Source organism: Yoonia sp. D2-7 (assembly GCF_055809435.1).
In genome coordinates, this window is the sequence record NZ_CM147912.1 from 1,385,344 (window position 1) to 1,443,014 (window position 57,671).

The window sequence follows — 57,671 nt, forward strand, 5'->3', positions numbered from 1 at the left end:
CAAGTTTTGGGGGTGTAGTGGTGCCCGTAACTTCATCTCATAGTCAGTTGAACCTGTTCTCATCAGAGCCGAACCCGGCAAAATCGGCTCGTGTGCCTCGTCAGAAGAAAACACCTCGCTGCGAGACCTGCGCTGAGTGCTTTCTTTCGGATCGCGAAGTGGCAAAACGCTACGACGTCTCGCGCGCATCGGTTTGGCGTTGGTTGGCCAATGAGCCAACGTTTCCGACACCCGTCAAGCTGAGCGCGGGCACATCGCGCTGGAAGCTCAGCGACCTCGTTCAGTTTGAAGCGAAGGCACGTAAAGCCGAACGCAAAAAGCGCGCAGCAACGAAGTTGGGTGCGGGCTAATGGCAAAGTCCTACAAAAGTGTGTTCCTCAAGAAGAACCGCGTCTACTCGGTCGAGCAGCTGATGATCGCGTACGGCGTTACCGCCAATACGGTCTCTAACTGGGTGAGGGAAGGGTTACTGCCCTCTGATGCGCAGAAGCCATATGTGTTCCGTGGGGCTGTTGTTGTCGCGTTCCACAAGCATCAACGGTCGTTGAAAGGCCGCAAACTTTTGCCTGCCGAGTTTTGGTGCCGGACGTGCCAAACATCGGTCGAGCCTGGTCCGGAGGCCGTGGCTAAAATCCGTGCAGCGAATGGGCGTCCCATGCTGCAGGCGGCCTGTCCGTCATGTTCATCCAAGGTCCAAAAGATAACGCATGAGACTGATTGCGACAGCGTTCAAGATTGTCGCAATCCCAATATCCCCACGGACTGCTGTCGCGAAGAAAAGACGGACTTGCGTGGGGGTATTTGGATTAACGTCGGTAATCAAAGCGCGATCTACTCCTCGGAGAACGATCGCATCATTCACAAATGGCAGAGCTATGCCGGACGCTATGATGAAAAAACCATCGTAAAGCATCTCGCTGCGATCCGGTATTTTGAACAATGTCTGTCGGGGAAGTCGTTCGGTAAGTTACGTATCGACGACTTTGCAGCGGTACGTGATGATCTCAAACGGCGCGCCGATGTCACTGCTGATGACAAGATATCGGCCTCATCGATCAAACACACGATCTCATACCTCGGCTCGTTTTTTGATTGGTTGATTGGCCAGGAAGGGTACAGACGCTTGCCCCGTGACTTTCGGGGTTACTTGGTTGTGCCTAAGGCGATCCTCGCGAAGTCGGCGCAGACGAAACAGAAAGACTTTCCGAGCATTGGCGACGCCGAACAGCTGCTGCTGGACATGCCATCTGCTTCACTCACGGAGATGCGGTCGCGTGCAATTTTTGCCGTGGCGTTTCTCGGGGCATTACGGGCTGACACGATCGCGTCACTTCGGCTGCGCCACATTCAGATCGAGCAACGACTGATCATACAGGACGGAGCGGTATCTCGGACCAAAGCTGGCAAAAGCATCACCATATTCTGGTTCCCGATAGCCAAAACCTTTGAGGAGATCGTTGTGGAATGGATTGAGCGCCTTCGGATGTTGGGCTTCCAAGACAACGATGCGCTGTTCCCAGATGCCAAGTGGTTGAAGCACAAAGTGGAGTTGGCGAAACAGATCCCGATAATGTCGACGACATATGCCGTGACGGATGCGTTCAAAGTGGCCAGCCGTGGCCTAACAGTTCCCTATACGCCGCATGCCGCCAAGCACACGATCGGAGCGGAGCGCGACGCGCGTCCACTGACCCATCAAGAACGGAAGGCTTGGTCATTGAACATGGGTCATGAAACTGAACAGATCACGGAACGCCATTACGGGACGATGCCCGAAGATCAGCGGTTTGACGTCTTGGAAAATATAGGAACCGACCGCGCATCGGATGTTCCTCAGATGACTGATGAAGCTAAAATCGCGCTCGTTGATGAGGTGATGGAACACATCGGACGTCGCAAACAACGGCTATAATGGCGGGCGCGAAATGCGATATGATTTGGAAGGCTGTGTCCCGCTTTAATGAGGTGATCGCTTATCGACGATCACTCGCAGGCGCGAAAGGCCCATTGTAGTCGCTCGTGCGAAACGCTTCTAATGACCGCTCCCAGCGCCAAAGCAGACATGCCCGTTTGACACATCGGGCGGAAAGCAGAAGTCCGCTGCGGTCGCTCACTGAAAAATTGAAACGCCAAAAGCGGTCATTGATTGGGATTGCAAATTCAACCCCACGAGTACACCCTATACGGTAGCTTCCAGAGATTTTTAACTAGTGAGAGTTTTGTCGGTGAATGACCTAACCCCCATAAAGAAAGCACTCGCCGGCGCTGATCAAAGCGGCAAACTGATTGACTGCATCCTTTCTTTGGAAAGTCGTGTAAGGCGCATCGAATGCGGGCCAATTTTGTGTGAGATGCACAACTTGGGGCAAATCTCGTTAGTCGCCGATGGCAATTTGACGGCAATTGTGCAGCTTGAGCACAATAACTTTTGGATGGTCTTTCATCCCTTGGATCAGTCAATTCCTGGGTTGAAATGCTCCTACCGAGAAATACTGAAATTTGTCGACACGCTGGTGAAGAAAGCTGGCGCAGATGGAGTGGCAGGCAGGCCGAACCTATCTTTGGTAAAGTGGTCCAGTGCAAACCCCGAGGAAGCCAAACGGATTGTCTCGGGAGCCATGTCTCTGGATCAGCTATGTTTGGCACATTGCGCGTTTGCGATCCAAGGCCTTGGGGACCCACAAATCGCATATGAACTATTGGATCATTCAGACAAAGCAGTGGTCGCAGTCGGGTTGCGTTCACTCGGGAGACTCGATTTGAAAGATAAAGAAAACAAGAAGCAACTCATAGATCAGTGTTTCAAAAAGTTGAGCGAAGAGGCAGATCAGGATGTGAGATCATCAGCCATTGAAACCGCCTTCAAGACTTGGGAAAAATTGGGCCAATCTGAGCCCTACCTTCAGGCGGATATCATATCGGGCGTAGTCAACGCCAAAAAGGACACCGAACTTGCGCTACTCGCGGCAATGCTCTTTTACCACCCGAGAGGCTTAATCTCGAACAGCATCGCTCAGATCTTGGAAGCTGCAAAGTCGGAAGCTGCTCCTGCGGCGGCGATCCTTAACCATTTGGACCACGCCTTGCATACAAAGGACGAAAGGTGGCCATTGGAGAAAGTTGTCGATGTCTTTGCAAAGCAAATCCCAAGACTACCGAAACCAACTGAAGCAAGTGAGTATTACCATTTTTGCCGCTGGATTTGGGAGGATCAAAGTAATGCTTCAAAACTGTTTTCTAGCTGGTTAACTGACGGCCAATTCGCGCTATGTTCGTTCATTGCCGACATGGTTGGAGCAGGTGGGAGGAAAGGCAAACTTGTTGAACTTTCGAAGGTTGATCTACCGAGCAATGCAATTGACCAAGTTTTTATGGCAAGGAAGTGCATCGGCCATCTATGGCTTCATGAAGTGACGGCCGCGTCGATATTGTTGGGAGTTGTAAAGAGCGGAAAGGAAGCCGCAAGAAAGGAGGTCGAGGAACTTCTGTTTGATCCACTCTTGCTGAGCTACGGAGGTGAACTGCGAGATTTTCTGGTTACTCAGCGCAGCAGTTCTTCGAAGCGGATCGCTCAATGCGCTCAAAGGCTGCTAGCTAAGCACGACACGTACATCAAGGGCCTTGAGCAAACAAACGGCCTTGTTGAGCTTCTCCCAACGAACGCGCAGCGGCGTGCAGCGGCAGCTAAGGATCATGAACGCAACCGGGATATCCAAAAACAGGCCCACAAACGGTCCATATTTGCCGACTTAGTCAGTCACTCCACGCTACTCTATGGGAAAAAAAGCTTCACAATGATATATGGCGGGGGTGACAAGAAAAAGCCAAGTATCACGCCTCTTGCTGAATTTTCTTATAGTACTGAGTTGCCAAGGCTTTCCGTTGTCGATCCGGTAGGCTTCCACGAAACTTTGACCACGTTCCGTCTAGAGAAACGGATCATGCGATGAAAATAATTTTGAAAGAGTATCTTGCATCCCTAAAGGAGCGAGGCGACCTTGATAAAGCCGTTTTGCCAAACTTGCTTTCAGAAATTGGGCTCCGCGTACTCAACACGCCGATGATCGGAACAAGGCAAAATGGCGTCGATATTGCTGCGGTTGGAAAAATCAAAGGTGAGGATAAACAAAGCTATCTCTATCTTTTTGTGATCAAGGCCGGGAACGTAAGGCGAAATGATTGGGACGGAGGAGCTCAGGCCGTTCGTGCGGAATTAAACGAAGCTCGTGAAGTTTATTTGCGGAGTAACGTTTCCAAAGAGCATGCTGAACTCCCCGTGAAGATCTGCCTATGTTGTGGTGGGGAACTTGAGGAAACAGTCTTGATGAACTGGGCTGGGTTCACTGAGACGAATACCACCGACGACATCGCATACAAGTTGTGGGATGGAGATCGTCTAGCAGAACTTATGATGCGTAGTTTATTGGCGCGGGAATTGTTGGAAGAAGAACCTCGGCGCAATTTTCAAAAAGCCATCGCAATGGTGAACGAACCTGCTGCTTGCTACGATTACACACGTGCGTTTTTAAGTGACTTGTTGTTGGAAGGGCAAGCAGAGCAGAAAGCTCAACTGCTAAGGCTCCGCCAAGCGTACATCTGTTTGCACGCGGTCACAGCATGGGCAGTAGAAGCCGACAACTTGGAGAGTACCTATCGGGTTTCAGAGCTCGGGTTACTGTTTTGCTGGAATGCGGTTAGGGTCAATGAACCGAAGGAAAAACCCACAAAATACGAAAAGACACTGACGTTGATCTTGGATCAGTTTCTTAAGTTGTACTTGACGACTTCTGAAATGTATTTTTCCAAGACCGCTTATGCTCACGGTAACAAGCTGCACGCTCTTTCCGTTGCGGTACGGTCTCGCGAGTCAGTGGACGTCAACCTAGCCATGTTTGAGCTATTGGGTAGGCTAGCGGTACGCGGAATTTGGACAGATCATTTTTCAAAGATCCTATCGAAGGCAGATCCTGAGTTTGCGCAATCATTTGCTGAGACGACGGCCCGAACGTTGGATACGATTGTCTCAGTAATTAACGCAAATCCGACACTCAACGCGCCGATTAAAGACGATCATATGATTGAGATCGCATTGGTCATGTACCTTGCGCAAGAGACCGGTACGGTAACTCGCTTCTTACCTTGGTTGGAAGGAATTTCCGGTAAAACGACATTTGCTTTGATAACAAATTCTCAGTACCCAACCTGTCGCCATGACTACAGTGATTTGCTGTCTCACCCAGCCAGTTCTGATCAATCCTACCGTGATGAGGCATGTGTCGGGAGCATTCTGTATCCGTTCCTCTATCTATGGATACATCACGCCACTGACCTCGACAATGTAACAGAATTTACTGAACGCCTCCAAAATAAGATCCCCAATTGTACTCACCAAGCATGGTTCCCTGATGAAAACACGGACGATCATATCTGGACCGGAAACACTGATCATGGGATTTGTGTCACTGATCTCTCCCCTCAAAAGGGCCACGATGCATTGGCTGAAACACTCTATCAAGCCATCAAAGCATGTCCAGCAGTCGGTGAAATGAGCGCTGTCAAGTTTGGGTTGTCGCCTATGCTGTTAACTGCGTGTAGACATTACCGCGTGCCTGTTCCGCCCAACTTTTGGTTTGTTCAGGGATAGCTTATAGGTTTTCAGGTAAATCATCTGAATTGGCATTTGCAGCGAATGTCTGCTCTGGAGAGATGCGCCGCAGCATTTTGGCTGGTTCTTCCATGGCCGGTTTGGGCCGTAGAAACCATTTCCGACTACAATGCCTACGGATTAGTCTTCAATCAACTTGTCAAGTCCGGAAAACCACAATAGGGCGAACACTCTTTTCGCGCTAGAGTTGCGCTGCCCTCACGTCACATAATGACCGCTGGGCTGTAATTCAATCAAAAAAATGGAAGCCAGATATGGACAAATTTGTCAGGTCACTCGTGGCCCAAAATACTCTTATCGTCGCGCGACTAAACGCACTCGAAGGGCTTTTCGCTCGTGGCGGTATCGATATTGGAACCGTTGCCGATCCGGCGCCAGACGGCGGTGGATTTTCCGGCGGAGGCATTGGCGGTTTCATTGGTGGCATTGGTCCGATTGCAGACCCAGCCCCATTCGAGCTTGATCGCCTTTCTAAGGTTCAGCTTGAAAGCCGGATTGCTGATGTCGCGTTTGCCCGCAAAAAACTTGACAGTATGGAGGGCATTCTCAAAGAGGCGCTCGATCGTGCACGGTAACCTACTTTACACACGGTGGGATCGTGCCACGATCTCACCGGTTCAGGAGAAATCCAATGCTAGACAGTTCCGTTTCCCGCCATTTGAGATGCCTCTTCATTGGCTTCCAAGATCAAGACAACCTTGGTTTGCGTTACCTAATGTCCTCAGCTCAGTCCGCTGGCCACGATACAGAAATTCAAACATTCGAAGCAGATCCAAGGCCAATCCTAGAAGCTGTTCGTCAAAAGAAGCCGGATTTCATAGGCTTTTCACTCATCTTTCAATTCATGACTCGCCAGTTTGCAGACGTCATTGAAGCATTACGCGAAGCTGGTGTGACAGCACATATTTCAGTCGGTGGCCATTTTCCGTCCTTCAATCATCAAAGCGTTATGGACGCCGCGCCCGGAATCGACAGCGTCATCCGTTTCGAAGGTGAAGCAACCATGACAGACCTTTTAGCTGCGTTGGCAACAGACCAGGATTGGTCAAAAATACCGGGGCTTGCGGCAAGACTGCTTTCAGGCGACGTCCGTTCAAATCCACTGCGCGGTCAAATCATGGAACTCGACACGTTGCCATGGCCTGAACGCGCTGACATTGCTTATGAGCGTGCGGATCAACCCACAGCTGCGATGTTGGGGTCTCGCGGCTGTCCTTGGAATTGTGACTTCTGCTCCATCCGACCCTTTTATGAGGCTCAAGAAGGGTCCCTTCGGCGCCTACGATCTCCGAAAGACGTCGTCGAAGAAATGCGTCACCTGTTTCATGATCGTGGGGTTGCACTGTTCCTCTTTCAAGACGATGACTTTCTAGCAACCGGTTCAAGGGCGCGGCAATGGGCCGGTGAAATTGCAGACCGCATTGCTGAGAGCGATATAGGCGGACATGTAGCCTGGAAAATGTCCTGTCGTTCTGATGAGCTACGGCCTGATATCATTGCTCAGATGAAACGTGGTGGTCTCACGCATGTTTACATGGGTGTAGAGTCCGGGGACGAGACCGGACTAAAGAACATGAACAAGCTCTTAAAGCCTGAAAAACACATTGCCGCCGGCAACATGCTGCGTGACGCGGGACTGAGTTTCGATTTTGGGTTCATGCTTTTGGATCCGTGGTCTGATTTCGTCCAAGTTAGAAACAACATCGATTTCTTGGATGCTTTTGTCGGTGACGGTTGGTCAGTCGCTGGCTTCTGCCGGATGCTCCCTTATGCGGGGACACCGATTGAAAAGCGACTTGGAAAGGAAGGCAGGCTAATCGGCACCGAGCAAGAACCTGACTATCAATTCCTGGACACCAAGCTGGACAGGTTTTATGCTTGGATGCTTGAGACGTTTCATACGCGAAATTTCACTACAGAAGGGCTGTCTCATATTTTACGTGGCATGGTCTTTGAAAGCCGTATCCAAGTTGATCATGCGGCTTGGATGTCACGAGAAGAAACGCGTTGGTTACAATATATCGTGTCCCGATCAAACAAAACTGCGACAACAGCTTTGCGGCTCGCCGTCGATTACTTTGAAGAAACACCTTACGATGAAATCGCTGTGCACTCAGGTTATCTCGCAATTCTAACCGAACGTGAGAAGGCAGAAGAACAAATTCTAACGCGTCAGCTTGAAGCCTTTTGGAACGAACCAGAGCGGAGAACGCGACGCCGTGCTAGGCAAGATGCTAGACTTGCAGGCGGCTTTGATCAGTCTTGGACCTTTGCTGAAAACGAATTTGAAGCGCGAGGTGTTGGCGTTCGTTGAGAACGGCCTTGTGGCTTGATGAAAGCATCAGTGCCGCCTGCAAATTCGAAGACAGCCGACCTCAGGCCCCAAAATGCTGCGCTAACGATCAATGTCCGCTTTGGCGAAGCTGCAGCGCAGCGTTATGCCAACTCGCTAACGGCCCCTTTGGGCCGGTAGTTAAGCTCCAGCCCATTTTCGGTGACGCCCGAGCGCATCCAGGCTTGGATAGTGTGTCTGATCATAGGGCAGTTCGAGCTGTTTGCTTTCAAGGTTGACGTAGCTATCGTCTTCCAGGGCTATGGGCGAAAGCTTTACGCGATAGCCATCTGTGATAACCAACAAGCCTAAATCGAAGAGCGTGTGGATGTCGGCTCGCAAGAGCAGCCCATTCTGAACATGTTGTGAGTGTTCACCGAGGTAGGGTGCGATATGAGCGGCCTCCAGCGTGCCCTTGAGAGCGCAACCTGTTATACAGCACTTGCCGCCATAGGCTTCTAGCAGTGCCGCCCTGAAGGCCGCTTGGCCTCTCCGTCTGGCAACCTGTGCCAAGGCCTTCTCTCGCAAATCCTGATCATTCCTAGCGTCGAATGTCTCGGTGTTTGTACCATTGGTCGCACGTAACCGGGTAGCATCAGGTTGTTCGGCATCATGTACTTCGCCGGTGTCGGAAAACCCCTCGATTGTGAAGAACCCATCCTCCCATTTGGTCACTAGCCCGAGACCAAGGACCTGGTAGGCGACGCCCGGCTTAGGTTTGCGTTTCACAAGGGTTCCAACCGGGATCTTGTCCTCCATGCACTTCATCAGACCACGGTTGGTGGCCTCGCGGTCACGTTGATCGGGGTTCTGGTTTTCCTGGAAGTAGTGCAGGGCCCAGCTGCCATCTGAGCGGTACTCGACATCTTTGTCCGGATAGGGCCCGTTCTGGATAGTGCGAAGGCTCAAGGAATAATCGGAGTACTTGGGTTTGTAGATGCCTTTCGCTTGATTAACCAACCTGCTGTGGTCTGCGGAGAACTCCTGGATATCGCTCCACGTAATGGTCTCTCCCTTGTGCTCATTGAACCAGTCCAAAGCAACTCTGTGCTTTCCCGTCGACTTCGACAGTGCGCTCTCAAGCTCAGCTACCATTTTTCATCACTCCTTCAGAGCATCAGAGCTCAATCCTTACTGCCGATTACAATTGCTTTGAGCGCCTTTGGCAATTGCGATTCGCACCACCTGGGATTGTTTCGCTGTAGGTCTGCTTTGAAGAAGTTGCAACGCAGCGCTTGGACATCTGTCCAACGGCAGGTCTGGGCCGTCGGTGTGGGGGCCATCCAGCCCGATCTCACATGATTGACACATTAAAAATGCCCGTTTGTCGAACCGTCTGCCTAAACAGGCACTGGTGTCTCTAATAAAACGTCTGAGGATATGCAATAACGTGTTTCCGTCTACCCATCTTAAATTTTAGGTTGTGCTTGGCCGAGATGAACGATTTACACGAAGAAGGAGAAATTACTAAATTAAACCATGGGGTTCCTAGAAGTGTCTACTAAGTTTTTTGCAACTATATTTTCAATCTCCATTCTCTCATCGACTTCCCTACATGCTCAGGAAGTCGGCTTTGCAGGGGAGATAAACTATGCTGAAATCGCTGATGTTAGCGGTGCTGAAGTTGGGATCGGCGCTCACTTTTCCGACGGGCCGCTACGGATCTCGCCAATCATCGGCGGGTTTATTTACGCGGGAGAGCTTGAAGGATTTAGGCGTGAGAGTTCAAGCATCTGCCGGAATACCAGCAATGGTCAATTTGCCGATTCAGAGAACTGTGATGCTACTGAGACCGATTTCTATGGCAAGTTAGAAATTAGCTTTCTTGCAGACTCCTTCGAGTTTGGAGCGGGCTATCGTTATGATGAGGAGCAAGAGGGTGGTTACGGCTTAATCGGCTACCGTTCCTCCGAAAATCTTAGCATTCAAGCCACCGCTGGTACCGACTATTTCTCGGTTGGCCTTGCGTTCAGACAATAGAAGGACCTTTGGATCCGCCGCCTATGGCGTTCCATTCCGAGCTACATCAGGCCGCAAAACCTTAGTTAAGTTGTGCATGGAGCACTTTGGCTTGCCGATCGCATGAAGGCCTACTTCTCCCTGTTGCCAGTCATTGTGTTGAAAGTGAAAGGACGAACCAAGATGTCACCTATTTCCTCATCACCGTTTCGCCGAAATTGGCTAATAGGCGGGAGCTTCGTAGCATTGTTTTCCAGCATTGCCCTCCCTGCCTTCGCGATTGAAAAGTGTGGTCCGGGCCCGCGCTACACTTGCGTTGTTGATGGTGACACGATTTGGCAGGATGGAGAGAAAATCCGGCTTATGGGTTACGATACTCCTGAACCAACTACGAATATCTGTGGCGGTGCGGTCGAGGTGCAATTGGCACGTCGTGCATCGGATCGGCTTGTTCAATTGCTCAACCAAGGAAACGCAACGATCGAGCGGCATGGCTCAGATCGCTATGGTCGAACACTAGCGATAATTCGAGTGGCTGGGGTCGACGTTGCAGATACCTTAGTGGCAGAAGGCCTTGCGAGGTACTGGCCTGATGGACCTGAGTTCTGGTGCGAGTGAGTTTTTTATGACGCTCCAAAACCGATACTAACAAGACATGTCGGACTTGCTTCGTACGGAGGCGTCAGCGTCTAGAATATCACGTGTTATAACTGGTTTTTGCTTTGAGGGTAGGATGCTAGAAAATTAAGCATCCTACTCCCAAGCCAGTAATCTATTTATGAGTTCTCGAAAGCCTTAACTTTCCACGGAACTTCGGTATTTGCGATCACGAGCTCGAGTTCAAGAGTGTCCACTTCAGACGCTTTCTTGAGTGCTTCAAATCTCTCGGAATCGAAAGACCATAGCCCAGCAGTGACTGTTCCTGACTCATATTCGAATGATCCAATGACTTCAGGAGACACGCCGAGCTTTCGGTACAAACGGGACATTTTTTCATCAAAAACCGCTACGAGATGACGGAGGCCGGCCTCTTGCATTAACCTTGCAGTGACCGTCAATAAGGCAAGTCCGGCTTTTACGCTCTTATCAGGTGACAAGCAAAACCGCGTACATTCCCAGATTTCTGGAGATCTGATCGCTTTCCCGTTGGTTGCTTCAGGGAAATGATCAAGAATCATCGTTCGTCCGGTGGTCGGAAGTAACCTCAACGACCCTAAATGTGAATCGTTATCATCAGCCACAATCACATAGAGAGGGTTTTCTTGCTCATAAGCGTCCCGTTCATAACCAAATGAATCGACATCAACCGGCCACCCTAATCGTTCGCGGAATTGTACCCTTCTATCTTCAAACATTCCCTCCGACAGCTTTGGTGTTAACCATAAATCCGTACCTCTAACGATATGGAGTCTTCTTTCAACTTCTTGGTTCAATGGTCTAAATCCTTTGTTGCTTGGAGCTAAAACCATGGCGCGAATATGGTTAACAATGTCCAAATCAACCGCAACGGTGGCCTAACGAATTGTTAACCAAAGTGTGCTGGACGCTCGCAGCAATCACCGTCCCCAACCCTAAAATCAAAGACTGACGAGATGTCATCGATGTTTGGAAGGCCTCTGTCGTTAATCAATTCTTAATCAATTAAGCAAAAGTTAAAGCTGTCTTCGGAAAACATGGTGGTGAAATAATGAAGTCTGATGAACAAATAGAAGCACTCCGGGCTTTTCACGAAGCTATCGAAGCAAACAAGAATGGTTTCCCAGCGACGTCAGAAGCATTTTTAAGGTTAGCGCTTCGTGCTTTCGAAGATGGCGGGGCGAGGGTTCAGCGTTTCGCCCGTGAACAGACGATCTCGCCTTTGACCCTACCTCCAGCGTTTAACGACTGACCGTGTGAAAAAATGACTATCAAGCGCCGCTTGGAATCAGCCTAGGTCCTGTCGAACCAAAAGTGTTACCAGATCACTTTGTGAAGGCACTTCGCAAATATTGACCTATGGACTGTCTCGATTAGCTCACCTGAATGTCTCTCGAAGTACTAAGGAACGGATCGCTATTAACTCAAAATTTACCATTCCAGCTTAAGAGGCGCTCAGATCTTAAGGAATTGTTCAGATGTATTCAGATTATGAACGAAGGATTAAGTCCGGTATGGTGATCGGATCAAAGGAAGAGCTGGAAGCACTAATTGACCAGTGGCTGACAATCCGAGCAGTGCTCGCAACGGTCGCTCTAACACGTCAGGAAGATGATTGTGGCGACGCCAACTACTGTCGTTCCAATTTTGTAAACTAATTTCGAACCCTCTAAAAGGGAGCGCCCCCCGAATACGGGGAGGCGCCCTTTTTCTCTTTTTCGTCGTGGTGACCCTGCTACAGGGAACACAGTATTTTATGTTTTTTGAGTTGATAAGTTTAGTGACTGCTCGGGCATCAACCTTACAGGCTAGGGTTAACAAAAGATTTAACTAACCGCCTAACATTGTTGATATTTTAGGAACTAATGCCCAAAGGTGAGGCTACCTTACTTTACTCTGTCAGAAAACCAGATCCGCATCTGTGGTAAGATTGAGGTCAACTGAAGTTAGTTGCCCTGCACCTAGCAATGTTAAGGAATGGTCGCCCTCGAAGTTAAAGACTAGGTCCTCACCTTCATGCGAAATTAGGCGATCAAGATCATTCGTATTTCCATCGAAATATCTTGCCGAAAGCTTTAGCTGGTCGAGGCGATAGTCAAAGTCTTCAATGGTGTCATCACCCTTCGTAAAGATGAACGTATCGGCTCCGCCCCCTCCAACGAGGTAATCATCACCACCACCTCCATGCAGGACGTCACTGCCATCATATCCATGTAACACGTCATCACCTGCGCCCCCGAATAGGAAATCGGAACTATCGGTGCTGTCGAGTTCTAGTCCATCGCTAAAATAGTTGGTCCGGCCACCTCCGCCACTTAAGGTGTCATCACCAGCTCTGCCGAAAATCACATCTGAGAATTCAGTCCCCAGAATACTATTGCCCCTGTCGTTTCCACGAATTTCATTGGGGCTCGTCAGTCCGTGGATGGAGGTTTCGACCTTGTTCATCAGGTTTTGTTCGTATGTCGACAGTGTCACATTTTTTTGTGCCACAATTTGAACGATCTCATAGTCCTGATCAAATCTGACCGACAATTCTCCATCTTGGATCGTATAGGTTTCATCCACGATCTCGGAGTGACCTGTGCTTGACGCGTCGAGTATCTTCAAGTGTTGGACGTCGAGATCAATATCCAATGACACCCCGGCTAGTCTTAGATCCAAGTTCAGCTTGTCGTTGTTGAGTTCACCGGCGGACGCGTAGAACGTAAATTGATCTTCACCTTCAAATGCAAAAAAGTGCTGATCCGTCAGCAAATCCGTAGTAAACGAGCTCTCGACGTCCAAGTACTCGCTTTCAGTTATGTTTTCAGCAAGCATGGTAAGTAAATTTAGCGATGGAGATACTATGTCAGAGCGGAAGTCAGACACTACCGTCGGCAACATGTCTTGTGGTGCGTAATTATAGGATGCAACAAGGCCCCACAGAGCGGCTCGATCTACACCGGTTTCAGCAAAGTTCTTAAACATCCCCAACACGTTCGTTGCTCCAGCTAGGGTGTAGGCAACGTTATCCGAATTACTTGCGTCAGTTGTCCAAGCGGAGACGTAATATTCCGGTCTTTCATGGTCAGCGGTTGAGGCAGCGACGGTATCTTGCCAGAATTTGGCTATCTCTTCCCTTTGATGGAAGATAGCTTCTTCATCGTCGAGCATCTCGATATCAACTGCGAGGTGATGGTGCCTTACGTAGTCTATGCTTGAGAGCGTGTCGTCCAGAATATGGGCCATCGCTTGGTCGACCAGCAACACTCTCTCATCCAACTCGGCATGATGTTGATCAGATGCTTCAAAACCTGCCATGCTCTCCAGTGCCGGTTCACCTTCATCTAGCAAAGCGTCAAAGTATCCATCTTCAAGCAATTTCCGGTGAGTATTCGACCCGTTGCCCATCTGAATGCCAATTTCATAATTGATCCCAGCTCCAGTGAGTTCAGTCTCAATTGTGTCGATCATCTCTTTAGCAATGATCGCGTAACCGAACGGGTCAGAATAAGGCTCATTTCCAATATCGAAGAGCAACGTCTTTGGTAAAATCCCATCGTTGAAATAGCCAGCTTTCAACCGGGCTGTGAAGGTTTCGATATCAGAACGAGCAGTCGCAATGGCAAGATCAAGAATTGCCGGATCAGTCAGGTCTCGGTCCAAAAAATAGCGCTGAACTGGGATAATTAAGTTAAACTCGGTGCCGCGTTCAACGCTAACTGCGAGTGCCTCGCTAAACGTAACAACACCAGTACGTTCATCCGGATTTCCCTCCTCAAACAATGCAAGGGGACTGATCAATTCAGGATGGGTAAGATCGAAGCCTACATTTGACCGATCTCCGCTCAACGCTTCATGGGTAACGCGTTGACTGTTGAGGACCAAGGTGCCGTTGATGACCTTGGAGTGTTCCGCAATTGTGCCCCCAGGGAACCGGAAAAAATCTAGCCCATGCTCATCTACCTGTTCGACGTGCAGCCCAGCACCGTACTTGTTAACCATTACGCTGCCGAAGTGCTTATCGGTGATTATCCCTGATTTCTCAGTTTGGTGTGATACTGAAATCTCCAGCCGCGAATTAAGCATCAATCTACTCCGTGTTACATTGGAGGAAGTGCTTCAATGGCAAGGCAGCGTTGTGCCGCAAATAGGGCAGAAACTTGGGGCTTCTGACCAATTCTACGAAAGTTTGCGCCACGGATTTCACGGCAATTTTGGCTATTTTTTCAGCGCATTTAGCCGAAATTTAGACATTCCCGATATAGAACTGAACGAACGCATTTTGAGGTTTTACTCTGATGACAGCCAGATACCTAAATTTACTTTTGTTCACTTCACCAGCTTTACTGAGTGGGTGTGGCGGAAGCACTGTCGCTCTTGAAGATCCGATGGTTCAGGCACCAAACTTAGGCCTCCTCGCGATAGAAACATTGCTTGTTTCCGAAGTTTCTCAACTTACTTTTACAAACCCCAGTTCGATAACCAGCCTTGGATCTGCAGCCTATGAGGGAGTTCTGTCTGGCTCGCTCAAACTGAGTGAGGGTGCACCAATAGATTTGGCCGGTGTGCTTGCCATCAGAACCGACCTTTCAACCGGCTCTTTGCAATTTGATGGCGAAGCAACTGACTTCGTAACTAGTGATACTTCGCTCATCGCGGGGGTGCTGACACTTGAACAGACAAATTTCGACGCTGCCGCAAATCCTTATCTAGATTACAGCTTTTCAGGCATTCTTGAGGGACAACTGGACGTCTCAGACCTTGAAGATCTCAATGTCAGCATTCGGCTTGAAGGCGATTTCTATGACGAAGATGCAACATTCCTAGGAGGAAGTGCCGTAGGTTTGGCCGATACAGGCGCCGAACGTGGTGAATTTCGAGGTCGTTTCATTGTCAAAGATGGATGAAGTCTCGTTGTAGGTTGGACTTTGACGTGATGGTAGATAACCGTAGCCGTCAGCCCACACTCGATGCTGGCTGCCGATCGCTATGTCGACCAGGATCAATTGGGCCGCCTAGATCCTTTCGTGGTTTCGGACGAGGTGCAGCTGTTCAGCTGTTCGGCTATTGAGTTCAGAGTCAGGGGCTTGGTGGCTGGTCAGTCGGTCAAGTCCCTGGCTGCAGGTGGTATCACGTGGGTCGCACAGCCTCCGAATAACATGCATCACTAGGACACCCCCGCCAACCACGTAGTACAGCAGCAAGGCGTGGGCAAACGTGATACCCCAGAACGAGGCGGCAAATAGTGTGGCTACAAGTGCGGTGAACCCAGCATATAAAACGATCAAGTGACTACTCCTTAGTGACCGGAAAACTGTTGCTGGTTGTGGTTAAGGTTTGGTTAAAGTGCTGGAGAAACTGCCTTAAACTTGAAGTGGTGGGCGGGAAGCGGACGTTTGCTGCATCCGCATGCGGTGCAATGAAAGCGAGGGTAAGCGGACATTGCTGTAGCCAGTATTCAGCTGACCCATTATGGCTCTTAAAAAGACATTCGTCATAACAGCCGGAGCATCTTGTTCTCGCAGAACTTTTGCCTCGATTGCCAAGATTAGCCATCCGAAGTTAACTGCAAGACAGTGTATGTGTGTCAAGACGGACCCCTGAGTGATTGATTAAAATTGCTACCCATTCACTGAGCGTCTGAGGTGCATTTCCTTCGTCGAAACGTCATATGACCCAATACGGCGAAAAGGACCGATATCGATCCCATTCGAATGATTTGATTCCTCATAAGGCCGCAGATGCCCATGCGCAAAGATTGTTGCGGTTACGGTTCCCCAGAGAAGATTCCTTCGACGCCATCCGAAAATCCATCGATAAGCAGCACACTGAGAAAAATGGTTCCCAGCGCCAATCCGGCTAGACCGAATGTGATGCGCTCCTCTATCGGAGGATGCGGGTCTGTTATCGGGCCGTGCGGCCTTTCACATGCTGTCAGGAGCGTCATCCCGATCAAAAAGGTGAGGCGCATGATATAGTTTGGCATTTATGGCATCCAATGGGGTTTAGGGGTGCGACAGGCCAAGTGGTGACCAGTCACGTGCTTGCGTGAGTGGTAGACGTTAGTTTCAGCTGCATCCATTTTGGCGAAAGGCGCGATTGAGCGCGTCAAGCTCTTGCGTGGCCGCGACATGTGTCAAATCACCTGCAAGCGATTCAAGACCGCCTGCAATCTCATCTGCGGTGGATTCGGCTGCCAACATGTCAACTGTACCTGCAATACTATCAACCGTGGCGGTGTCCCTGATTTGAGTAGCTTTACCGATGTTGCGGGCCAATTCTGTGCAACTCATTTTGGCCACAGGTACTGTTTCTGATGCACAGGCTGTAAGCAAAATGGCTGTGGCGGTGAGGACGAAAAGTTTCATAAGGTTTCCATGTTTAGGGTCTGTGGCGCATAGCCGAAGGGATTGGTGTGTGTCGTAGATGTGAGGGACGCTAGTTTGCCGCGATCCATGTGCTGATTTTGGCCATGACGCTGACTGATATGGTTGTGTTGATTTTCGCGTACTCCGACGGCAATCCCGTTGCGGAGGGTTGAAACAGATGGTTCGCCCCTGGGACCACATGCACTTCCGAGCGCGGGTGGCGTAAGGCCGCGCGCATCACGGGGGCTTCTGTTTCGGCAGAAACTTGCAGATCGTTTTCGCCGAACAATGCCAGCACCGGATTGGTCAATGCGCGGAGCGCCGCCACAGGGTCATGCCGCGCATAGCTGACGCCCCACCGTGTTGCGAATTGGTCCAGAAAATCGTTGCGGGCTGCACGCCGCAGACCTTGGCCTTTCAGATAATCATCGAGATCGCCGCGTATTTTTGCCAACGGTGCGTCTTGCGCCAAGATGGCGGAGCCTTCTCTGTATTGCTGTGCGGCAAGCGCGATCAGATCCGGGTCCGCGCCCTCTGCGCGTAACAGGTCAGTTGTTTGTGTGACCAAGACGTCGGGCAATAGAGGCCGCGCAGCACCGGCCAAAAATACCATGAATGCTGGATCGGTCTGCTGAGCAGCAACAGGCGCGATATAGCCGCCTTCAGAACTGCCGATATAGCCAATAGCATTGGTGTCGATCTCAGCGCGCGCAGCTAAGTAGCGGAACGCACTTGCTGCGTCATCGGCGAAATCATTCAGGTCGGCGGTGTCGTAATCACCCGTGCTTTCCCCAAATCCGCGGTCGTCATAACGTAACACCGCAAAACCTGCCCTCGTCAGATGATCGGACAACACCAAAAACGGCTTGTGTCCCGCCAATGCTTCGTTGCGATCTTGCGGTCCGGAACCCGATATCAACACAACGGCCTTAAACGGTCCACCAACGTGCGGCATTGTCAGCTCGCCCGCCAAGGTCGCACCAGACCCGCCTGCAAATTGTACAGTTTCGATTTTATAGCGCCTGTCATCCGGATCTTGTGGCCGCTTGGATAAGCCGGCAAGCCCCGTACAGGCCGACAGTACCAAGGCGAACCCGAGGGTCAATTTGCTCGTCCGCAGACGGGGCGCAGAATTTTGGGGCGGCAGCGCAGTTAGCCTGTGCCAGAATATTGTGAAGGATCGGCGGGCGTTCATCTGTGTTCTCCTGATCATCTTAATGAGATCAGGTGTGACGCACCACACTGTCTGCGTCGTCCATCCCCTCACGGACGGACATTGTTTTTCGATATTGTGACGGTGTTTGCCCAGTCACGCGTTTGAAGGCGTTGTAAAATGACGACCGGGCATTAAAGCCAACGTCGTAGGTGATGGACAACACGGTTTGATCCGTTGTCGCGAGTAACTTCATCGCCTCAGCAACGCGGTAGCCGTTGACGAAATCAAAGAAGCTTTCACCGATGATTTCATTCAAGGTTTGGGAGATGTAATTGGGTGAGCCACCGGTATGACGGGCCAATGCCCAGAGCGACAGGTTGGGATCGCGGTGCAGATGCTCGACTTCCATTGCGGCGCGCAATTTGCGCGCGATACGGGCTGAAGCTTCCGTACTCAGAGCTGAATTTTCGTATTTGGGTGAACTGGTGGATGCCGGGCCGACAGCGTCTTCACCAACGTCCGGCACCAAGGGCGGGCGTTGCCGTAGCCCCCATAGCGTTGTCGCTGCAAACAATGCTAACCCAAATAAACTGAGCATCGCCATTGGGACAAACGCCCAATTGGGGTTTAAGGCAGCAGCCAAAATCAGCGATTGCGCGACCCAGTACAAGCCCCCGAGTCCACCAATCACATAAATCCAACGTAGTTCATGTTGTTCAGTACTCGCATAGACATCCCGCAGCTTGCGTTTGTACTGCACAAGGCGCCGCACTATCAGATAGAGATAGAACGCCAACTGCGGATAAAGCGCGACTTGAAGGACAGCAATCGATGCGAGGACTGCCAATGCCCATCCTTCGGTCGGTAGACTAGTCTCAGAGAAGAAAGATGCGCGTGTCTCGTCAGGACTGATTATTAGCGCGGCACCTACTACAGCGCCGAGCACCGGAAGGATTAAGTGGCGTCCGAGTGATTTAGGCCACCTTTGCGCATTGGACGTCAGGGTATAGACATAAATCCACAGCGTAGGTGCCAAGCACAATGCGCTACATAGCCAAAGTGCCAGGCTAACGGATTGCACAAAACTGCCCTGCATCATGTCCAACATCCGCGATAGGGCGTCTGGTAAGTTGTTGCAGGCCACACAAGCCAGGAAAGCTGCAAAACTACGGTTCACATGACGGTAGTGCGTTTGCATCAAGCTAAATGCGACACCAAAAAGGGCAATCGCAATCGTAGCGGTACTAATCAGTTCGACAAGAATTTGGTTCATTCCGCAACCTGTCCCAAACAATGCTCAGATGCCAGACTGCTCAGGCTCAAAATCCCTGCCAAACTGTCCGTCCCTGTTGATATGGACGACGTGGAACACGGTTTTGCCGATTGAAAGACATCACATTTCAATCAAGGAAAACTTCATGTGTAAAAGACTTCTCGCGTTGGCATTCATGTGTGCGGGCACAAGCGCATCGGCGGACGGGCCGTGGACAATCGGCGTTTTCGCTACGGGTGCGACAGATGTTTATCTAGGTGATGATCAGGAAGTCGGCTTTGCCCCGATCATTAGCTACGATACTGACAGGCTGCATATTGGCGTCGACGGGTTGTCCTACCAAGTCTACGACTATGGTCTTGGACAATTGGATGTTGTTTTGGGAAACCGCAGCGCGCCCGTCTTTCCCGATAAAAACCCACGGTTCGCAGGGCTCAAGCGTGATGATGCGGTCGAGGCCGGGATCAGCACGCAGCTCGCGTTTGGAAACGCCTATATCGGTCTGAGCACATTGACAGATATCACTGACGCCCATGGCGGGACTGAGGCCGACGTGACCATTGGTTACACAACGTTGGTTGGAGATGTGCAATTTGATGCGTCTGTTGGAGCGAGATACCGAACCGCCAAACTGAACCAATTTCTTTACGGTGTAAGTGACGTAGAAGCGACCACAAACCGGCGCGCATATACGGCTAACGATACCACCACTGCTTTCGCCGACATTACAATCGGCTACGCTGTAACAGACGCTATCACAGCGGTCGCCCAAATCGGTTATGAAGACATCGGCGAGAATATCGATAGCCCGTTAACCAGTAAATCATCCGCATTGGGTGTGGGCTTAGGACTGGTGTGGAGTTTCTAGATTAAAAGCAGGTTGTGCCTGAATAAGGGCACAACCACACTTGGTTTTGTCCGCACAAGATAGGTTTGAATACCACCTATTTTCGCGGTTGCGGCGCGATTTGTTAACCGCGACTTTCTACGCTCGATTGATACTGAGCGAGGGCCGAGATGAGCGTTTTGCCCTCTGCGACGCCCATCCGATCACAGAACTCCGCCCAAACCGCGCCGAATGGCAGGTCTTTGACTTCTTCAGTCACCACGAGACGAGAAGTATAATCCAGGGCGTTCTCGGCTGTTTTCAACTGCTCCCACGGTGCTAATAGCGCGCGCAGCAATGCCTTTTGCATGTTGCGTGTGCCAATCACCCAAGCTGCCGTCCGGCTAATGGTCGCGTCAAAGAAATCGAGACCGATGTGTGTGCGATCCAAAAGATCGGCACTCACCAGCTCCTGCGTCATTTGTATGATCGAGTCGTCCAGCAGGATCACATGATCACTGTCCCAGCGCATCGGGCGGCTGACGTGCAGTAGGATTTCATCCACCGACAGGGCAACAGAGCTGAGCTTGTCAGCAACGTTTTCAGTCGGGTGGAAATGCCCCATGTCGAGGCACAACAGGGTTTCGTTACGGATCGCGTAACCCATGTAAAATTCATGGCTACCGACTGTGCAGGCCTCAACGCCGATGCCGAATAGCTTGCTTTCCACCGCATCCAGCATCTGCGCCTTGTCGTGCGGCGTGGCCATCATTGCATTCAGCGATTGCTCCAACCGTTTGCGCGGGGCGTAGCGATCTACGGGCGTGTCTTTATATCCATCCGGAACCCAAACGTTATTGACGACAGGCGACCCAAGCGCCGCGCCCATCTGCGCCGCGATATCGCGGGACCGTTTGCCATGTTCGATCCAGAAATCGCGGATTCCTTGATCCGGATGGCTGAGTGTTAAATTATCATCAGCCTTGGCATGGCCAAAGAATGTCGGGTTGAAGTCAAGGCCGAGGCCCTGATCTTTAGCCCAGTCTACCCATGGCGCAAAGTGACTGAATTCAATCTCGTCGCGATCAGGGTTCTGGTCTGTGTCCAGATAGCATGCGTGCAAATTCAGCCGGTGGTTGCCGGGTATCATGCTGTATGAAAATTCCAGATCGGCCCGCAGTTCGTCTGGGGTGCGGGCGCGTCCGGGGTGGTTGCCCGTTGCCTGAATGCCGCCTCCCGAACTGCCGGTCTTCTTTTCAAAGCCAACGACATCATCGCCTTGCCAGCAATGCATCGAAATCGGAATCCCTGCCAGTTTTGCAAGGGCTGCTTCTGTATCGACGCCCCAATCGGCAAAGGCGGCTTTCGCGCTTTCATAGCTCATGATGATCCTCCCTGACCCGTTCACGCTTAGCGCGTGAAAGCCTCTTTGTTGCCGGCATCAACGTTGATGATGTTGCCTGTGGATTTTGCCGATAAATCAGAGGCAAGGAAATAAGCGGCCTCTGCAATGTCTTCGGGCAGCACAGACCGTTTCAGCATGGACCGCTCGCGGTACATTTCCTCAAGTCCGTCTTTGTCGGTACCGTAGGTGCCCGCACGTTGGTCCAGCCATTCGCCTTGCCAGATTTTGGAGCCTTTCAGCACGGCATCAGGGTTCACGACATTGACGCGTACACCCAGAGGTGCGCCTTCGAGCGCGAGACAACGGGCGAGGTGAATTTCGCTCGCCTTGGCGGTGCAATAGGCAGAAGCGTTTGGCGATGCGGCGAGGCCGTTCTTAGATGCCACAAAGACGACCGACCCGCCCATGTCCTGCACTTTGAACAGTTTGAACGCTTCACGGCTGACAAGGAAATAACCGGTCGACAGAATCGCCATGTTCTTGTTCCACAGGTCAAGAGAGGTGTCTTCGATCGGGGCAGAGCTCGCGATGCCGGCGTTTGACACGAGGATATCAACGCCACCAAATTCAGCGGCGATGGCGTTGTAGGCGTTGGCAACTGCTGCTTCGTCGGTCACGTTCATGTTCACGGTACGCACCACGTCCGCTGAGTATTTCCCACTCAGCCCAACAAAGGTTTCAGTCAAGGCTGCGTCGTCGATGTCCGCCAGCATCACGCAAGCGCCCTCGCGTAGATACCGTTCGGCGGTCGCAGCTCCAATGCCGCCTGCACCACCAGTGACCAGTGCCACACGGCCAGCCATTGATTTCGGCGCTGGCATGCGCTGCAACTTAGCCTCTTCCAGAAGCCAGTATTCGATATCAAATGCCTCTTGTTCAGGCAGCCCCTGGTATTCGGAAACAGCATCCGCACCGCGCATCACGTTGATTGCGTTAACGTAGAATTCGCCAGAGATCCGCGCTGTCGCCTTATCCTTGGCGAATGTGATCATGCCGACGCCGGGGATCAGATAGACCACCGCGTTAGGGTCGCGGATTGCAGGGCTGTCGTCCCTTTTGCAGCGGTCATAATAGGCCTGATAGCCAACGCGGTATTCAGCGATTGCGGCCTCAAGTCCGGCAATCGTCGCGTCAACATCCGGCTTGGCGGGGTCGAAATCCACAACGAGCGGGCAGATTTTTGTGCGCAGGAAATGGTCGGGGCAGGACGTGCCTAAGGCGGCCAAACGTTCCATATCCTTGGCATTGACGAACTCAAGCACCGCATCGCTGTCAGTGAAATGCCCGACCATATGCTGTTGACCGGACACGTACCCGCGAATGGCAGGCATCAGCCGTGCGGCTGCAGTTCGGCGTTCGTCTGCGGACAGGCTTTTATGCACAGCACCGCCAAAAGCGTCCTTGCCTGCGGTTTCGGTAGCGAACCAATCCATCGCTTTCTGAATGATCTCAAGCGTCAGCTCGTAGCAGTCTTTCGCGTCATCTGCCCATGTGAACAGGCCGTGGCTTTCCAGTACAACACCTTTGGCATCGGGGTTCTTTTCGCAGAAATCCGAAAGCCAAAGACCCAATTCATACCCCGGCTTTTTCCACGGCAACCACCCGATGGTGTCGCCAAAAATCTGTTGCGTTAGGGCCTTGCTGTCTTTGGCTGCCGCAATCGCAATGATTGCGTCAGGGTGCATGTGGTCAACGTGTTTATTTGGAACATAAGCGTGCAGCGGCGTATCAATAGATGCGGCGCGCGGGTTCAAGTTGAAGGTGCAATGGGGAAGGTAGCCAACCATCTCGTCTTCGAATTCGACGCCACGATAAATGCCGCGCAGTGCGTTCAGTTTGTCCATGTACAGGGTCGAAAACCCGTCCATCTTGATCGATCCGACATCGCCACCGGACCCTTTGACCCACAAGACCTCTACCATATCGCCGGACAGCGGATCCTTTTGCATGACCTTTGCAGATGTATTGCCACCACCATAATTGGTGATTCGTTTGTCTGACCCCAATAAGTTTGAACGATAAAGGAGCTTCTCTGGTTCGCTCATGCTATCGGCTGTGGCCGCATCCCATTTGTTTTCAAGGCGTTGATTCGGTTTCGAAGCGGTCATGTGTCTCTCCGTGGAGGGCAGGTTAAGGTCAATTTGTTAGCAGCAAGCTGACGGGCGGCAAATATAAAGTCAATCATTTTCAGTCAGAATCAATCATGCTGCGGTGCAGAATGATTGAAGTTGAAAATAAATGATTGACATAACGCCGCAATGTAATCCAGTTTGGCCCAACGAAAGGACCACCCAATGCACGAGAACGACCGCCACCGCGTTATCCTCTCCGCCGTTCAAGACCGCTCACTTGTGACAGTGATCGACCTGTGTTCGCTCACCGGCGCATCCGAGGCAACGATACGCCGCGATATCAATACGCTGGACGAACAAAAGCGTCTGCGTCGTGTGCGGGGTGGGGCCGAGGCCTTAACATCAAAACCATTTGTCGGATTGGCCGGGCGTCCTTTTTCGGTAAACGAAACGCTGAACATCGCCGAAAAACAGGCAATTGCAGCCGCGGCTGTCGAACTGTGCGATGACGGTGAACCCATTATCATCAACGGTGGGACAACGACCTTTCAAATGGTGCATCCACTGGCGTCGCGTCGCATGCAGGTCTTTACCAACTCTTTTCCCATCGCCGAACATTTGCTTAAGAACACGACAAATACGGTGATGCTGTCTGGCGGAATCATTTACCGCGAACAAAACATCATTCTGTCGCCTTTCGATAACGACGTGACCCGTAATTTTTATGCGAAACGCATGTTCATGGGCGCGCAGGGCATCGGCCCACTGGGACTGATGGAACAAGATCCGCTCCTTATTCAGGCGGAACACAAGCTGATCGGCCAAGCCGAAGAACTGATCGTTCTAGTGGACAGCTCCAAATTTGAAAACCGCTCAAGCCTCGTGCTTTGCCCGCTTGAACGTATCGACACAATCATCACCGACGAAGGCATCGATGACCGCACCGCGGCCATGCTTGAGTCGGCTGATGTAACGCTGATCGTGGTGCCCATAGGTGCCGCGCAGAAAGACGGGATGGCATCCTAGCCAGCTCAATCACAACCACTCCAGGGAGGAAACCATGAGTGTACTCAAGAAATTAGCAACATCTGTTGCATTGGCCGGAGCGATGTTCGGCTCACCTGCATTGGCACAGGATGATGTGCGCATTGCATTGGTCGTCAAAGCGCTCGGCATTGGGTTCTTTGAAGCCGCCAATGAGGGTGCACAAGAAGCTGCTGAAGAACTGGGCAACGTCGAGATCATCTACACAGGTCCGACAGACACGACCGCTGAAGGCCAGATCGAAGTTATCAACGCACTGATTGCGCAAAATGTTGACGCAATTGCGATCTCTTCGAACGATACAGACGCATTGGTACCCGCCCTGAAACGCGCCATGCAGCGCGGCATCACCGTGATCAGCTGGGATTCCGGTGTAGCACCAGAGGGTCGCCAACTGCACCTGAACCCGTCGTCTAACCCGCTGATCGGGAACATGATCATCAAACTGGCCGCGGATCACCTTCCTGATGGCGGCGAGGTCGCTCTGCTGTCTGCCACAACGACCTCCACCAACCAGAACATCTGGATGGAAGAGATGAACAAGGTGATGGGCGACTATCCGGGCATCGAAGTTGTTGCCACCGTTTACGGCGACGATCTCGCTGATAAATCCTACCGCGAGGCTACAGGCCTGATGCAGTCCTATCCGGATCTGGATGCGATCATTGCGCCGACATCCGTAGGTATCGTGGCCGCGGCACAGGCGGTTGTGGACGCGGGTAAAGTCGGAGAAGTCAACGTAACGGGCCTCGGACTACCATCCGAGATGGCAGGTGCGATTGAATCCGGTGCATCCCAATCATTTGCAATCTGGAACCCGATCGATTTGGGCTACTCCGCAACGATGCTCGCTTATGAACTGAGCCAGAACGGTGCTGAAGCTGCCCCCGGTGCGGAAATCCCGATGGGTCGCATGGGGTCGTTGACGCTGGACGAAAACAACGAAGGCGCGATGGCTGATCCGTTTGTTTACGACGCCAGCAACATCGACGATTTCAAGTCGATCTTCTAAACACCCATACTGTTCCGGCGCAGGATTTGCGCCGGAACAGACACCTATCCCCCCGACAAAACGAGGCCACCCAATGACGACGCAGACCGCGCCCGCCAACTCGTCCGCTGTTGTTTCGATGGACATGATCACAAAGACTTTTCCTGGCGTGAAGGCACTCGATCAGGTCAAGCTGGATCTTTATCCTGGACAAGTGACTGCGTTGGTTGGGGAAAACGGTGCCGGCAAATCGACGACCGTCAAGATTCTGACGGGCATTTATCGCACTGACGGTGGTACGATCCGCATTGATGGCGACCCCGTTACCTTCGCTTCGCCCAATGACGCGGCCAAGGCAGGGATCACCGCGATCCACCAAGAAACGGTACTATTCGATGAATTGTCCGTGGCCGAAAATATCTACATCGGCCACGCCCCGCGCAACCGCTTCGGGTTAATCGACACGGCGCAGATGCATCGCAATGCGGCTGACCTATTGGCTGAAATCGGTGCGCCGTTCAGCAGTCACACCCAACTTCGCGACCTTGGAATTGCCAACAAACACTTGGTGGCAATTGCCCGCGCACTTTCAGTAGATGCCCGTGTCGTGATCATGGACGAACCAACAGCAGCGCTATCCCACAAAGAGATCGAAGAACTTTACGAACTGGTCGAAACCCTCAAGGCGCAGGGTAAAGCGATCTTGTTCATCAGCCACAAGTTTGACGAAATTTTTCGCATCGCCGACCGATATACCGTGTTTCGCGATGGAGGATTCGTAGGTGACGGATTAATTGCCGACATCACTGAGGGTGATCTTGTGACCATGATGGTCGGACGGTCTGTGGATCAGATTTTTCCGGACCGCGACCACGATGTGGGCGACGAAGTCCTCAAGGTCGTTGGATATTCCCACCCGACTGAATTTGCCGATATCAATTTCGACCTGAAACGCGGGGAAATCCTCGGGTTTTACGGCTTAGTTGGCGCGGGCAGGTCCGAATTTATGCAAGCACTGTTCGGGATCACAAAACCGTCCAAAGGTGCGTGCCGCGTCAATGGCGATATCAATGTGATCCGCTCTCCCGCGGAGGCCGTTGAAAATGGGATCGTCTATGTGCCCGAAGATCGCGGCAAACAGGGCGCGGTGATCGGGTTGCCTATTTTCCAGAATATAACACTCCCGTCTCTTGGGCGTACGTCTCGGAATGGTTTTCTGCAACTTGCCGAAGAATTCAAACTGGCCCGTGAATACGCCGAGCGGCTAGACCTGCGGGCAGCGTCATTAGACCAAGACATTGGTAACCTTTCGGGCGGTAACCAGCAGAAGGTCGTGATCGCCAAATGGCTGGCGACGCAACCGCAGGTCATTATTCTGGATGAGCCCACCAAAGGCATCGACATCGGATCAAAGGCTGCGGTGCATGAATTTATGGCCGAGCTGGCCGCCCAAGGCCTGTCCGTCATCATGGTCAGTTCCGAAATCCCTGAGGTGATCGGCATGTCCGACCGGGTCATTGTCATGCGTGACGGGTTGATCGCGTCGGAATTGACCGGTGACGAGGTGACACCTGAAACATTGGTGCGCCACGCGGCGGGCATTACAACACAAACAGAAAGCGTTGCACCATGATGCGTTTCATTCCTGTGCGCGAAGCCATCCTTGGCAGCGCGATCCTGATCTTGATTGTCCTCGTGGCATCCCGTTTCGCGGGCTTCGTCGCGCCGGCCAATCTGGCAAATGTCTTCAACGATACCGCACCGTTAATCATCCTAGCACTAGGACAAATGGTGGTGATCCTGACCCGCTGTATTGATCTGTCAGTGGCCGCGAACCTCGCCCTGACGGGCATGGCCGTCGCGATGATTAACGTCGTTATGCCCGGCCTTCCGATCCCCGTTATCATTGCAATCGCGGTTCTTATGGGTGCGGTCATGGGGGCGGTGAACGGTGTGCTTGTATGGAAACTGTCGATCCCGCCAATCGTTGTGACGCTTGGCACCATGACGATATTCCGTGGGATTATCTTTTTGATTTCCGACGGCAAGTGGGTCAATTCCCATGAAATGAGCCCCGCTTTTACAGGCTTCCCGCGCGCTATTCTGTTGGGCTTGCCGGTTTTGTCATGGATCGCAATTATGACCGTCATTGTGTTTGGCATAATGATGTCGCGCACCCAATTCGGGCGGTCCATCTTCGCTGTGGGCGGCAACCCCCACGCAGCTGTCTACACAGGGATCGATGTCGGCAAGACGCAGTTTTGGGCCTTCGTCGTATCAGGCGCGTTGGCTGGTTTGACTGGGTATTTGTGGGTTGCGAGATATGCGGTGGCCTATGTGGATATCGCTGGCGGTTTCGAGCTCGAAGTCGTGGCTGCTTGCGTGATTGGCGGGATCTCCATCGCCGGTGGCATCGGGTCCGTCGGCGGGGCCGTGCTGGGCGCGATCTTCCTTGGGTTGGTCAAGAATGCCTTGCCTGTCGTCAACATTTCGCCGTTCTGGCAGCTTGCCATATCCGGCTCGGCAATCCTGATTGCAGTCGCATTCAATGCACGGTCTGGCCGCACCAAAGGCCGCATTATCCTTAAATCCGCAGAGGTCACCCAATGACGGACACAACTATCACCCGCCATATCCCGGATCGGCTAAACAGCCGTGCCGTGCGTGTTTTCAAAAGCTGGGAAGCGCTTTTGCTCGCCGTTGCTATCGCGATCTTTGTGGTGAACAGCTTTGCGTCGCCGTATTTTCTCAGCGCTTGGAACCTCAGCGACGCAACCTTTAACTTCACCGAAAAGGCGATGATCGCCTTCGCAATGGCGTTGCTGATTATCTCTGGTGAGATCGACCTGTCGGTCGCGTCGATTATTGCGCTGGCAAGTACCGCCATGGGATTGGCGATGCAATATGGCGCAGGAACACCCGAACTGGTTGCAATCGGTCTGGCGGTCGGGCTGCTGTGCGGCGCATTCAACGGATTTTTCGTGACCATACTCGGCTTGCCGTCCATCGTTGTGACTATCGGCACGATGAGCCTGTTTCGGGGCATCAGTTTTATCATCCTCGGGGACGGGTCATTCAGTGGCTATCCGTCCAGCTTTTCGTGGTTCGGGCAGGGGTATATCTACTGGGTCTTCACGGTGGAAATGTTGCTTTTCGTCATCATCGCCGCGATCTATGCCGTGCTGCTGCATAAGACGAATTTTGGCCGCGCTGTCTATGCAATTGGCAACAACCCGACCGGAGCATTATTCAGCGGCATCCGTGTGCAACGGGTCAAATTTATCCTGTTCCTGCTGACGGGCCTTATGTCGGGTATCGCGGCGGTCTGTTTGACGTCCCGTCTTGGATCGACGCGGCCCAGCATTGCAACGGGAATGGAGCTTGAAGTCGTGACAATGGTTGTCCTCGGCGGCGTCAATATTCTTGGTGGGTCCGGCACGATCCCGGGCGTGGTCATCGCAGCCTTCGTGATGGGTCTGGTCACCTTCGGGTTGGGTCTATTGAACGTGCCCGGCATCGTGATGTCGATCTTCATCGGTCTGTTGTTGATCGGGGTCATTGCCTTGCCGCGTCTCTGGGCGATGGCTGCCGCACGGCGCAAATCATGACCGCGCGTTACGTTTTTCGCATGCGTCTGAACGATGGCATGGCCGATGAATACAAACGTCGCCATGATGCGATCTGGCCCGAGCTTGTCGATCTGCTGCACGGTGCTGGTGTCAGCGATTATTCGATCCATCTGGACGAGAGCACCAACCATCTGATCGGAGTTCTCACCCGCACCGCCGATCACGGCATGGACGATTTGCCAAATCACCCCCTGATGCAAAAATGGTGGGCCTATATGGGGGACATCATGGAAACGAACGCGGATCGCTCGCCAGTTGCCGTAGCGCTTACACCGCTGTTTCATATGCCATGAAAAGACCGCAACACATCGCCGTCATTGATATCGGCAAAACAAACGCAAAGCTCGCCTTGGTCGATCTGGGTTCATTGACCGAGATTGCTGTGGTTACGCGTCCCAATGTCGTGCTGGCAGGTCCGCCTTGGCCCCATTACGATGTCGATGGACATTGGGCATTCTTGCTGGACGCTCTGGCGACGTTCCATCACGATCACCGCGTGGACGCAATTTCCATCACCACCCACGGTGCCTGTGCTGCATTGCTATCGGCTGACGGAACGCTCGCTGCTCCGATCCTTGACTATGAACATGAATACCCTGCGGAAGTAGTCGCAGCCTATAAGATCATTAAACCCGATTTTGCAGAGACCGGATCGCCAGACATGATCGGTGGCCTGAACATCGGTGCGCAGTTGCACTATCAGTTCACAACCGATCCGACCCTCAAGAATCGGACGGAGCAGATCGTCACCTATCCGCAATTTTGGGGTCACCGCCTGACTGGTGTTGGCGCGACAGATGTCACCTCTCTAGGCTGTCATACGGACCTGTGGAATCCCCATACGGCCACATTTTCCGACCTCCCCGCAACCCTTGGAATCCGCGATAAGATCGCGCCGGTACGTTATCCTAGCGATATACTCGGGCCAATACTGCCGCACATTGCAAAGGCCACGGGGCTTAATCCAAACACACCCGTTTGCGTCGGCATCCACGATTCCAACGCATCTCTATACCCTCATATCATTTCGCGCGACGAACCAGCGTCAGTTATTTCGACGGGGACGTGGGTGATCGCGATGTCGTTGACAGGCGACGCTGGGTCGGCAATTCCGCCACTTGATCCGGCCCGCGACACTCTGGTTAACGTCAACGCACGCGGGCAAGCCGTTCCGAGTGCGCGGTTCATGGGGGGACGCGAATATGAGATCATTCAGAATGGTCACGCATACGCGGTAACTGAGCAAGACGTCGCAAATGTTCTCGACCGATCCTTGATGCTTTTGCCATCAATCGAATCCGGTACAGGTCCGTTCCAAGGCATTGCAATGCAGTGGCAAGGTCAGGAACCCGCCTCTGGATCGGGAGAACGCGCCGTTGCCGTGTCGTTTTACCTCGCCCTGATGGCAGGGACTTGTCTGGACTTGATCAATGGGGCGGGCCCGACGGTCGTCGAAGGACCCTTCGCACGCAATGCAGAATTTGTAGCGATGCTGGAACGCATCACAGGCAGGCCCGTCGTCACAAGCGAAACTGCAACGGGCACAAGTATCGGCGCGGCCTTGCTCTTCCATCAGGATAAATCATGGCCGATGCCTGTCGATGCGGGAATTTCTAACGTTGGAGAGAAGTTTTCGACATACATAGATCGCTGGAAGACGTCGGTTCGATCTCGAGAATAACTTCAAACGAAGACATGGAATAACGGTTGTGTTGCGATCCCGTCCTCACGGTTCTTCACCATATGCGTTCTGAAGTGGTCATCATTGCTGAATATAGAGTTCATGTAAGTCGGCAAAGCAAACAAGTGGCGGCCACTCCGCTTCTATTAACTATGAGGCTTGGCAAAATGTGTCCGATCAGCCCCTAGGTTGGCGTTTGATGGCAACGTCGACAATGCGGGGGCAACCGAAGCATTTTAGCACCATGGTGGGCGGCAAGAGTAGGCGCAAACCACACAAATACCCCAAGTTGCAGTCCAAGGGTGTTCGTCTTATGTTCTATGCGAGTGCCCGTCGCCGGAGAGGTTGAAAACAGCATGAGAGCAAGCTTAAGAAACAAGGCCGTTGCAGTCTGCAATGAAAAGATCGCCAAAAAGGGAGAGGCGGTAGGTCTCTCCTTCTATGCGTTTTTTGCCAACAAGAATGATGACCCGGCCTTACTAATGGAAGCCGCCGAATGGTGGATCAAAACGCACGAACTGGACCACTTTGAAAAAGCGGTAAAAATTCGAGATCTAATCATCTCAGATATTTGATCTGACGCGACTTTGACCGCGAACTGTGAATGCGCCACCCTCTTGTTACCGCGAGTTGCTCGTTCCAAGGATCGCACCACAGAATAGGGATCCTTGGGGCAATGTCTGATGAGGGCTGTTCGCAAGGCTCTAATAATTCGCGCGGTCAGCGGCAACTCTTTACATGTGAAACCATGCGCAGCCCTTTAAGCGAAAGATGCCATGGCAGGGTGGTCCCGAAAACAAAGCGCAGTGGCCGATAGTATGAATTAATCCACTCCAATGCGAGTGTTTCCGCTTTCACTTCCTGCCCCGCCGCATCGAAGACACGGCGGGGCAGTCGATGGTTATTCGGCTGCGACCGCTTGGGGTGCTGCCCCGTTCAGGCGGCCAGAAAGGCGCACCAAAACGATCCCAACCACCACCACTCCGGCGGCGATGTAGGGTGCTGCGGCTAGGCCGATCTCTTCGACGACCAGCCCACCGGCCCATGCACCCCCGGCGATACCAAGATTGAACGCGCCGATGTTCAGGCCAGACGCTACATCGACTGCACCAGGCGAAACCTCGCGCGCAATCTGCACGACATAGGATTGCAATGGCGGTACGTTAGCGAAGGCAAAACCGCCCCAGAAAGCCGCAACCGCGATGGCTGCAATCGGGTTGGTAAGGAACACGCCGAGTGCGACCAGTGATATCGCAAGGCCCGCAAAGATCACCGTCAGGGACGCCACTGCCCCGATACGGTCGGCCAGTTTGCCACCCGCGATATTCCCTACAGCAACAGATGCACCGTAAAGCAGCAACACCAGACTAACCGCGCCTGCGGACAGGCCTGTGACTTCGTTCAGCATCGGCGCAAGGAAGGTAAAGGCGATGAAGTTACCGCCATAACCGACGGCCGTGATCAGGTAGACCAAAAGAAGGCGCGGCGACGTCAGCACCTGTAGTTGAGCTTTTATCCCCGTTGATGCGGCTTTGGTCAGATTGGCGGGCACCAGAATGGCAGACGCGACAAAACCGATCAGACCAAGTGCTACAACGCCAAGGAAAGTTGACTGCCAGCCAAAGTTTTGGCCGATGAACGTCCCCAATGGCACCCCCGTTACCAACGCAACAGTCAAACCAAGGAACACCAGCGCAATGGCCGAGCTTTCCTTTTCAGGTTCCACAAGATCCGTGGCGATGGTCGAGGCAATGGCAAAGAATACGCCGTGCGCCAGACCAGTGATAAAGCGAGCCGCGACAAGGCTGCCGTAATCCGGTGCGAAGGCGGCATAGCCATTGCCGAGGATGAACAGCGCCAACAGGAGCAGTAACAGTGTCTTGCGCGGCACACGGTCGGCCATGGCGGTTAGCACGGGCGCGCCGATGGTCACGCCAAGGGCATAGAGGCTGACCAGCAGACCGGCAGAAGGAATAGAAACGCCAAGATCGGCGGCGATGGTGGGAAGCAGGCCGACGATAACGAACTCTGTCGTTCCGACGGCGAAAGCGCTGATGGTCAGCGCCCAAAGGGCAAGGGGCATCGGTTATCTCCAATAAATTTGATGTCGACGCCACATATGCCTGTCGCTATCTGTTGCGAGAACAGACAAGTTTGGAATGGATCATTGCAGAAACTGCATGAATTGCTGCGCATGGGGGATTTGGCTGCCTTTGTCGGGATCGTGGATGACGGCGGCTTTGCTGAATCCGCGCGGCGCAGGGGCGTGTCTGCCTCGACCCTCAGCCGATCAATCACGCGACTGGAAGAGCAATTGAAGGTTACGTTGCTAAGGCGCACGACGCGGTCTATCGAGATCACCCCCGAAGGGGCAGCCGTTCTGGCCCAGGCGCGCGAGATTTTGGACCGCAGCGAAGCCCTGCAAGAAATCGCGACCAGCGGGCAGGCTCCCGCCGGCCCTCTGCGTGTAAATGCGCCGGTTCCTTATGTCCTGCATGTTCTTGCCCCGCGACTGGCCGAGTTCCACGCAAAATACCCGGACATTCAGCTGTCGATCGATATGACGGATACGCTGGTGGATCTGATCGGAAGCCACGCAGATGTTGCCATCAGACTGGGTCAGCTGCCGGACAGCGACATGTTGCACCGGCCTTTGGGGCGCGCCGCTTGGAAATTGGTGGCTGCGCCGGAGTATCTCGATCGCAAAGGCTGGCCCGAAACACCCGCTGACCTCGCACGGCTGGAACAAGTGCGCTTCGCAGCACCCGATCATATCAACACATTGCGTTTCGCAGGTCTGGCCGAGCCGGTTACGGTGCCCTCCGCCCTGACTGCGAGCAACGGAGAGGCCGTCCGCCAGTTGGTATTAGGCGGTTTAGGCATCGCCCGCTTCTCCGATTTTATGATCGCAGACGATATACGCGCAGGGCGCTTGGTTGAGCTGTTCCCCGGACAGCTTTCAGCGGACCCACTGAATATTTCAGCGCTCTACCTCACCCGCGTCTCGGGCCTGCGCCGGTTGGGTGTTTTTCTGGATTGGTTGGGGACCGTTGCTCGATGTTAATTCAAGCGTGCGCCTTGTCATCATGTATAACGCGTCCGAGCAAAGCGTGGCCTCCAAAAGGAGGCCCTACCAAGCTTATATGGACATATTTTTGGATGTCGGCTTTCTGGAAGTTGCACTGCAGCAGCGCGCCGCCATGTGAACGGCTGGTTAGGGCCGGAAGGAGCCCTTTCTGCAATATTCCGAAGGAATTGGAATCCATGACATTTTCACGGCGTCGCTCTTCGAGTAGAAGCCTTGGGCGATGTAGTTGATGATGCCGACACACCGGCATCCATAAATTCAGGAAACACGTCCTTGTCGATTCGGGATTACAGACGTCTGATGATCTTACTGATTGCCGGAGCTATGGTTGCGGTTTCTGTGTGGGTAGTTTTTTTTGCAACATGGAGAAAAGTTTGAACCCGAGAAATGGAAGTCTTGGGAAGAATCGGAACTTTCCTGGACCCTCCGTTGGGACATGATTAGGTGACCTACAACGGAACCATAATTTACGTGGGATGTCCAAGAGCCAGATTCTTGATCTATTAGGTCCGCCTGACAGCATCTCTGCTACCGAATTTTCGTACTATTTGGATTATTCTCGGAGAGCGATTAATACGGGACGGCTTACATTATTTTTTGGAAGCGATCAGCTTGTGTCCGAAGTAAGTGTTTGGGACGGCTAGGAGGAATGACTGCAAAGCCCCGCGATGTGCGAGTTCGATCGTCTCTGGATTTTGCAATCGCAGCGAATGACTGCAATAACGGGCTACACCGCAGCAACTTGACCGGTAGACCAAGGTCGGCTCTGGGCCGTCTGGCTTAGTCAGAAACGGTACTAATACTACGATTGCGTCGATTTGTTCCGGTACTCATGGGTACTAGGAGCACAGTTCTTTCGCCATTGCATACGAGATGGAGTGTCTAGCTTGACCGCAAGGGACGATGCAGGTCAGGTATGTTATTGATTCAAAAATAATTTGCCGGCGCGCCCTATTGAACACCTTGCAAAAGCCTGATCCGTTTCTGGCGCAATGCCTGTCCGTCGATCTCGAAATCGATCCCAAAACGGCACGCGTCTTCGATTTTGCTGCGGTGTGGAGTGATAATACACCTGTTATCAGATGCCAAAAAGATATGAATGCGGCGCTGGACCGCCTGGAGTCGACCCTTGGCAAAACAAGGCATCTGATCGGACACAACATTCTGCGCCACGATCTGCCGCATTTGATGGCCATGCGGCCCCGTCTAGCGAGCCTCGCGCAGGCGCCAGTTGACACACTTTGGCTCAATCCGCTGGCCTTCCCACGCAATCCCTATCATCACTTGGTCAAACACTACCACGATGGGCGTTTGCTATCGGGACACGTGAACGATCCAGAGGCCGATGCGCGGCTGGTTTTTGAAGTGCTGGGTAACCAATTGGACGCATTTCGCGCGTTAAACGCGAAATCGCCGGAAGCGATAGCCGCCTACCATTATCTGACCACACGCAGTGAGCAGGATCTTGGCTTCGACGCCTTGTTCACGCATGTGCGGGGCACGGACGTCCCCTCCGCCGAACAAGCGCGGCAGAAGCTTTGGCGGTTGCTCGACGGCGAAGCCTGCGCCGCGGCGCTGGGACGCATACTAGAGCAGGTCGGCTCGCCAAAAACGGGATGGCCGCTGGCCTACGCGTTGGCGTGGATCTCGGTTGCAGGCGGCGAGTCCGTCATGCCACCTTGGGTGCGGATGCAGTTCCCTGATGCCGCGCGCATGATCAAAGGACTACGCGACACGACTTGCGACGCACCGGACTGTGCCTGGTGCCGCGAGAAAAGCGATCCGGTAAGAGCCCTATCACGTTGGTTTGGTTTCGACGGCTTCCGTCCGACACCCACCGACACAGACGGTCGCCCCCTGCAGGAGCGCATCGTCGATGAAGGTATGCGCGGGAAAAGTGTGCTGGGTATTTTGCCGACCGGTACTGGCAAATCCGTTTGCTATCAGATCCCTGCATTGGCAAGGTTTGAACGGACTGGCGCGCTAACAGTCGTGATCTCGCCACTGGTTGCACTGATGGCCGATCAAGTGGCGGGCATGGAACGCACAGGCATCTCGTCTGCGGTCACGGTGAACGGGATGCTTTCGCTGCCGGAGCGTCAGGACGCGCTGGAAAAGGTCCGCATGGGTGACGCGGCTATGCTGCTGATCTCTCCCGAGCAGCTTCGGAGTGTATCGGTCCGCTCGGTCTTGAAACAGCGCGAGATCGGGCTTTGGGTGCTCGACGAGGCGCATTGTGTCTCGAAATGGGGTCACGATTTTCGACCTGATTATCGTTACATCTCACGGTTTATCCGGGAAACGGCGGGTGACGATGACTCGGTGCCAATCATCTGCTTGACCGCGACAGCTAAACCCGAAGTGGTCCGCGATATCCGCGACCACTTTCAAAAACGGCTTGGAACGGATCTCCTGTTGCTCGATGGCGGTGCATCGCGGACCAACCTCAGCTTCGAAGTGCAATCGACCGGTAAGAGGACGAAGCTTGCCGACATTCTGGAGGTCATCGAGCAGCGATTGCCACCTGAGGGCGCGTCCGGTGCAGTCGTCTATTGTGCCACCCGCAAGTCAACAGAAGACATCGCGCAATTTCTGCAACAGCAGGGCCTGTCAGCTGAAAGGTATCACGCGGGCCTGACTCCGGATGAGAAGAAAACAATTCAGGAAAAATTCCGCGTTGGTGAGCTGCGGGTCATCGCGGCCACAAATGCGTTTGGCATGGGCATCGATAAACCTGATATCAGGTTGGTCGTGCATGGCGACATTCCGGGGTCGCTCGAAAATTATTTGCAAGAGGCTGGCCGCGCAGGGCGCGATCGCGATCATGCGAATTGCGTATTGTTGTATGCACCCGATGATGTGGAGCGGCAATTTCAGCTTTCTGCGCGATCCCGGCTCGACAGAAAGGAAATAAGCGCGATCCTGAAAGCTGTGCGCCGCATGGATCAGCGCATGCGGAGCACAGGCACGATCGTAGCCACCTCAGGCGAGATCGTGCGGCAGGAACATGACCGCGAATTCCAGCGTGAGAGTGCGACCGATGACACTCGGGTCAAAACGGCGCTGTCCTGGCTGGAAGAAGCCAAATTGCTATCGCGCGAGGAAAATCGAGTTCAAGTCTTCCCGTCCTCGCTTCGCGTGCGCAGTCTTGACGAAGCCGGTGCAAGGATCGACAAGGCAGAGATCACCGGCGTGCGCCGAACACAATTGATTGACCTCGTGCGCCACCTGATGAGTGCTCCGCCGGACGAGGGAATTTCCACGGACGAGTTGACCGGCGTGAGCGGCTTGACAGGGGGGCAACTGACTAAGGCGCTCGCCGATCTCGAAACCCTCGGTATCGCGCGGAACGATACGGCCGTCACAGTGTTCGTGCATTCGGGCGTGGCCGATGACACGCGCAAGCGTTTGACACAGGCAACAAGGTTGGAAACCGATCTCATTGCCGCGATGCGAGAGGACGCGCCAGACGCCGAGGATCAAGGTAGCACCCCCTTTAACTTGCAGCTGGCCAGCCAAAAGCTACGCGACGCGGGTCATAGCCAAGTGCGACCAGACGTGGTTGAGAAGTTGTTGCGGGGAATGGCCCGCGATGGACGCGACCTCGACGGTGGCAAGGGCAACATACGCCTGCGCAAGGCGTCGCGTGATACGCTCTTTGTGGCCTTGCAGCGCGCGTGGTCCGTCCTCGAAGGATCCGCCGCGCTACGCAGGCAGGCCGGTGAGGCGCTGGTCGCGCATTTGCTAGGACGGCTCGAAAAGGGCCAGCGCGGCAAGGATCAGCAGGTCGAAACCACACTGGGTGACATGCTGGCAAGCCTTACGGGCGATGCTTTTCTGCTGGGGCAAGTCAAAGAAATGACTCGGCTGATGGACCGGGCACTTTTGTGGCTGCATGAGCAAGACGTGGTGACGCTTGGCAAGGGCCTGACCGTATTTCGGCCCGCGATGACGGTGCAACTTGCACCGGGCAAGACGCAGTTCTTGGTCAAAGATTTTACGCCGCTGCAAGAACACTACGATGAGCAGACGATCCAGACCCATGTGATGGCGGCTTACGCAGAAACCGGGTTGTCCTCCATGCCCGATGCCATGCGCCTCTCCGACGACTACTTTGAACTCGATCATGAAGGCTTCATGGGGCGCTGGATGAAGGGGCAAACCACCGAGGTAAAGCGCCAGACAACGTCCAAGTCATGGGCCTCTGTGGTCGATTCACTCGGGAATCCCGTGCAGCAGAAGATCGTTGCCGACGACAGGGACGCGACAAACGTTCTTGTCCTAGCTGGGCCGGGATCCGGCAAGACCCGGGTCTTGGTGCACCGCATTGCCTACCTGATCCGAGTGCGCCGCGAAGATCCGCGCAGTATCCTTGTGCTCAGCTATAACCGCCATGCTGCGGTCGAAATTAGGGCGCGGCTGCGGCACCTGATTGGCGATGAGGCTTTCGGCGTGACGGTGTCGACCTGCCACGCGATGGCCATGCGATTGGTCGGAGCCAGCTTCGCCGGATCACATGCCGAGAGCCGTGATTTCGACGGCATCGTCATGGAAGCGGTCCGGCAGTTGAATGGCGATGGTCTGAGCAAGGCTGAGGCAGAGGCGCAACGTGAGACACTGATCCAAGGATATCGCTGGATCCTTGTTGATGAGTATCAGGACATAGGGTCGGAGGAGTACGCCCTGATCGCAGCCGTCGCAGGGCGTACGATTGAAGATGAGGACATGAAACTCAGTCTCTTCGCCGTGGGTGATGACGACCAAAACATCTATGCTTTTGCAGGCGCGTCGATCCGCTACATTCGCCAATTCGAACAGGATTACCGCGCGCGGCCGGAATTTCTCGTCGAGAACTACCGCTCATCCGACCACATCATCACAGCATCGAACATGGTGATCGCGGGCGCTTCCGATCGCATGAAGCGAGGCCACGATATCACCATCGACCGAATGCGGCGCAAGGAACCCTCAGGCGGTTTTATGGCTGAGCGTGATCCCGTCGGGCAAGGACGGGTTCAATTGCTGCAATGCCTGCCAGGTGAGCGCGCACAGGCGGTTGCCGCCGTGACAGAGTTGCAGCGGCTGGCGGCTTTGGAACCCGGTTGGAACTGGTCGCGCACAGCGATCATTGCGCGCAATTGGCAGCAGCTCGCCCCGATACGCGCTTATGCCGAGGCGCAGGGCATCCCGGTTGAAATGGCCAACGAAAGCCTGCCCAGCCTGTGGCGCCTGCGCGAAATGCGGCAATTCATTGAAAGCATCAGCCGAGACCGGACCCGGCTTTTGGATGTGACGGATTTGCTCGGCGTCGTGAATGCCTTGCCGCGCAACCGCTGGGCAGACCTGATTGCTGAGGGCGTCGCTGCTCTTGTGCAGGAAATCGGCACAGGGTCGGCCTCAGTCCCCGATCTCGTCGAGTGGTTCGGCGAGTGGGCGCGGGATGCACGGGGCGAGCAACATGGGCTGATGCTCATGACGGCTCACCGCGCCAAGGGCTTGGAGTTCGACGACGTTGTGATCCTGAACGGTGGCTGGGACAGGCCCTCACGGAATGAGGATCTCGACGCGCCGCGCCGCTTGTTTTACGTCGCGATGACGCGCGCACGCCGCAGTCTTGCAGTCATGACCCAGGGTGCACACGCCTTTTTGCCCGCTGAAGGGGCCAGCATCCTACGCAGGCACGCCGCCTTACCCGACGTGGAGCAATTGCCGCCGGATCGAACGTATCTTATGCCTGATATGGGCCAGGTCTTCATCGATTGGGCCGGTCGCTTGCGCAAAGGAGATGCCTGTATCGAGGCCATTACACAGGCGCGGACGGGTGACCCTATCACCATGAGCCAGCAGAATGGTCGCTGGTGGGTGAACGATCAGCAGGGAAGGAGGCTGATCGGCATGAAAGGCGGATGGAGGATACCGGATGGGCAACGCCTTGTTTCGGCGGTGATAGGGGCGATCGTCGTGCGGTATGCCCATGAAAGCGGTGAAGAGCATCGTGCAAAACTGCAGCAAGATCGATGGGAACTCGTCCTGCCCGAAATTGTGCTGGAGAAAGTTCCTTCGGTCTAAGGTATGGCGTTCGAGCAATTGAGTGCTCTGGTGAGCAGTAAATTGCTCTAGCAGCTTTCTGCTCACTTTCACCGACGCGACGCATTGCGCCGCAGAACTGACCCGTTTCGATGGGCCTCAGTGCAGCGAGCGCCAGTTCCAAACGCTCTGATTGGCCGAAACGGACAATACAGAATGATGCCTAAATCTGCTTTGCCCTACCATCTTGACCTCCTATTCCCCTACCAGGACCCAGCACAATCCCAACTGGTCCAAGCAAAGCTCAAGAATGCCAAGGAGAGGGCCAGGCGAAACAAACGCTGACGTGGGCTTCATGAGATCTCAATCAGGACAAGACTTTTTAGCTGCCGTCAATGTCCGGTTCGGAGGAGCGCACAGCAGGATGCCATTCTATGACCGAACGGCAGCTTAGGGCCGTCAATGTTGGTCGGGTCAAGTACGGTTGGCTGGATAGCTGCGATGTGGCTAACGGCAGGTATGAGCCCATAAGAACGGATGCTGCTGAAATACTAATGTCTGCTAATGCCCGACCGTCAACGCTGTCCAATACTCGGGGATGATTGCTATGGTTGCAGCCAACGATGGTTCCTCTGATCTGATTTGCTCGCGACTTACACCGAGAATCGCCTTTACCCCGTCCGCCACATCGAAAGAGAGCATGCAGCTTGCGCCTTGCCTGTGGGTTTCGGTTTTGTCGGGACTATAGAAGCACGTGACCCGCCCAGACCCAAGTGTTGTTGCAGCATAGCGTGCGGCCAGTTCAGGCTCGTCGCGATCAGACGGACCGGGCGTTGCATCTGTCCGCAATGAGAACTTCATCGCTGGCAGGTCGCGACACCAGATGCCACTTGCTTGATCGAGACGGATTTCAGCGCACCAATGATCGATTTTCTCTTGTGTTAGACAGTAGTCGCCGAGGCGGCACTCTATGTCCACTGATGAAACACTAATAATCCGAAAGCTGATCGGATCATGGCGTTCATTAAGCAGCGCCTCATCAGGTTTGGTCAAAATGCTTCCGGGATTGGTCAGGTTGGTGGAGCACCCAAGGTATCCAGGGCGGCAGTTATGGAATACATGCAGGCGCGGGCTGGCAGGAAATGCTACTTGATGTCCGGCCAATGTACCTTTGAAATCTGCACGTATGATCGCCTCGGCACGGGCATCGCGGTCTTCCGCGAGTTGGCGCTTGGCTATCTCACGCTGCGAAACTGGCAATAGCGTCAACGTCGCAACTATCCCGACGAGTGCGGTGCCCACAGCCCAACTGACCCAGGCCGCGCGCCCCTTCCCGATCAGTAGCACAGCCGAAGCTCCAGCTACGCCGAGAGCGGCACTGGTGGCCAAAAACGGAACCAGCATGACTGGCCCCAGTGCAAAGAAAGCAAAGTTCAGAGCTGAGCCGATGCCCTGTATGGGCGTGTTACCCGGCCCAAGCAGCAGCGCTAGAGGCACGCCACCCAGCACCATCCCCCAGATCAGAGCTCTTCGTGGCTTGCCAACAAAGCGTAGGGAGAGGGTGAAGCCAGTAATAAATCCCAAGAAAATGAACAGTAGCATAGCGTCCCTGTGGCTGTTGTGCTGATCCCTTAACCGGGTCAACCGAAAAATAAACGACCTTTTTCAAAGTTTGGCGGAGAACACGAAAGCGGCCATTGGAACAAATGCAGCGAAAGAGCGCTTTGTCCGCATTGTGTGAATCCGCCCATCACCTGATTTTGCGAACGCAGCGAATGTCGGCAAAGCGGGCTGCAATCGCAGCATCGCGATCGAGTGCTGGGAGTCCGCTAATGGGATGTACCCGCTGCTTCACCCAGCAGGTTAGGCTGAGCCTAGTTTCACCTGCATATAGGGGAAGTAGCATGGCGAAGACTGAATTTGACGAGCTCATGTCGATTGGTGTCGATATTGGCAAAGATTGTCTGACGCCAGCTCTTATGGGGCCAAATAGGGTGGTTTGCTAAGAGAGGGTTTGTTGCTCATCGTAACTACTGAGGAGTGGACGATGAGAAAGACAACGAAGACACTCGGCGAGAAGATCGTCAAAGACATCAAACGCGCCACGCGCAAGCATTATTCATCCGAAGAGAAGATCAGGATCGTGCTGGATGGCCTGCGCGGCGAGGACAGCATTGCTGAGCTGTGCCGTCGCGAAGGGATATCGCAGGGCATCTACTACAAGTGGTCGAAGGACTTCATGGAGGCCGGTAAGAAGCGGCTGGCTGGGGACACGGCGCGTGCGGCAAATACTGACGAGGTGAAGGAACTGCGTCGCGAGGCAAAGGACCTCAAAGAGGTGGTTGCGGAGCAAACGCTCGAACTCCGCTTGCTCAAAAAAAGCATGTTCGGGGATGGGGACGACCGCGAATGAGGTATGCAGCATCTGAGAAGTTAGAGATCATCCGGCTGGTCGAGGAAAGCCATCTGTCGGCACGTGTGACGCTGGCCAAGCTGGGTATCCCACGCACGACGTTCTACCGTTGGTACGGTCGGTACCTGCAGCGCGGTGAGGCCGGATTGCAGGATCAGTCCCCCAAGCCCAAGCACGTTTGGAACCGCGTGCCTGACGAGGTGAAGCGCAAGGTTGTCGACTTCGCCTTGCAGGAAACGGAGCTGTCACCGCGCGAGCTGGCAGTGACGTTCACGGATCAGGGACACTATTTTGTCTCAGAATCCACAGTGTACCGGGTGCTGAAGGCCCATGATCTGATCACCAGCCCTGCCTTCATCGTCATCAAGGCAGCCAGCGAGTTCAAAGACAAAACAACTGCGATCAACCAGCTTTGGCAAACAGACTTCACCTACATCAAGGTATTGGGCTGGGGCTGGTTCTACCTCAGCACGGTCCTCGACGATTACAGCCGCTACATCGTCTCCACTGCCCGGCAGGGTATTGCGCAGCAATGTCCCGAGAGCGATGGAAGCTTTGCACGAACATGCGGGCTGAAGACGTGACGGATACACTGGACCTCGCATTGCAGGCATCCGGCTGCGATCAGGTTCACGTCGTTCACAAGCCACGGCTACTGAGTGACAATGGCTCAAGTTATGTCTCAGGTGATCTGGCTGAATGGCTGCAGGACAAGGGCATGAAGCACTCGCGCGGTGCGCCGTATCATCCGCAAACCGAAGGCAAAATCGAACGCCGGCACCAAACCCTCAAGAACCGCATCTTGCTGGAAAACTACTTCTTGCCCGGCGATCTCGAACGCCAAATCGAAGCCTTCGTCGAACACTACAATCACCAGCGTTACCACGAGAGCATCAACAACGTCACACCCGCCGATGTCTACTTTGGCCGCGACAAAGCCATTCTAAAACAAAGGGAAAGGATCAAACGAAAGACGCTCGAAACGCGGCGCTTGCATCACCGCCAGCGTGCCGCATAATCAAACAAACCAGATGAGCCAAACTCTCTCTTAGATTAGGCCGCCATTGGTTCCAAAAACTCTGACGACGGACAGAGCCGAATGGATCATTCGACATCGTTTTGATTGATCGGACATTGCACATGCTGTCTCGGCAAGCACGCCGCTCGACGCTCAAGACGATGCTTGACCACGTAAGCAAGCAAGGATGCCTTTTGATCGCAGACGAAGTCTCCAACATTGAAGACTTCGAGATGGTTGTATCGGAACATCCTTTCCGCTGGAAAACGGAATTGTCTCAACGCGGGAACCTGTTCTTGCGCCGTGACTGATATATAGGTTTGGACTTTTTCCGTACCTGAACTGCAGTTGCAAACACGGCAATGCGTCGCAGAACAGGCTAGAGGTCTGCTCTGCGAATGAATTCTCATTACGCTACGACTACCCCAATGGCGGGTTTCTAAAAAGTTTACTTCTGCGGGTCGACGGCGAAAGGGACAAAGCGCCAAGTGGTTATAGATGAATGGCGCGACTACTATCGCAAAACTCACCATGTTCGCTCTTACTACAATCCTTGTTCACCTGGATCATAGTTCATTTAGCGCAGCGATAGAAAAAGGGTTTTACGCAGGTGCCGAGACCGGGAGACATACTATCGAATTGGCCGGCCTGTATGCCTGGAAACTTCGGCCCGCACTGGTCATTGATGGACATCGAAGGCAAAAGCTCTGGCCAAATTCTTGAACCCATAATGGTGGAGCAAGGCTGGATCGGTCGCGCTGATGCAATTGGTTTTGTCTTCCCATTTTTCTGGCCGAGAATAACTACAATGTCCAAGCGGTGGATAGACAGATAGCTTTTGTGATGAGTGAGAGGTTCGAGGGGCCACTAGGCCCCTCGATATGATCTTCAAAATAGAAAATCTTCGATACATGCAGCAGTCGTACAGCTTGCGAGCTCTTCGAGGCTCATCGCCATATCGCCAGACGTAATAGTTTCCATTTCGCCAGAAACACTTGCGGTGCCGGCGAGGCTGACAACGCCTGTCATTTCCAAAACTTGGACATCTGGACCGTCTTCCATGCTCGCCGTCGCTGAAAGAACGGCGCGGCTCATTGTTGATCCTGTCTGAACGCTGGGGTTCGAACCAAAATTGAACACAAAGCTATCTGACGCGCCGAATCCAGTATCATCGAAATCGTCTTGACCGATGTTGCCGGATGCAGGTGCTGACATTGTTCCGCCAGTTTTATTGTTTGTGACAGAAAGGCTGTCGAACCCAAATTCGAGCGATGCCATAATTTGCGCGATATCGAACGGCGATGTGGGAGACGTTTCCGGTTCCGACATCATAGCTGTTTCGAAAACTGGTGTTTCTTCGACCGGGGTTGGTGTAACTACGGTTCCCCCAGATACTGCGTTTTCGATGGCCATGTCGTCGACCGCCGCTGATCCTCCGCCAGAGAAATTGCCTTCACCTTCGACGTCAACGGACACACCGTCTTCTTCGCTTGCGACGGCATCAACCTCAACACGGCTTGTGGATGACGCATTGGTCAGGTTGAAATCGCTTGTCGTGTCGTCAGTGTCATTCGCCGCAAGAGAACTTGGGTTCATAAAGCCGCGTGCAGATAGGAAATCTTCAAGCGTGAGCCTGTTTTGCGCAGCCGTATCGGTGCTAGGCGTAGGTTCATCGACAACCGCAGCCGGCGCGTCTACAACTGTAAGCGCAGGTTCATCAGACGGTGCAGGCGCGACAGTCTCAGGTTCTGGGATGACGACGTCATTCGCAGCTGTCGTGCCAAAGTTTTGTGTGACAAAAACAGTGTCCAAGAGTTGGCCGTCATCTACGAATTCACCGGATTCGATACCAATACCGATCTCTTTGAACTCTGGGTTCAAAAGATTCGCGCGGTGTTCTGGACTGTTCATCAGGTTATTATGAAGACGCACAACTTCATCCGAGAAGCCGTCGTCGCCAGCTTCACTGACCCATGCGATATTTTCGCCTGTCAGCCATCTGCCTTCCAATTCGTAACCCGCATCTTCGATACGTTCGCGCGAGGTAGACCCACCTGCGCCGCCATGGCTAAAGACGTCGTTTTCGAGCATCCAAGCGCTATGATTTTCGCTTGATGCATTCAGCTCTGAGTTGATGGCGAGTGGATCTATCCCAACGGCCGCGCGTTCTGCGTTGATCAGTTTGAGCATTTGCAGCTCGTATACATTAGCTAGTGACATGGTGTGTTCCCTGAGTGGTTTTTGGACCCATCATGGCTTTCGGTTTAACCCTTCACCATGGCCCAACACCTTGTTAATATGGAGCAAGAGTTCATCAAAGTACGCTATTTCGCTAAGCGGAATAGCAGTACGACAAAGGCGAAAACCAGCTCAGTCTTTGGGGGTTCGAACCTGAATGTCTTGGAATGTTCTCAAATCCCCAAGATGCTCGCTTAGGTTGATTTGCTTCAATAGCTTGCTGCCAATTGCGCCTTCAACTTGACGACAGTCCCGGCTGGACAAACAAATGAAGAAAACGTCTGCTGATTTGGAAAAAATCGGAACCCACAAAAAGCGATGTTCTGACAACCGCACAAAGCTGCACCGCTTGAGCTTGTTTAAAAGTGCGTCGGCTTTTGTACGTTGAGCGTCGTCAAAACGATCGGTCCCGACAGAAACACGCGCATATTGCATCACCCGCAATAAGAAGTCGCAACAATCTGAGACCAGTGTTTGATCCCCCGTGCCATAGACACTGTCATCAACGAGTTCGGCTTTTGACGTCGTTCTCTGCTGAAAAATATGGGTCTGAAAAGTCCGGAAATCTATGCATGTCTTGAGAAATTGAGTCAGCTTTTCAATTTCCGGTTTTGGTTCGACTTTGGCGCATAATTTTGCTTCGACCTTGGACGTCAAAACGTACTCCCGACCGTTCAGGCGTAGCCGGACCCACCCGCCGTTTTGCAACGTCTTGAGGCCCCGAAAGGTGGCAGAGCGGCTAAAACCACTACGTTCGGTCAATGCATCAAGCGTTATTGGCCCATAGGCCGCAATGTTCTCTAACAGATCAAACAAACGCGATTGCATTGCTATGTCTCTCTTTGCGGAGGATGAGATTGTTTTGAACCAGGGAACCATTCTGAGACAGGTAGATGTTAGGTGAGGTTCATCAGTCGATGTCTCGACTGTCTTTTTGCGTGGTGAGACAAGACAGGTGTCATGTTTAAGATTGATGCGCAGGCCCGGAAGGCGGGCTGCGGAGCATGTAACCTACGCCTCGACTGGTTTCGAACAACTGGTCGACATCATGGTATGCGCCCATTTTACGCCGAAGTCGGCTGACCAACCCATCGATAGAGCGATCATTCCCAGCCCAATCGCCACCCCGGATCGCATGTATCAAATTATCACGCGTCAGCACGCGATCCTTGGCGCTTAGCAAGGCTACCCAAAGTTCGAACTCTAGTTTCGTTAACTGAACTTCAGCTTTGCATGGGGCGTACAGTTTCCGGGTGGCAAAGTCTGTCAGCCATCCACCAAAAAGTGTGCGTGATCCATCTGACATCGGGCCAGCATTTGTCGGTTCGGGACAGGCCAACCGCCGGATCAGGCTTTTGATGCGCGCTAAAAATTCTGTGCGTGCGATTGGCTTTTCGACGTAATCGTCAGCGCCAAGTTCTAACGCGACAACCTTATCCAGTTCTTCGACTTTACCTGACAAAACAACAACGCCGGCTCTGCCGCGCTCTCGTATTTTTCGGATGATGTCATGCCCATGCCCGTCAGGCAGCAAGAGATCGACGATATAGAGGCTGAAACTCCGAGATTTGGCGTTGCGATCATACTGATACCGCGTGCGTGCGCATTCGACACTGTAACCCTGCGCGACAAGCATTTCAGTGACCTCCTCAGAAAGCTCGATATCATCTTCAACAAGTAAGATATCAACTCTATTTTTCATTGAGCCCCCAGCTGCGTCTCAGACGTGAATGACGTATGAGATGTTGTGAGGGGATAGCATAGTGATAGTCCAGTCGATGATCGTTCATCGGCAATATCTTCACATAACCTTCATATAAAGGCGGCGGATTTCAGCTTTTTACACAGAATCTACACATTCTGCGGCTTGGCTATTTATCTTTATTTCGTAAGCGCGTTAGACCGGTCCACGCCCCTTGGCATAAGGACTGAAGACCTGATAAACCTCTGGCTCAAGATAAATTTGCATAAGTTGATGAAGACCCACGAATTGGCTACACGCGCTGTGCTTGGATTGGTATTTTGCGCCTTTGCATTTTGGGGTAACTACCAAAATTTCGGTGTTGTCGCGGGCACGTACCACTTTTTCGGATCCATTGGGGTTTGGGCGGCGTTGGCAACTTTAGGGCCAAGATGGGGATTGTTAACCGCCTTGATCGGTGCCGCACCCGCAGCAACAAGTCTAGGTTCCTGGCCGGTGGCACTGCTATTCTTCCTTGAGTTACTTTTTGTCGTGGTACTGACAAGCAGAGTAAGAATACTGGCCAGTCGCATAACTGCGTGTGTCTTAATCTACTGGATTGTTTTCGGCATCCCTGCGTCATTCCTAGTGACGACCATCTGGGGTGATGGGGAATGGATATTCGCGATATCAGTGTCGCTATACTTCGCTCTCAATGGTGTTTTGAACGCAATGATCGCCGCGTTGTTAGTTAACACACTCATCATAGTGCGCCCAAATTTCCCGGTTGCCGAACACTCAAAAAGGAATAACTCCTACACCAATATCCTTCAGGCGGGCATTGGCCTACTCATTTTGGTTCCCATAATGACGGTGGGTTTTCTTGTTTTCAGGCAAGAATTTTCTCTGATTGGGCAGGGGGCAGAAGATGATTGTGTTTGTATCAATTGCTTTTGCCATGGAGGCTTGGACATCTTCGCGGGGAGCAAGGGATCACACGTGTCTTTCTTGGATATGCTACTTTGGTACAAGGCAGTGCTGAGCGAAAGTACTTGGGCCGATGGTTCGACTTTAATTCAGCGCGATATGGTGATCTCGCAACACGAAAAAGTTACACGACTGCTCCATAATTGGCTGCGTTTCCTTGCGCTGGTTTTTTATCTTATGATGGTGATCGTTGTAGGCGGTCAGCTTATTTACTTCCTTTTTCGGAGGTGGATCGAAAGGTTTGCGTTGATTGCAGAAAACTCACTGCGCGAAGGTACATCAAGTAACACAGTGCTAAATGAAAATTTCTACGAAGATAGACAGATTTCGATTTGGTTAGGGCGCTTTGGCCAAGCCGTTCAAAATGCAGAACGTGGCGCGACCCGCGCGCAATACAATTTCGAAGCACTGATTACAAAGGCGTCTTCGCCGATCCTCGCCATCAACGATTACGACCAAGTTATAGAGTGGAACCCTGCTCTGTGCGCTTTAACTGGCTATAGTCGCCAAGAAACGTTGGGAAAGTCGCTGTCGGATATGGTTGAGAGCCAGTCTAGTAAGTTCGCGCAGAGTTTTGGCGGCGATCCAGCCGATCTAGTTTTAGATATCCGAGCAAAGAATGGGAAGCTCATGCATCTAGTTGCCAGTCAGTTACCAATCGTTTCAGAAGGGCAGAGTGATGAAGTAGAAAATGTGCAGCAGAACAAAAAATATTATATTGCCCGCAACGTGAGCGAGCTTCGAGATTCGCAAGCGAAACTCATTCAAGCGTCCCGTCTTGCCGCTTTGGGAGAAATGGCGAGTTCCTTTGCCCATGAATTGAATCAGCCGCTCAATATTATTTCTATGTCAGCGGGGAATTTTCTAGAACGAGCAGGAACAGCCGACCTGCCTTTAGAGTACGCGATCCAAAAAATGCAACGCGTCGAAAAACAGGCTTTGCGAGCTGGGAAGGTTATCCAAGGAATTCGTAAGTTTGTTCTCGAAATCGGCGACCAAGGCGAAACCCAATTTGATCCTATTGCCCGCACGCGATCTGCAATAGATCTGCTCCAAGAGCAGTTAAGGCTGGATAGCATTTCAATCGTTCTTGACTACGACCATGATGATCTGAGGCTTTCTGGCCGCCCAATTCTGTTTGAACAAACCATGCTGAACTTGATTACGAATTCCCGGCAGGCTATGCGTAACCAAAGCAATCTTGATCGTTTGTTGTGTATTCGTTTCGTTGTCGAGGCAGATTTATTGATCATTACTGTAGATGACACTGGGCCTGGCATTCCAACCCACCTCAAAGATCGTGTGTTCGACGCATTTTTCTCCACAAAAGTGCATGAAAACGGCACTGGCATCGGGTTGTATCTTAGTCGCACTGTTGTTGAGGCCATGGATGGAGAAATTCGTGCGCTTGATTGTGACGTTGGAACCTGCATAGAAATTCGGTTTCCAGTGACCAGGTCGCTTGGTTCTATACCATGACAGGGTATCTTGCGGGTAAATCTTTCTCAGCGCTGATCGTTGATGACGAAGAAGATTTTGGCGCAGAGCTTGTCGAAGCGGTTGAGCTGATGGGCGGACATACCACTTACTTTTCATGCCCATGTCGATGTCTGACTTACCTGTGCAAACAACGGCCATTTTTTGACGCAGTCATTGCGGATCTGGCGATGCCGAAGATGAACGGGATCGATTTCCTAGAGCTTGCAGTCAAATATATCGAAAACACACCCGAACTGTTCATCATAACAGGCCTGGCTGAATTCGAAGGTAAAGAACTGAAAGACTGCGAAAATCTGACATTACTGAATAAACCTCTTACCTTACGAGATTTAAGAGAAAAAATAGGGCGTTCATTGAGCAAAAGATGATCAATGAACGCCCCAGTCGGAGTAGTCTTGGCATTGGTTCATGATGAGTAGTTAGGATTTGTCTGCAAGGTCAGTTTTGGAATGCGTAGTTTCGTATAAAATTATGCCTCAAATGGTCGCGATATCCGATTTTGTGCTTTCATTCGAAGACTTTCAAATCTGCTACCCCATTTTGCGTCGGCTTCGACAGCAAGTTGGACGGCCGCAATGAGCGCCTGAATCGTTTGGGGTTCTGAGGTAACGCAGTCGGCATAAATCGTCGGATGTTTCCAAGTATTCTCTGACCGCGCGGTGTCGCCTATCATCAAGATAGGAATACGAATATCCAGCATACGCAGGAGACGGACATAACTTTCAAGACGTTGATCTGTCATTGTACAGTCCATACGAATGACAACCAGTCCAAAGTCGCTAGGGTCAGTTGAAATGTCCTGAAACGCGCTCCCTAAGCTGGATGTATAGGCAACCTCAAAACGTAGACGCACTAGGTTCGCTAGGACGGTGTTAAACGATGCTTTGTCGCATGCGACACACATAACGTTCATTACCTTTAGACCATAAAATTCTGAAGTTTGCGGGGTCCCTAAACGGTCCTGCGGGGGCTGTATTAGGCGTATGGTACGGTCAAGCTTATTGATTTCCATAATAGGTCCACATCATAGTCGTTCAATCGATGAGGGTTTTCTATTTGCGCAATTTTGAATGTGTATGTAGCTCGTGTGTAATTATCGTGTAAGCTCGTGCGATCTACACATCAGCTTAGTGCCCGTCGTCAGACAATATTGGCAACCAATGCTTAGAATACAGAAACTGGCTGAGCAGACATGTTGGCAACTGATCCATCGTACCTTGGCCGGTACGTAGTTGAGAGCAGTTTTAAGTCTTCCAATTTCTTAGATGCCCGCGACAGCCATAAGGCCCTTGCGGGTTTTTGCATTTTATCCCCCCACAATCGCGTTCGAGCTCAAAGATTGAAGGAAATGGACCTGTCACGGTTTGATGCTGCTCCTTTGCTAGCATTTATTGCCCCAAAGGAGACTAATTATGGGACTAAAACGTACGGACGAATTTCTCCAAGATGCGGTGCGGATTGCATTGACCAGTGGGCTAACGCGTAAGCAGGTGGCTGCTGATCTTGGCGTGGGCATGTCGACGTTGAACAAATGGATTACCGCGCACCGAGACACAGGCGTTGTTTCCAAAGAGGATTTGAGCCTGGCTCAAGAGAATGACCGGCTTCGACGCGAGAACCGGCTTCTCAAGGAGGAGATGGAGATCGTAAAAAAGGCCACCCAGTTCTTTGCGGGTCTAAAGCAATGAGATTTAGGTTTGTTGACGAACACAGGGGCAGCTTCTCCGCCAATCGGCTGCGTGATGTTGTTGGTGTCAGCACACGCGGGCTACGCGCATCCCGCAGCCGGCCAGCCAGTCGCAGACAGCGATCTGGACCTAGTCACCCTGGCGCATATCAAAGAACAATTGCAGCTTAGTTTAGGAAGCTATGGCCGTCCAAGCATGACCGAAGAATTGAAGGAGATCGGTTTGAACCTGGGCCACCGTCGTGTTGGTAGGTTGATGCGCCAGAACGGCATATCTGTTGCTAGAACACGCTAACACAAGCTCACGATAGACAGTGACCGCTAGTTCAATATCGCGCCAAACCTGTTGGATCGCGACTTCAACGCTGATGCCCCAAACCAAAAGTGGGCTGGTGACACCAGTTACATCTGGACGCGTGAGGGATGGCTGTATCTGGCTGTTATCCTCGACCTGCATTCAAGACGCGTTATTGGTTAGGCCGTCAGTAACCTCATGAAGCGCGATCTGGCAATTAGGGCGTTGAAGATGGCAATCGCATTCCGCTCACCGCCGAAAGACTGCATCCACCATACGGATCGCGGCAGCCAATATTGTTCTCATGATTATCAGAAGATCCTGCGCCAGCATCGCTTCAAGGTGTCCATGAGCGGCAAGGGCAATTGTTACGACAATGCTGCCGTCGAAACGTTCTTCAAAACCATAAAGGCCGGATTGATCTGGCAGCATTCTTGGGCAACACGGCGGAAGGCTGAGATGGCGATCTTCTAATACGTCAACGACTTCTACAATCCGCGTCGCCGCCACTCAGCGCTGGGCTGGAAAGGCCCCGTCGCATTCGAACGGAAAGTGGTTAAACGAGCACTTGGGGCGGCACTAAAGCGCGACAGGTCCGATTCATTCTTTCCTCAGTAATGGCGCACAAAAATTGATGGGGTATTTTTTGTGGTATCTTTTTTGATTCCCCAGTTTATATTAAACTAAAGCAGTAGTTTATATAGATTGTGAGGCGGACTGAGCCTCCGCCACAATCACTTTTGATGTGAATGGACAGAGCCGCACTGAGCGGCTTTTTTCGTTTTGTCATGAGTGACGGGGGCATTGCGCAAGGCCTTTACCGTAACCGCGTTTGTCGATGATGCGTCGAGCTGAGCCCTGCAAAGTCCATTATACCGATGCCTGAAATCCGGGAAACGGATCGCCAGTTCCCGATCCGCCGCTTTTAGTTGATGACGTAAACAGCCGCTGAAACGACGCCGAATGCGGCCGCAAGGTTGCGGAAGCTGACGGTCGCGCTGTCGTAGCAGGAAATCGAATCTTCCGGCATGATGTAGGGATTGAATTCGTCTCGTTCCGCATCGCGCAGCAGGTCCTCGATGGACCGATCGATGACTACAGATTCGCCGGTGATCGGATTGCGGGAAAACAGAACAGCGCGCCGGTTGGCATTGGTCAGTTTGGATCCACCAACGCAGTTCAGGCCAAAGACGGCCTGCAAGAACCGCGTCCCGTACCGCATATCCCGCGCATCTGGGACCGCTGCGGGGTTATTGGCAAGCGCTGTTTCGGCAAGGTTCGACAAAAAGACTTTGACGCCGGGTGGGGTGACAGAACTTGGAACGACCAGTTCATCTTGGAAACACTGACGAGACGGCACTTCGACGCGGTCACCGGCAATCAGAATTGGATCTGGAAAGGCGCCGCCGCGCGGGGCTTCTCGGATATCGTAGACGGTGCGATCCCCGCCGCGAATGACAACAACTTTGGAAAGGTCGGCATCCGGACGGATACCACCCGCGTTGCGAAGCGCCGTCGACAGGCGACGTGACGCGGTAGCGGCACCCAGCGCCTGCTGGCGTTCAACGTCGCGCGTTTGGGCATTAGCCCCGCCGACAATCACCTGACGTGGTTCAAAAACGGCACCAGCCACAAAAACAGTGGCTGCAGCATAATCCTTTAGGATCACCGAAACACGTGGTTCGATGGTGTAAAGTTCGTCAGCGATCAATGCGTTGGCAATGGCTGTTTCAACGGAACGCGGACTGCGCCCGGCTGCAGGAACAGAGCGCAAGAAGGGGATACGCACATTCCCATCTTCATTGATCACATATGTGTCCGAAAGCGTTTCGTCTTCTTCAATGAAAACCTGCAAGAGATCGCCAACAGAAAGCACCTCAGGACTGCCACCTGTTATGGACCCGATGCCTGCCGTTCCTTTTCCATCATAACTGTCGTTATCGGAAACCACCGCGCCGTCCGTACATTTAAGCATATCGAGATACGACGACCTTGTGACCTCGGCACCACCTGTGTCGGGGCCGCGATAGCGGGCTTGATAGGCTTGGCCAGCGTCAACGTCTTCGCGGTTGCCTGGAACCGTGTGCGATGCACAGGCCGCCAATAGGCACGACATCGCGACAATCATAATCAATCTGGTCGTCTGCATGTATTCCGCTCGCACGCTTTTTTCTTACCCTAACGTAGGGACATCAAAACTGCGAGGGAACTCAGCATACTTGGGTCTGAACTATCCTTTTGTATAGGAAACGGTGCGGAATCGCCACAAGACCAACCTTACAGACATGCGATTGAATCGAATGCTTATGATAAATCTGGCTGTATTAACCACGAGGATATTATGCCAGACAATCGCCACTTTTTGACGTCGCTCCTGACCAATGGTGCATCCGAGATCATCCAAAAGATTTCGCGCATCGCGGTTGTGATTGTCGTGGCGCGTGTCATGGAGGCAGAGGCCATCGGCCTTGCCGCAGCTGCGATTGCCGCAGGCGACATCCTGAAATCACTCACGGAAACCGGGGTTGTGCAGCGGATCATCGCCGCACCTGACAAAGCGCTGCCCGCGGTTGTAACCACAGCACGTCGCTTGTTTCGTTTATGGTGCATTGGGCTGTTTGCTGTCCAATGCCTGTTTGCAGCTGGGATTTGGATGTGGTCAGGCGGAACCCTGATCCCACTTATGATCGCTCTTTTGGCATTGGAATACCTCGTGATGCCAGCCGGAATTGTACATTGCGCGCTGGCCATGCGAGCGGGGAAACTGACAGGCACTGCGGGTGTCGCGGGGGGGCAGGTTGTCTTAGCGAACATCCTGACTGCCGGACTTGCAATGGTGTTTCCTTCCCCGCTTGCATTGATTTTACCGCGTGTTCTGACGGCGCCGGTCTGGCTGATCGGGATGCGCCGTCTGCACCCTGACGTGCCAGCACCGGTAACGGACGCGGCACCCGTCAGTCACTTCGTCGGATTTGGCGCCTGCCTTTTAGGGAGCGAAGTGATCAAAACCCTGCGTTTGCAGGGGGACAAACTGGTGATCGGCGCAACGCTGGGGGCCGAAGCCCTTGGTATCTACTTTTTCGCGTTCAACGCAGGTCTAGGCCTTGCGACGTCAATCTCGAAAGCCTTTTCGCGCGTGGTGTTTCCCACAATCGCCGCCGCTACAAACCGCGCTCGCGCGACAGGCGAAGCGGTTTGGCTGGGACTTTTGTTCACAACCCCAATTGTCATCCTGCAAGCCTTGGCGACACCCTATTATGTGCCGTTCTTGCTGGGGGAAGACTGGGCCTACATTTCACCAATCGTATCGATCCTTTGTCTGGCTGCGATCCCGACGATGGTTTGGTCCGGGACCGCGCAATGGCTGCGGGCCGAAGATCGGGCGCTGACCGAACTGGCCGTCACAACCGGCCTGACGGTTTCGCTTTTGACCGCGACATATTTCCTCTCTCCACTGGGCCTTGAAGCTATTGCCTGGGGGTATCTTGCCATTTCTTGTCTGGTTCAGCTCGTCGCAAGCGTTCCATTGTTTCTATCAATTCGTCGAATGGAGGCCTAATTATGCCGCGTTTCTCTGTTGTTATCGCCTGTTACAATGCGACCGAAACGCTAACGGAAACGCTTGCGTCTTTGCAAAGCCAAGACGAACAGGATTGGGAAGCGATCTGCGTTGATGACGGATCGACCGACGCAACCCTCGACATGTTGCACGCCGCTGCTACGTCTGATCCACGTATTCACGTGATCAGCAAGCCAAACGAAGGCCCAAGCATTGCACGCAACGTGGGCGCAGCGTCTGCAAAGGCGGACTGGATCGCGTTTCTTGATTCAGACGATATTTGGGTGCCGCAAAAACTGTCACACATTGCGCAGGTTGCAGCGACTTCACCTGAGGCGGACGGCATTTACGGGCGCATCGCATTTTTTGAAGACAGCAGCGCTGCGGATACGACTACATCAACGGTTAAAGCGGGCCAGACATCCCTTGAAGACCTTTTGGGTGAAAATCCGGTGTGCACATTGTCGAACTTGTGTGTGCGCCGTGCGGCATTTCTTGAACTGAACGGGTTTCGTGAAGACATGCGCTACAGCGAGGATCTTGAATTCTTGGTGCGGTTCGTGGCGTCAGGCAAAACGCTGGTTGCGACGCCTTCCGTTTTGGTGCGGTACCGTGCCAGCAATAATGGCCTGTCGGCCAATCTGATGCAGATGCACGAAGGTTGGCGCGAGGCAGTTGCGAGCGCGGGGCATGAGATTGCCGATGCACAACGTGATCGCGCCGAAGCCCTGCACCTGCGTTACTTGGCGCGTCGCGCATTGCGTCTGAACATCCCGCCCAAGTCGGCGTTTCAGTTGGCTTTTGCTGGTTTCAAACTGTCTCCACGCGCATTTCTGGGTGACGGTCATCGTGGTCCCGCGACGTTTGTGTCTTGTCTGTTTGCCCCACTTATTCCGGCGCCGCTGCGTCGTTCATTCTTTGCGTAAAAGGTTGTTTTGTTATGCCCCATGTCAGTATCGTTGTACCCGCGTTCAACACGCTAAAAACACTTCCTGAAACAGTCTCTTCGCTGCTAGCGCAGACCTACACAGATTTCGAAATCATCGTTGTTGATGATGGGTCCACGGATGGCACTGCCGCGTGGGTCGAAGCCCAGCCTGATCCGCGGGTCCGTCTGTTTCGCCAAGTCAATCGCGGTCTCGCTGGTGCGCGCAACGGCGGTATCATTGCGGCAGAAGGTGAATTGATCGGCTTTTGCGATGGTGACGACCTGTGGGAACCTGAAAAGCTTGCAAAGCACGTGGCCTATTTGGCGGATCATCCCGAAATGGGTGTTAGCTATTCAGCGTCTTTGCTCGTTGATGAAGCAAACCGCAGCCTTGGGATCATCCAAGCGCCGCGCACAGCTGACGTCGCCGCACATCATATCCTGCTGCGCAATCCGGTCGGAAACGGGTCCGCACCGGTCATTCGCGCCGCGACATTGCACGACATCGGATACCAGCCCAAGGGCGACGCGCGCATGTGGTACTTCGACGAGAACCTGCGCCAGTCTGAAGACATCGAATGTTGGATACGTATCGCGTTGACCACCGCTTGGGGATTTGGCGGACTGTCGGAACCGCTGACACGATACCGCATTGTGTCGGGCGGGTTGTCCGCCAATCTGGACAAGCAATTTGCGACGTGGACCAAGATGGCTGATAAAGTACGCATGATCGCGCCCGAATTTGCCCAAAAATGGTTGCCAGCAGCAGAGGCTTATCAGCGCCGGTATCTGGCCCGCCGCGCGGTCAGCCTTGGCGACGGAAAAGCCGCCTTGCGCCTGCAAATGCAGGGATATGCGAAATCATTGCATCCGTTATTCTTTGAACCACGCAAAACCATCAGCACTTTGGCGGCAAGCGTTGTCATGGTGCTGGGTGGCAAGCGGCTGATTGATCGGGCATTGCGCAAGGCTGCATCATGATCCGGTTCTGCCATCTGATCGACGACACCAGCCCGGGCGGCGTCATGCGCATGCTGGACTTTATCAAAGGGTCCGCGCAGATGACCGCCCTTGGAACGCACGACATTCTGACAACGCCCGCCGGACCGACCGTACCACCCAAAACGGATGCGGACGTAATTGTGTCGCATATCGTTTTGTCGTGGAGGAATCTGCCGTTTTTCGTAGCGCTGCGCGCCCGCAATCCCAAGGCCACGCTCGTTCACGT

General features: G+C 53.0%; 42 protein-coding genes and 2 pseudogenes (1 of these 44 running past the window's edge). 28 read left to right on the plus strand and 16 right to left on the minus strand.

Translation table 11 applies throughout. The features are described from left to right. Positions 1 to 158 precede the first annotated feature (158 nt). The 6 genes from AC0L7R_RS06720 (at position 159) to AC0L7R_RS06745 (ending at position 7,979) form a co-directional block, all read left to right on the plus strand. Positions 159 to 350 (plus strand): helix-turn-helix transcriptional regulator, encoded by a 192-nt coding sequence (locus AC0L7R_RS06720; RefSeq protein ID WP_473659762.1) that lies wholly within the window; start codon positions 159 to 161, stop codon positions 348 to 350. Further along, a complete protein-coding gene (locus tag AC0L7R_RS06725) occupies positions 350 to 1,912 on the plus strand; it encodes a tyrosine-type recombinase/integrase (protein ID WP_473659764.1) in 1,563 nt (520 codons plus the stop codon). The genes AC0L7R_RS06720 and AC0L7R_RS06725 overlap by 1 nt, the downstream gene beginning before the upstream one ends. A 313-nt stretch (positions 1,913 to 2,225) precedes the next feature. Beyond that, positions 2,226 to 3,950: a hypothetical protein gene (locus tag AC0L7R_RS06730; RefSeq protein WP_473659766.1), complete on the plus strand. Its 1,725-nt coding sequence runs from the start codon at positions 2,226 to 2,228 to the stop codon at positions 3,948 to 3,950. After that, the gene (locus AC0L7R_RS06735; RefSeq protein WP_473659768.1) at positions 3,947 to 5,644 is read left to right on the plus strand and encodes a hypothetical protein; all 1,698 of its coding nucleotides are present in this window, start codon (positions 3,947 to 3,949) and stop codon (positions 5,642 to 5,644) included. Before AC0L7R_RS06730 ends, AC0L7R_RS06735 begins: the two co-directional genes overlap by 4 nt. A 275-nt stretch (positions 5,645 to 5,919) precedes the next feature. After that, complete coding sequence (locus tag AC0L7R_RS06740; RefSeq protein WP_473659770.1) at positions 5,920 to 6,240, plus strand: hypothetical protein; 321 nt, start codon at positions 5,920 to 5,922, stop codon at positions 6,238 to 6,240. Between the two features lie 56 nt (positions 6,241 to 6,296). Further along, positions 6,297 to 7,979, plus strand: a complete 1,683-nt coding sequence (locus AC0L7R_RS06745) for a cobalamin-dependent protein (RefSeq protein ID WP_473659771.1) — start codon at positions 6,297 to 6,299, stop codon at positions 7,977 to 7,979. 159 nt (positions 7,980 to 8,138) lie between these two features. Here the strand turns inward: AC0L7R_RS06745 and AC0L7R_RS06750 are convergent, their stop codons facing one another. Continuing rightward, positions 8,139 to 9,092 (minus strand): HNH endonuclease, encoded by a 954-nt coding sequence (locus AC0L7R_RS06750; RefSeq protein WP_473659773.1) that lies wholly within the window; start codon positions 9,090 to 9,092, stop codon positions 8,139 to 8,141. Positions 9,093 to 9,491: 399 nt separating this feature from the next. On the opposite strand from AC0L7R_RS06750, the gene AC0L7R_RS06755 reads away from it, so the two are divergent. Continuing rightward, entirely contained in the window at positions 9,492 to 9,977 is a 486-nt protein-coding gene (locus AC0L7R_RS06755; RefSeq protein ID WP_473659775.1) for a hypothetical protein, read from the plus strand. Positions 9,978 to 10,139: 162 nt separating this feature from the next. Beyond that, positions 10,140 to 10,574 carry a thermonuclease family protein gene (locus AC0L7R_RS06760; protein ID WP_473659777.1) on the plus strand — a complete coding sequence of 145 codons (435 nt, stop codon included), beginning with the start codon at positions 10,140 to 10,142 and terminating at the stop codon, positions 10,572 to 10,574. A 158-nt stretch (positions 10,575 to 10,732) separates the two neighbouring features. Here the strand turns inward: AC0L7R_RS06760 and AC0L7R_RS06765 are convergent, their stop codons facing one another. After that, positions 10,733 to 11,389 (minus strand): acyl-homoserine-lactone synthase, encoded by a 657-nt coding sequence (locus AC0L7R_RS06765; protein ID WP_473659779.1) that lies wholly within the window; start codon positions 11,387 to 11,389, stop codon positions 10,733 to 10,735. A 1,102-nt stretch (positions 11,390 to 12,491) separates the two neighbouring features. Next, positions 12,492 to 14,663, minus strand: coding sequence for a calcium-binding protein (locus AC0L7R_RS06770; protein WP_473659781.1), 2,172 nt, complete (start codon positions 14,661 to 14,663; stop codon positions 12,492 to 12,494). Positions 14,664 to 14,875: 212 nt separating this feature from the next. Here AC0L7R_RS06770 and AC0L7R_RS06775 point away from each other — a divergent pair, with 212 nt between their 5' ends. Next, complete coding sequence (locus tag AC0L7R_RS06775) at positions 14,876 to 15,484, plus strand: hypothetical protein (RefSeq protein WP_473659783.1); 609 nt, start codon at positions 14,876 to 14,878, stop codon at positions 15,482 to 15,484. An 860-nt stretch (positions 15,485 to 16,344) separates the two neighbouring features. Here the strand turns inward: AC0L7R_RS06775 and AC0L7R_RS06780 are convergent. The 4 genes from AC0L7R_RS06780 to AC0L7R_RS06795 form a co-directional block, all read right to left on the minus strand. Next, complete coding sequence (locus tag AC0L7R_RS06780; RefSeq protein WP_473659785.1) at positions 16,345 to 16,563, minus strand: hypothetical protein; 219 nt, start codon at positions 16,561 to 16,563, stop codon at positions 16,345 to 16,347. 82 nt (positions 16,564 to 16,645) lie between these two features. Then, positions 16,646 to 16,945: a hypothetical protein gene (locus AC0L7R_RS06785; RefSeq protein WP_473659787.1), complete on the minus strand. Its 300-nt coding sequence runs from the start codon at positions 16,943 to 16,945 to the stop codon at positions 16,646 to 16,648. Positions 16,946 to 17,015: 70 nt separating this feature from the next. Then, positions 17,016 to 18,050, minus strand: coding sequence for an alpha/beta fold hydrolase (locus tag AC0L7R_RS06790; RefSeq protein ID WP_473659789.1), 1,035 nt, complete (start codon positions 18,048 to 18,050; stop codon positions 17,016 to 17,018). A gap of 118 nt (positions 18,051 to 18,168) precedes the next feature. After that, positions 18,169 to 19,374: a helix-turn-helix domain-containing protein gene (locus tag AC0L7R_RS06795; protein ID WP_473659791.1), complete on the minus strand. Its 1,206-nt coding sequence runs from the start codon at positions 19,372 to 19,374 to the stop codon at positions 18,169 to 18,171. A gap of 145 nt (positions 19,375 to 19,519) precedes the next feature. Here AC0L7R_RS06795 and AC0L7R_RS06800 point away from each other — a divergent pair, with 145 nt between their 5' ends. Next, positions 19,520 to 20,242, plus strand: a complete 723-nt coding sequence (locus tag AC0L7R_RS06800; protein WP_473659793.1) for a MipA/OmpV family protein — start codon at positions 19,520 to 19,522, stop codon at positions 20,240 to 20,242. Between the two features lie 103 nt (positions 20,243 to 20,345). Here AC0L7R_RS06800 and AC0L7R_RS06805 read toward each other — a convergent pair whose 3' ends face one another. Together AC0L7R_RS06805 and AC0L7R_RS06810 are read right to left on the minus strand one after the other, a co-directional pair. Further along, positions 20,346 to 21,584: an L-rhamnose isomerase gene (locus AC0L7R_RS06805; protein WP_473659795.1), complete on the minus strand. Its 1,239-nt coding sequence runs from the start codon at positions 21,582 to 21,584 to the stop codon at positions 20,346 to 20,348. A 26-nt stretch (positions 21,585 to 21,610) separates the two neighbouring features. Further along, entirely contained in the window at positions 21,611 to 23,713 is a 2,103-nt protein-coding gene (locus AC0L7R_RS06810; RefSeq protein WP_473659797.1) for a bifunctional rhamnulose-1-phosphate aldolase/short-chain dehydrogenase, read from the minus strand. Between the two features lie 186 nt (positions 23,714 to 23,899). Between AC0L7R_RS06810 and AC0L7R_RS06815 the strand changes: the two genes are divergently transcribed. From AC0L7R_RS06815 to AC0L7R_RS06850, 8 genes are all read left to right on the plus strand, one after another. Next, positions 23,900 to 24,703, plus strand: a complete 804-nt coding sequence (locus AC0L7R_RS06815) for a DeoR family transcriptional regulator (protein WP_473659799.1) — start codon at positions 23,900 to 23,902, stop codon at positions 24,701 to 24,703. Positions 24,704 to 24,737: 34 nt separating this feature from the next. Further along, positions 24,738 to 25,733: a rhamnose ABC transporter substrate-binding protein gene (gene rhaS / locus AC0L7R_RS06820; RefSeq protein ID WP_247130124.1), complete on the plus strand. Its 996-nt coding sequence runs from the start codon at positions 24,738 to 24,740 to the stop codon at positions 25,731 to 25,733. 73 nt (positions 25,734 to 25,806) lie between these two features. Next, positions 25,807 to 27,345 (plus strand): ATP-binding cassette domain-containing protein, encoded by a 1,539-nt coding sequence (locus AC0L7R_RS06825; protein ID WP_473659801.1) that lies wholly within the window; start codon positions 25,807 to 25,809, stop codon positions 27,343 to 27,345. Beyond that, positions 27,342 to 28,322 (plus strand): ABC transporter permease, encoded by a 981-nt coding sequence (locus AC0L7R_RS06830; RefSeq protein WP_247130126.1) that lies wholly within the window; start codon positions 27,342 to 27,344, stop codon positions 28,320 to 28,322. The genes AC0L7R_RS06825 and AC0L7R_RS06830 overlap by 4 nt, the downstream gene beginning before the upstream one ends. Beyond that, on the plus strand, positions 28,319 to 29,320 hold the full coding sequence (locus AC0L7R_RS06835) for an ABC transporter permease (RefSeq protein ID WP_247130127.1): 1,002 nt from the start codon (positions 28,319 to 28,321) through the stop codon (positions 29,318 to 29,320). Before AC0L7R_RS06830 ends, AC0L7R_RS06835 begins: the two co-directional genes overlap by 4 nt. Beyond that, complete coding sequence (locus tag AC0L7R_RS06840) at positions 29,317 to 29,634, plus strand: L-rhamnose mutarotase (RefSeq protein WP_473659803.1); 318 nt, start codon at positions 29,317 to 29,319, stop codon at positions 29,632 to 29,634. Before AC0L7R_RS06835 ends, AC0L7R_RS06840 begins: the two co-directional genes overlap by 4 nt. After that, positions 29,631 to 31,022, plus strand: coding sequence for an FGGY family carbohydrate kinase (locus AC0L7R_RS06845; protein WP_473659805.1), 1,392 nt, complete (start codon positions 29,631 to 29,633; stop codon positions 31,020 to 31,022). The genes AC0L7R_RS06840 and AC0L7R_RS06845 overlap by 4 nt, the downstream gene beginning before the upstream one ends. 356 nt (positions 31,023 to 31,378) lie before the next feature. Next, complete coding sequence (locus tag AC0L7R_RS06850; protein ID WP_247130130.1) at positions 31,379 to 31,597, plus strand: DUF6500 family protein; 219 nt, start codon at positions 31,379 to 31,381, stop codon at positions 31,595 to 31,597. 326 nt (positions 31,598 to 31,923) lie between these two features. Here the strand turns inward: AC0L7R_RS06850 and AC0L7R_RS06855 are convergent, their stop codons facing one another. Beyond that, complete coding sequence (locus tag AC0L7R_RS06855; RefSeq protein ID WP_473659808.1) at positions 31,924 to 33,105, minus strand: MFS transporter; 1,182 nt, start codon at positions 33,103 to 33,105, stop codon at positions 31,924 to 31,926. An 84-nt stretch (positions 33,106 to 33,189) separates the two neighbouring features. Here AC0L7R_RS06855 and AC0L7R_RS06860 point away from each other — a divergent pair, with 84 nt between their 5' ends. After that, positions 33,190 to 34,086, plus strand: coding sequence for a LysR substrate-binding domain-containing protein (locus AC0L7R_RS06860; RefSeq protein WP_473659810.1), 897 nt, complete (start codon positions 33,190 to 33,192; stop codon positions 34,084 to 34,086). Between the two features lie 1,119 nt (positions 34,087 to 35,205). After that, on the plus strand, positions 35,206 to 40,179 hold the full coding sequence (locus tag AC0L7R_RS06865) for a RecQ family ATP-dependent DNA helicase (RefSeq protein ID WP_473660372.1): 4,974 nt from the start codon (positions 35,206 to 35,208) through the stop codon (positions 40,177 to 40,179). Positions 40,180 to 40,698: 519 nt separating this feature from the next. Here the strand turns inward: AC0L7R_RS06865 and AC0L7R_RS06870 are convergent. After that, complete coding sequence (locus AC0L7R_RS06870) at positions 40,699 to 41,739, minus strand: hypothetical protein (RefSeq protein WP_473659812.1); 1,041 nt, start codon at positions 41,737 to 41,739, stop codon at positions 40,699 to 40,701. A 445-nt stretch (positions 41,740 to 42,184) separates the two neighbouring features. On the opposite strand from AC0L7R_RS06870, the pseudogene AC0L7R_RS06875 reads away from it, so the two are divergent. Beyond that, positions 42,185 to 43,568, plus strand: a pseudogene (locus AC0L7R_RS06875) (IS3 family transposase). Between the two features lie 888 nt (positions 43,569 to 44,456). Here the strand turns inward: AC0L7R_RS06875 and AC0L7R_RS06880 are convergent. The 3 genes from AC0L7R_RS06880 to AC0L7R_RS06890 form a co-directional block, all read right to left on the minus strand. After that, entirely contained in the window at positions 44,457 to 45,788 is a 1,332-nt protein-coding gene (locus AC0L7R_RS06880) for a CAP domain-containing protein (RefSeq protein ID WP_473659814.1), read from the minus strand. A 150-nt stretch (positions 45,789 to 45,938) separates the two neighbouring features. Next, on the minus strand, positions 45,939 to 46,634 hold the full coding sequence (locus AC0L7R_RS06885; RefSeq protein WP_473659816.1) for a helix-turn-helix domain-containing protein: 696 nt from the start codon (positions 46,632 to 46,634) through the stop codon (positions 45,939 to 45,941). Between the two features lie 136 nt (positions 46,635 to 46,770). Further along, positions 46,771 to 47,508, minus strand: coding sequence for a response regulator transcription factor (locus AC0L7R_RS06890; RefSeq protein WP_473659818.1), 738 nt, complete (start codon positions 47,506 to 47,508; stop codon positions 46,771 to 46,773). A 273-nt stretch (positions 47,509 to 47,781) separates the two neighbouring features. Between AC0L7R_RS06890 and AC0L7R_RS06895 the strand changes: the two genes are divergently transcribed. Together AC0L7R_RS06895 and AC0L7R_RS06900 are read left to right on the plus strand one after the other, a co-directional pair. Next, positions 47,782 to 49,953 carry an ATP-binding protein gene (locus AC0L7R_RS06895; RefSeq protein WP_473659820.1) on the plus strand — a complete coding sequence of 724 codons (2,172 nt, stop codon included), beginning with the start codon at positions 47,782 to 47,784 and terminating at the stop codon, positions 49,951 to 49,953. After that, entirely contained in the window at positions 49,950 to 50,342 is a 393-nt protein-coding gene (locus AC0L7R_RS06900) for a response regulator (RefSeq protein ID WP_473659822.1), read from the plus strand. The genes AC0L7R_RS06895 and AC0L7R_RS06900 overlap by 4 nt, the downstream gene beginning before the upstream one ends. A gap of 101 nt (positions 50,343 to 50,443) precedes the next feature. Here AC0L7R_RS06900 and AC0L7R_RS06905 read toward each other — a convergent pair whose 3' ends face one another. Further along, on the minus strand, positions 50,444 to 50,716 hold the full coding sequence (locus AC0L7R_RS06905) for a hypothetical protein (protein ID WP_473659824.1): 273 nt from the start codon (positions 50,714 to 50,716) through the stop codon (positions 50,444 to 50,446). A gap of 670 nt (positions 50,717 to 51,386) precedes the next feature. Between AC0L7R_RS06905 and AC0L7R_RS06910 the strand changes: the two are divergent. Then, a pseudogene (locus AC0L7R_RS06910) lies at positions 51,387 to 52,574 on the plus strand (IS3 family transposase). A gap of 307 nt (positions 52,575 to 52,881) precedes the next feature. Here the strand turns inward: AC0L7R_RS06910 and AC0L7R_RS06915 are convergent. Then, positions 52,882 to 54,105 carry a polysaccharide biosynthesis/export family protein gene (locus AC0L7R_RS06915; RefSeq protein ID WP_473659826.1) on the minus strand — a complete coding sequence of 408 codons (1,224 nt, stop codon included), beginning with the start codon at positions 54,103 to 54,105 and terminating at the stop codon, positions 52,882 to 52,884. 192 nt (positions 54,106 to 54,297) lie between these two features. Between AC0L7R_RS06915 and AC0L7R_RS06920 the strand changes: the two genes are divergently transcribed. The 4 genes in view from AC0L7R_RS06920 to AC0L7R_RS06935 are tightly spaced (at most 14 nt apart) and all read left to right on the plus strand, a layout consistent with a single transcriptional unit that may run on beyond the window. Continuing rightward, complete coding sequence (locus AC0L7R_RS06920; protein WP_473659828.1) at positions 54,298 to 55,515, plus strand: oligosaccharide flippase family protein; 1,218 nt, start codon at positions 54,298 to 54,300, stop codon at positions 55,513 to 55,515. Positions 55,516 to 55,517: 2 nt separating this feature from the next. Next, positions 55,518 to 56,441 (plus strand): glycosyltransferase, encoded by a 924-nt coding sequence (locus AC0L7R_RS06925; RefSeq protein WP_473659830.1) that lies wholly within the window; start codon positions 55,518 to 55,520, stop codon positions 56,439 to 56,441. Between the two features lie 14 nt (positions 56,442 to 56,455). Continuing rightward, positions 56,456 to 57,424, plus strand: a complete 969-nt coding sequence (locus tag AC0L7R_RS06930; RefSeq protein ID WP_473659832.1) for a glycosyltransferase — start codon at positions 56,456 to 56,458, stop codon at positions 57,422 to 57,424. Continuing rightward, positions 57,421 to 57,671 carry the start of a glycosyltransferase gene (locus AC0L7R_RS06935; protein ID WP_473659834.1) on the plus strand. It continues 745 nt past the right edge of the window, so the window shows 251 of its 996 coding nt (coding positions 1-251); its start codon is at positions 57,421 to 57,423; its stop codon lies off the right edge, out of view. The genes AC0L7R_RS06930 and AC0L7R_RS06935 overlap by 4 nt, the downstream gene beginning before the upstream one ends.

Excerpts from the sequence above, each read along its gene's own strand:
- AC0L7R_RS06830 (WP_247130126.1), top strand. The coding sequence starts at position 27,342 with ATGATGCGTTTCATTCCTGTGCGCGAAGCCATCCTTGGCAGCGCGATC.
- AC0L7R_RS06825 (WP_473659801.1), top strand. The coding sequence starts at position 25,807 with ATGACGACGCAGACCGCGCCCGCCAACTCGTCCGCTGTTGTTTCGATG.
- AC0L7R_RS06785 (WP_473659787.1), bottom strand. The coding sequence starts at position 16,945 with ATGAAACTTTTCGTCCTCACCGCCACAGCCATTTTGCTTACAGCCTGT.
- AC0L7R_RS06760 (WP_473659777.1), top strand. The coding sequence starts at position 10,140 with ATGTCACCTATTTCCTCATCACCGTTTCGCCGAAATTGGCTAATAGGC.
- AC0L7R_RS06895 (WP_473659820.1), top strand. The coding sequence starts at position 47,782 with ATGAAGACCCACGAATTGGCTACACGCGCTGTGCTTGGATTGGTATTT.
- AC0L7R_RS06885 (WP_473659816.1), bottom strand. The coding sequence starts at position 46,634 with ATGCAATCGCGTTTGTTTGATCTGTTAGAGAACATTGCGGCCTATGGG.
- AC0L7R_RS06925 (WP_473659830.1), top strand. The coding sequence starts at position 55,518 with ATGCCGCGTTTCTCTGTTGTTATCGCCTGTTACAATGCGACCGAAACG.
- AC0L7R_RS06880 (WP_473659814.1), bottom strand. The coding sequence starts at position 45,788 with ATGTCACTAGCTAATGTATACGAGCTGCAAATGCTCAAACTGATCAAC.
- AC0L7R_RS06735 (WP_473659768.1), top strand. The coding sequence starts at position 3,947 with ATGAAAATAATTTTGAAAGAGTATCTTGCATCCCTAAAGGAGCGAGGC.
- AC0L7R_RS06800 (WP_473659793.1), top strand. The coding sequence starts at position 19,520 with ATGTGTAAAAGACTTCTCGCGTTGGCATTCATGTGTGCGGGCACAAGC.
- AC0L7R_RS06750 (WP_473659773.1), bottom strand. The coding sequence starts at position 9,092 with ATGGTAGCTGAGCTTGAGAGCGCACTGTCGAAGTCGACGGGAAAGCAC.
- AC0L7R_RS06835 (WP_247130127.1), top strand. The coding sequence starts at position 28,319 with ATGACGGACACAACTATCACCCGCCATATCCCGGATCGGCTAAACAGC.
- AC0L7R_RS06745 (WP_473659771.1), top strand. The coding sequence starts at position 6,297 with ATGCTAGACAGTTCCGTTTCCCGCCATTTGAGATGCCTCTTCATTGGC.
- AC0L7R_RS06775 (WP_473659783.1), top strand. The coding sequence starts at position 14,876 with ATGACAGCCAGATACCTAAATTTACTTTTGTTCACTTCACCAGCTTTA.
- rhaS (WP_247130124.1), top strand. The coding sequence starts at position 24,738 with ATGAGTGTACTCAAGAAATTAGCAACATCTGTTGCATTGGCCGGAGCG.
- AC0L7R_RS06815 (WP_473659799.1), top strand. The coding sequence starts at position 23,900 with ATGCACGAGAACGACCGCCACCGCGTTATCCTCTCCGCCGTTCAAGAC.
- AC0L7R_RS06740 (WP_473659770.1), top strand. The coding sequence starts at position 5,920 with ATGGACAAATTTGTCAGGTCACTCGTGGCCCAAAATACTCTTATCGTC.
- AC0L7R_RS06930 (WP_473659832.1), top strand. The coding sequence starts at position 56,456 with ATGCCCCATGTCAGTATCGTTGTACCCGCGTTCAACACGCTAAAAACA.
- AC0L7R_RS06780 (WP_473659785.1), bottom strand. The coding sequence starts at position 16,563 with ATGCCAAACTATATCATGCGCCTCACCTTTTTGATCGGGATGACGCTC.
- AC0L7R_RS06905 (WP_473659824.1), bottom strand. The coding sequence starts at position 50,716 with ATGACAGATCAACGTCTTGAAAGTTATGTCCGTCTCCTGCGTATGCTG.
- AC0L7R_RS06725 (WP_473659764.1), top strand. The coding sequence starts at position 350 with ATGGCAAAGTCCTACAAAAGTGTGTTCCTCAAGAAGAACCGCGTCTAC.
- AC0L7R_RS06855 (WP_473659808.1), bottom strand. The coding sequence starts at position 33,105 with ATGCCCCTTGCCCTTTGGGCGCTGACCATCAGCGCTTTCGCCGTCGGA.
- AC0L7R_RS06840 (WP_473659803.1), top strand. The coding sequence starts at position 29,317 with ATGACCGCGCGTTACGTTTTTCGCATGCGTCTGAACGATGGCATGGCC.
- AC0L7R_RS06865 (WP_473660372.1), top strand. The coding sequence starts at position 35,206 with ATGAATGCGGCGCTGGACCGCCTGGAGTCGACCCTTGGCAAAACAAGG.
- AC0L7R_RS06805 (WP_473659795.1), bottom strand. The coding sequence starts at position 21,584 with ATGAGCTATGAAAGCGCGAAAGCCGCCTTTGCCGATTGGGGCGTCGAT.
- AC0L7R_RS06770 (WP_473659781.1), bottom strand. The coding sequence starts at position 14,663 with ATGCTTAATTCGCGGCTGGAGATTTCAGTATCACACCAAACTGAGAAA.
- AC0L7R_RS06810 (WP_473659797.1), bottom strand. The coding sequence starts at position 23,713 with ATGACCGCTTCGAAACCGAATCAACGCCTTGAAAACAAATGGGATGCG.
- AC0L7R_RS06845 (WP_473659805.1), top strand. The coding sequence starts at position 29,631 with ATGAAAAGACCGCAACACATCGCCGTCATTGATATCGGCAAAACAAAC.
- AC0L7R_RS06795 (WP_473659791.1), bottom strand. The coding sequence starts at position 19,374 with ATGAACCAAATTCTTGTCGAACTGATTAGTACCGCTACGATTGCGATT.
- AC0L7R_RS06915 (WP_473659826.1), bottom strand. The coding sequence starts at position 54,105 with ATGCAGACGACCAGATTGATTATGATTGTCGCGATGTCGTGCCTATTG.
- AC0L7R_RS06920 (WP_473659828.1), top strand. The coding sequence starts at position 54,298 with ATGCCAGACAATCGCCACTTTTTGACGTCGCTCCTGACCAATGGTGCA.
- AC0L7R_RS06870 (WP_473659812.1), bottom strand. The coding sequence starts at position 41,739 with ATGCTACTGTTCATTTTCTTGGGATTTATTACTGGCTTCACCCTCTCC.
- AC0L7R_RS06890 (WP_473659818.1), bottom strand. The coding sequence starts at position 47,508 with ATGAAAAATAGAGTTGATATCTTACTTGTTGAAGATGATATCGAGCTT.
- AC0L7R_RS06900 (WP_473659822.1), top strand. The coding sequence starts at position 49,950 with ATGACAGGGTATCTTGCGGGTAAATCTTTCTCAGCGCTGATCGTTGAT.
- AC0L7R_RS06850 (WP_247130130.1), top strand. The coding sequence starts at position 31,379 with ATGAGAGCAAGCTTAAGAAACAAGGCCGTTGCAGTCTGCAATGAAAAG.